Raw genomic sequence first — 57554 nt, 5'->3', positions numbered from 1 at the left:
TGGCCAAGCAGGGCGCGCGCACGCTGTTCCCCAGCGTGGAAGTGGATGGTCAGGACACCGATGCCCTGCAGCGCTGGCAGCAGCAGTTGGCCGCCTTGACCGGCATCGCCCCGGTGGAGGGCAGCCCCGTCCACGCCGCGCCGCTGCAGCCGTGGACGCTGCTGGAGCGCGAACTGCTCAATCCTGGCAGCGCCGGTGCGCCGGTGTGGCGCATCGCCCTGCTGCCGCCGCCGGACGCGCATTGGGAAGCCGGCGACATCCTGGAAATGGCGCCCTGCAACGCCAGCACCGATGTGCTGGCGGCGCTGGCCCGCGACGGGCTGGACCCGCAGGACAGCGTGCAGGTCGAGGGCGTGGCGATGCCGCTGCAGCTGGCCGCCGCCTCGCGCCAGCTGCCAGACGGCCCCGGCCGGCCGGCGTCGGCCCAGGCCTGGCTGGAGGCGCTGCCACCGCTGTCGCACCGTGAGTACTCCATCGCCTCGCTGCCGCAGGACGGCGTGCTGGAGCTGATCGTGCGGCAGACCCTGCGTCACGACGGACGCGCCGGACTGGGCTCGGGCTGGCTGATCCTGCATGCGCAGGCTGGCGCGCCGGTAATGGCGCGGGTGCGGGCGAACCCCGGCTTCCGCCGTGCGGACGCGGACGCGCCGATGATCCTGATCGGCAACGGCACCGGCATCGCCGGCCTGCGCAGCCTGATCAAGGACGCCGCGCGATGCGGCCAGGCCGGGCACTGGCTGCTGTTCGGCGAACGCAGCGCCGCGCATGACCATTTCTGCGCGCGGGAGCTGCAGGCCTGGCAGGCCGACGGGCACCTGCAGCGCGTGGACCTGGCGTTCTCGCGCGACCAGGATCGCAAGGTCTACGTGCAGCATCTGTTGGCCGAGGCCGCCGACGAGCTACACGCCTGGGTCGCCCGCGGCGCGGTGATCCACGTCTGCGGCTCGCTGGCCGGCATGGCGCGCGGCGTGGACCAGACCCTGCGCCAGGTGCTGGGCGAGGACGCGGTGGATGCGCTGGTGGCCCAGGGGCGCTATCGGCGCGACGTGTACTGACGGCGCGCGCGGTGCCGAGCGTGCCGCGGCAAGGTCGCAGGTCTTGGGGAATCACGCGTCCCCTCCCCTGGCCGTGATCGGGCCGCGTGCAGATTGCCCGCACTGAGCGCGCGGGCCTGCATGGTGTCGGCGCTGTTTGTCCTGGCGGCTGGCGCTCTTGTGGGAGCCGATTCATCGGCGAAGAAGCTTTTCCGGGAGAGCCCCTTCGCGGCTGATGGCCCTAGGCCACCTTGAGCCGCTCCCACGCTAAGCGCGGAGGCTGAAATCGCGTTGGCGCTGATTGTCCTGAAGGCTGGCGCTCTTGTGGGAGCCGATTCATCGGCGAAGAAGCTTTCCCGGTATGGCCGTTTCGCAACTGATGGCCCGAGGCCAGCCGCCTCCACAGGATGCTTTCGGAGTGTGGAGTGGTCCGCGTGGCCTTGACGCGCCGTCTCGCGGTGCCGGGCGAGGATATGCATCCACATTCGTCAGGAAACGCCGTGTCCGCCCTCGCCCCTCGCCCGCTCCGCGCTGCCACCTTCGACGACCTTGCCGAGGTCACGCGTCTGGTCGGGGTGCTGGGTTATCCCTGCGATGTCGAGACCATGGCACCGCGCCTGCGGGTGTGGCTGTCGCAGGAGCACTGCGGGCTGTTCGTGGCGACCATGCCCGAGGCGCCAGACACGCTGGCGGGGCTAGTGGCCGCCGAGTATCGGGTGATCCTGGAGCACGAGCCGCGCGTGGAAGTGATGGCCATGGTGGTCGATGCCCCGGCGCGGCGCATGGGCCTGGGGCGCCAGCTGATCGACCACGCCGCCGGCTGGGCCGCCACGCGCGGGGTGAACATGCTGTTCCTGCGCTCGAACATCGTCCGCCCGGAAGCCCATGGCTTCTACGAGAGCCTGGGCTTCACCCGGGCCAAGACCCAGCATGTCTACGAGCGTGCAGTGCCGGGCGTGTAGGGGTAATGCGCGGCCGCTGATGCTGGTACTGGTGCAACGGTCGTGGGAGCAGCTCGATGTGCCCTCGGGCTTCAGCTCCGAATGGGCTTCCTCGGTAGAGCCCCTTCGCGGCTGAAGCCGCTCCCACAACTTCCTGCCACAGCTTCAACTCAGCGGCTTTTCTTAAGTTTCTTCTTGCAACTTCAGCCAGCGCAGCCGGTCTCGCCCTGGACCCGCGGCGTCAGCGTGCGGTAGAGATCCTGCAGGCCGGCCCTTGGCGCGGGGGCGCTGCCGCTGACCAGCATCTCGCTGGGCTTGCTGGGATCGGGCAGCGCGCGACGGGTGCTGCCACCGGCAACGTTCAACGGTGAACGCCAGGTACGCTCCACCTCGTAGCGCCCCTGGACGCAGCGTGCGGTCCACACCTGGCTGCCCTGCGCATCGGCGCGGGTAAGCAGCAGGCCACGCCCGCCTTCCAACCAGGCGCCGTCGATTTCATCGCCTGGCGTGTTGACGCCCGGCACCGGCGTGACCGCGCCGAAGCCCTCGCCCTGCACGGCGGCCTGCCACAGGTCCAGCCCACCGGTACCGCCAGGACGATCGCTGGAGAACATCAGGCGACGACCATCAGCGCTGGGTGTGGGCGCATCTGCGGTGCTGGCCGCGATGCCGAGCTGGTCAGCCAGCGCCTGCGGCCCTTGCGGCTGTCCCTCCTCATCCACCCGTGCCCGCCACAGCGTGCGCGGGCCCGACGGCGTGCGCGGCGCGGAGAAGTACAGCCAGCGCCCATCAGGACTGAAGGCCGGTGCGGCCGCGTCCACCGCCTGCGCCATCGCCAGCGGCGCCGCCTCGCTCCAGCGCTTGTCCTGCAGCCGCGCCTGCCACAGCGAGGACACACCTTGCGCATCCTGGCGCGCCCAGACGATGCGCTGCCCGTCGGGACTGATGCTGGCGCCGGTCTCGCTGGCGGCAGTGGAAACCACGTGCATGCCCTCGATACCGAAGGCCGCCAACTGCGCCTGTACAGGGGCCGCGAGTAGACTGCCAGCCGCCCACGCCGCGGCCCAGCGCCAGCGGCGCAGGCGCTTCCCTTCCCGCTGTCGGTCTTCTGCCATGCCCAATGCCTACTACGCTGTCTTCGGTCATCCAGTGTCGCACTCGCTGTCGCCGCGCATCCATGGCGCGTTCGCCCAGGCCAGCGGCATCGCATTGGATTACCGCAGGATCGACGCGAGCCCGGAGGATTTCCACGCCGCGCTGCAGCGCTTCGCCGCCGACGGCGGGCGTGGGGCCAACGTGACCCTGCCCCTGAAGGAGCTGGCGGTGGCGGCCTGCAGCACCCTGACCGAGCGCGCGCGCCTGGCCGGGGCGGTCAACACCCTGGCCTGGTCCGATGGCCAATGGCATGGCGACAACACCGACGGCGCCGGCCTGGTGCGCGACCTGACCTCGCGCCACGCGCTGGACCTGCGTGGCCGCCGCACGCTGCTGCTGGGGGCCGGCGGCGCGGCCCGTGGCGTGGCCCCGGCGCTGCTGGAGGCCGGGGTGGGCGAGCTGGTCATCGTCAACCGCAATCCGGCCCGCGCCGATGCCCTGAGCGATGCCCTGGGCCAGCCCGGGCGCGCCCACAGCCGCTACTGGGAGGACCTGGCCTCGCTGGGCGACTTCGAGCTGATCGTCAACGCCACCTCCGCCGGGCGCAGCGAGCACGACCCGCTGCTGGAGCTGCCGTTCTCGCTGACCAACGACCTGACCGGCGCGGTGGACCTGAACTACGGGCCGGCGTCCATTCCCTTCCTGGCCTGGGCACGGGCCGGCGGCTGCCGCGTGCAGATCGATGGGCTGGGCATGCTGGTGGAGCAAGCCGCTGAGAGCTTCCAGCTGTGGCACGGCCAGCGCCCGGACACCGATCCGATCTATGCCGAACTGCGCGCCCCGCGCGACGCCAGCGCGGCAATCAGCTGACTCTTTCATTACAAATCAGACAGCCGGCTGACGGCTTACAGGCTTGAAATTATTCGCAAGAAATTGATTTTCAAAGGGTTTCCGCCTGCGCCCGCGGGGGGTGCAGGTGAGGGGCGATAGCTAGAAGGGTGTATGGACCAGGCGCGGCGCCGCTACCAAGCTCGCCCACCTTGGATCCGCCCGGAAGCCACCGTTCATGACTACCCCCCACGCCTCGCTCACGTCATTGCCCCGGTCTCGCGCGCGCCGCACGCTGCTGCTGTCGGCGCTGCTGCTGACGCCCGCCTTCGCAATGGCCCAGCAGGCCTCAAGCGCGCAGCAGACCCAGGCTGCCGACCCCCAGCGCATCACGCCGGCCCAGGCCGACGCTCCGCCCTCGCCGGCCAGCCCGGCGCCGGCCACCACCACCGCGCCTAAGCCGGCCGCCAGCACTGGCTACCCGCTCGAGGCGCAGGGCTGGGGGCCCAAGCAGGGCAAGACCTGGCAGGCGCGCTGGATGGACGATTTCACCTACTTGCGTGATCGCTCCAAGCGCAAGGACTTCTACGACCCGATCAAGTACATCCCGCTCAACGACGATGGCTCGGTCTACCTGACCCTCAGCGGCGAGTTGCGTTTCCGCAACAACACCTTCAGCCATCCGGGCATGGTTCCCACCGCGGACACGCAGATCCAGTGGCTGCGCCGCGTGTTCGGCGGCGCCGACCTGCATGTGGGTGAGCACTTCCGGGTCTACGCCGAACTGGCCCATGGCCAGATCGACGGCGTCAACGAGGGCAACCCGGCCTCGCAACACAACGAGGCTTACCTGCAGCAGGGCTTCTTCGACATCACCGGTGACATCAACGGGGTGGAGGCAGGCTTCCGCGCCGGCCGCCAGCTGTTCATCGATGGCCCCACCCAGCTGCAGGCCGCGCGCGACAACACCAACCTGTTCCGTCCCATGAACGGCTTCCGCGGCTGGCTGATCGGCGATGACAAGCGCCTGGACGTGTACGAGTTCCGTTGGCCGATCGACGGGCCCGGCGGCCTGGGCGATGACAAGATCGACTACGGGCGCCGCTTCCGCGGCGTCACCGCCGGCTTCAAGCTGCCGGTGGGCAAGCTGTACCTGGACCCGTTCTGGTACTCCTCGCGCGTGGATGAGCAGCGCTGGGGCCGCACCACCGCGCGCGACGAGCGCGATTTCTGGGGCGTGCGCTTCTACGGCACCTACGGCAACCTGACCACGGAAACCTACGCGGCCAGCCAGCGCGGCAGCTATGGCGACCGCAAGGTGCGGGCCTGGTCCGGCGGCACCTCCAACCGTTGGTCCTTGAGCAAGGAAGGCTGGAAGCCGTCGCTGGGCTTCCATGCCGACATCGCCTCCGGCGGCGGCGGGGCCTTCAACGGCGGCACCATCAAGGGCGCTTCGTTCCTGCACAGCAACGTGCTGTACTTCGACTGGTCCTCCTTCTTCGGCGCCACCAACCTGATCAACGCCGCGCCGCAGTTCGTCTTCCAGCCGTTGCCGAAGATGAACGTCACCACCGAGTGGGAAGCGCTGTGGCGCTACAGCGAGAACGACGCGGTCTACAACGGCCAGGGCGCCGCCTATGCGCGCACCCAGCTGCCCGACGGCAAGTACATCGGCAACCTGGCGCGCATCAACGTCACCTATGCCTACGACGACCATCTCTCGTTCGTCTGGCGCGCCGAGCAGTTCACCGCCGGCGACATGATGAAGGAGGCCGGCTACGGCGACTCGACCTTCATGGCGGCCTGGGTGAACTACCGCTTCTGATCGCGCCGCGAAGATGACCCCGGCCAGGGCGTGGTTTTCCACGCCCTGCGTCGTTCCATGGCTGCACGCCGATATCATCGCCGGTCCATTTCGGCGAAGCGGACCACCATGAACGACGCATCGGGCTTCTTCGTCCAGGCCCTGACCCAGCTGGCCCAGCGCCTGCCGGAAGCCATCGCCCTGTTGGTCGGCGCGGTGCTGATCCTGAAGACCCGCGCCACCGCGCCCGGCCGCGGCATGGCCTTGGGCGCGGTGATCGCCTTGTTCGTCTGCCTGTGCATCGGCGCCCTGGCCGGCATGCTGCCGGCCTATCTCATGTCCGCCAACACCGGTGCGATGGAGATGAGCCGGACCATGGGCGTGATGGGTCTGGTCTACCTGGGGCTGTCTGTGATCGGCGCCATTGCGCTGGGCGCGCTGTTCTTCGCGCTGAACAAGGCCTGGAACACGCAGCCGCCGCCGGTTCAGCCGCCCCTGGGCTGAGCCAGCGCCATGCCCGGCGCAGCGGCTGGGACCGGGCATGAGAAAATGGCCGCATGAGTGAAGCCGCATCCGCCACACCCGCCACACCCGCACAGCCTGCGCCCGGCAAGGGCACGCCCGCGCAGGACGCGCCGGCCCGCGTGCTGGGCGAGGAACTGAAAGCCGCCATCCGCAGCGCCTACACCACCCTGCAGGCCAATACGCCCGGCTTCACCCCGCGCCGCTCGCAGAGCCAGATGATCGGCGTGGCCTCGCGCGCGCTGGCCACCAGCGGCGGCGTGGGCGTGATCGAAGCGCCGACCGGCGTGGGCAAGTCGCTGGCCTATCTGACCGCCGGGGTACCGATCGCACTGGCGGCCAAGAAGAAGCTGGTCATCAGCACCGGCACAGTGGCGCTGCAGGCGCAGCTGGTGGAACGCGACATTCCCGCCTTCCTCAAGGCCACCGGGCTGTCGGCCACCGTCGCCCTGGCCAAGGGCCGCACGCGCTACCTGTGCACGCGCAATGCCGAGGAACTGCAGGGCTCCGGGCCGGCGCAGGACGCGCTGTTCGCCGAGGCCGAGGTGCTCTACGACCGCCCCTTGAGCAGCACCGACACCGCCCTGGCCGCGCGCCTGGCCAAGCTGTTCACCGAGCGCCAGTGGAACGGCGACCTGGACGCCTCGCCCGAGCAGGTCAGCCCGGCCCTGCGCATGCGCATCACCACCAACGCCGCCGGCTGCGCCGGGCGCCGCTGCGCGCACGCGGCCAACTGCCCGGTCCTGCGCGCGCGCAACGACGTGCGCGAGGCGCAGATCGTGGTCACCAACCACGCGTTGCTGCTGTCCACGCTGGCCCTGGGCGATATCGAGAACGGCCAACCGCTGATCGCCGCGCCCAGCGACATGCTGCTGGTGCTGGACGAAGGCCACCACGTGGCCAACGTGGCCATCGACCAGGGCGCGGCGCGCATCGGCCTGGACGACATGGCCAAGCGCACCAGCCGCCTGCAGACGCTGATCGCCGCCAGCTACCGGGTCATCGACAAGGACACCATCGGCCAGCTGCATGCCAACGACGCCATCGAGCTGGCGGTGGACGTCAGCAAGCAGCTCAAGGCCTTCCATGGCGCGCTGGAGCAGGCCTGGACGCCGGACATGAGCGAGCGCGAGCCGCAATGGCGCGCGCCCAACGGACAACTGCCGGCGGACTGGATGCCATCGGTGGAGGCCCTGGCCGAGTCCTCCCGCGCCCTGCTCAACTGGGTCAATGCCGCCCACGGCCTGGTGGCCAAGTCCAAGCAGGACGATGCCACCCGCGAGCGCGTGCAGCGCAACCTCGGCCTGGCGCTGGAGATGGTGGAGCAACAGTACGCGCTGTGGAACGGCTGGCGCCGCGAGGATGCCGAAGGCGCGCCGCCGATGGCGCGCTGGATCACCCTGGCCCACGACGGCGACCTGGTCTGCCACTGCTCGCCGGTGTCGGCCGCGCAGGTGCTGCGCGGGCTGCTGTGGAAGGAGGTGGATTCGGTGGTGATGACCTCGGCCACCCTCACCGGCGGCAACGATTTCCAGGCCCTGGCCATCGACACCGGCCTGCCCGACCACGCCGAGATGGTCTCGCTGACCTCGCCCTTCGACTTGGCCCGGCAGGCGCAGCTGGTGGTTCCAAAGTTTCCGGTGGCGCCCGATGACCGCGAGCAGCACCCACGCGAAGTGGCGCGCTACCTGGTGGCCGAGCTGGACTGGGGCAAAGGCTCGATGGTGCTGTTCACCTCGCGCTGGAAGATGGAGAAGGTCGCCGACCTGCTGCCCATCGCCCAGCGCAACCGCGTGCTGGTGCAGGGCGAAGGCAACAAGTCGCAGATCATCGGCGAGCACCTGCGGCGCGTGGCCGCCGGCGAAGGTTCGGTGCTGTTCGGCCTGAACTCCTTCGGCGAGGGCCTGGACCTGCCTGGCGAGGCCTGCACCACGGTGGTCATCACCCAGGTGCCCTTCGCCGTGCCCACCGACCCGCAGACCGCGACCCTGAGCGAATGGCTGGAGAGCCGCGGCCACAACGCCTTCAACCTGATCGCCATCCCGCATGCCCTGCGCACGCTGACCCAGTTCGCCGGCCGCCTGATCCGCACCTCCACCGATAGCGGGCGGGTGATCATCCTGGACTCGCGGCTGCTGACCCGGCGCTATGGCAGGCGGATCATCGATGCGTTGCCGCCGTTTGAGCGGGTGATCGGGTGAGGGGGCGTTACTGCCAGGAAACTCTTGCGTTGGCCGGGTGATTTCCTGGCGGTGATTTTTCGTGATGGTGGATGGAGGAGCGTCATCCACCCTACGTGCTGCTGCTTGTTTTGAGGGTTTTTCCTACCCTCATCACTAGCAAAATGCGCTGTGGGCACGGATCTGCGTTCGCGTAGGGTGGACAACGCGAAGCTTGTCCACCAGGGCGTCGGCGGTCGATCAAGCGTGCGTCGCCGTGATCACGCAGTCCGTTACATGGCGATGGTGGATGACGCGAAGCTTGTCCACCAAGGCTTTGACGATGCATCGCCTGCCAGCCAGCGGCCTCAATCGCCGCTGCGCGCCTGCAGCGTGTCGCGCAGCGGCGGCTGGCCGAACAGGCGGCCGTACTCGCGGGTGAACTGCGGCACGCTCTGGTAGCCCACGGCGAAGGCGGCGGTGCTGGCCGAGGCGCCTTCGGCGCGCATCAGGCGACGCGCCTCGATCAGCCGCAGGTGCTTCTGGAACTGCAGCGGCGAGAGCGAGGTCACGCTGCGGAAGTGCTGGTGGAAGGCCGACACGCTCATCCCGGCGGCGCGGGCGAGCTGTTCGACCGGCAAGGGACGGGTGTAATCGGCACGCAGCACCGCCACCGCGCGTGCGATGCGCTGGACGTGGCCTTCGGCCCAGCCCAGGCGCCGGATCGCCTGGCCGTGGCGGCTGGCCAGCAGCCAGTAATGCAGCTCGCGCACGCGCGCGGCATGCAGCACCGGCACGGATTCGGGGCGATCCAGCAGCTGCATCACCCGCAGCGCCGCGTCGGCGACCTGCGCATCGGTCGGCGCGGCACGCACGGCCGGGTCGTCGGCATGCGCGGCGACCGGCATCTGCGCGCTGAGGTCGGCGATCACCGCCGCGTCCAGGTCCAGCACCAGCGAGTAATAGGGCGCGGCTACGCTGGCGCGCAGGATGCGGCTGCGCGTGGGCACATCGGCGGTGATCAGCAGCGAATCGCCGGCCTGGAAAGCCAGGGTGCGCGTGCCCTGGGTGACCTCCTTGACCCCTTGCAGGACCAGGCAGGCGATCGGCCGCGAAACGGCATGGTCCAGCTCGGTCGGCGCGGTGGCGCGGATCGTGGTCAGCCCGGCGATGGGCGTCTGGGCAAGACCGCTGCCATCGGCGTGCAGGTCGGTGTGGCGGCGGACGGCATCGAGCAAGGTGTCGGGCATGGCCACAGGGTGCACCGATTCGACGGCAGACGGGATGCGCATGGAGGATCAGGCAAACAGTGCCGAGTTTCCAGCAACCCGCTTGGCGGCTCCGGCACGACAGTGGTGGCCCGCACCTACACACCACAGGAGTCCACCATGCGTCCGATTTCCCTGATCACCGGCGGCAACCGCGGCCTGGGCCGCAACACGGCCTTGAGCATCGCCCGCGCCGGCGGCGATGTCGTGCTCACCTATCGCAGCGGCGCGGAGCACGCGCGCGCTGCCGTGGCCGATATCCAAGCGCTGGGCGGCAAGGCCGTGGCGCTGCAGCTGGACACCGGCGAGGTCTCCGGCTTTCCCGCCTTCGCCGCATCACTGCACGCCACGCTGCGAGAGACCTGGCAGCGCGAGACCTTCGATCACCTGATCAACAACGCCGGACACGGCGACTACGCGCTGCTGGGCCAGACCACGCAGGCGCAGTTCGACGGGCTGGTCAACGTGCACTTCAAGGGCGTGTACTTCCTGACGCAGACCCTGCTGCCGTTGCTGGCCGACGGTGGGCGCATCGTCAACATCTCCTCGGGCCTGACCCGCGTGTCCTTTCCCGGCTACGGTGTGTATGCGGCGGTGAAGTCCGCGGTGGAAACGCTGACGCTGTATATGGCACGCGAGCTGGGCAGCCGTGGCATCACCGTCAACACGGTGGCACCGGGCGCGATCGAGACCGACTTCGGCGGCGGCGCAGTACGCGACAACCCCGAGGTCAACCAAGTGTTCGCGAACATGACCGCCCTGGGCCGCGCGGGCGTGCCCGACGACATCGGCCCGATGATCGCCAGCCTGCTCTCACCGGCCAACCGCTGGGTCAATGCGCAGCGCATCGAGGTCTCGGGCGGCCAGGGGATCTGAACGCATCCTCGGGTGTCTGACGGCGCGCCGGCCGCGCGGGCCGAGAGCAGCTCCGGGCGGCCTTGCGCCATCAGCCGCGAAGGGGCCTTCCCGGGCAAGCCCCTTTCGCGGCTGAAGCCGCTCCCGCAGAGGCCGGTGCCACAAAAGCCGTTCCCGCAAAGGCCGCTCCCGCAGCACATGCGCAGGCTCGCCCGCGACCGCCGTGCGTGGGATCATCGCGGCATGACACCTCGATCGATCCTGGTCCCCCTGCTCGCGCTGGCGCACTTGCTTGCCGCACCGGCCCCTCACGCGCAGGCCGAGCTGCCGGTGCGTGGCGTGACGGTGGTCAAGACTTATCCTCACGACACCGCCGCCTACACCGAGGGGCTGTTCGTGCTCAAGGGCCAGCTGTACGAGAGCACCGGCGAGATCGGCGCTTCCAGCATCCGCCGGGTGGACTTGGCCAGCGGCAAGGTGCTGCAACAGGCCGACACGCCGCCGCCCTACTACGGCGAAGGCATCATCGCCGCGGGCGATCGCCTGGTGCAGCTGACCTGGCGCAACCGGGGCGGCTTCATCTACGACCTGGCGAGCTTCAAGCCGCTGGGCGTGTTCACCTACGAGGGCGAGGGCTGGGCGCTGACCAGCGATGGCAAGTCGCTGTACATGAGCGATGGCACGCCGACGATCCGCAAGCTGGACCCGCAGACGCTCAAGCAGACCGGCCAGATCCAGGTCACCGCCGAGGGCAAGCCGCTGAAGAACCTCAACGAGCTGGAGTGGGTCAAGGGCGAGCTGTGGGCCAATGTGTGGCTGACCAGCCGCATCGCCCGCATCGACCCGACCAGCGGCAAGGTCCTGGGCTGGGTCGAGCTGGCCCCGCTGGTGCCAAAGCCTGCCGAACTGAAGGACCCCGGCAACGATGTCGCCAACGGCATTGCCTACGACGCCGAGCGCGACAAACTCTATGTCACCGGCAAGCGCTGGCCGCGGCTGTATGAGATCAAGCTGAAGCGTTCAGGCAGGTAGCGCCGATGCTCGCCGCGCGCATCAGGCAGCTAGGGAAGCACGCCACATGATCGGCTGGCTGCTGATGGCGGTGATCGCCGCGTCGATGGGTGCCATGGCGCATCTGTTGTTCCCGCGTCGATGGCAGGCCCTCACCGCTGCCGGCCTGCTGGCCCTGCTGTTGGCCCCGTACGTGGCGTTGCGCGTGCTGTGGGCAACGACAGGACAGCACGATGCGCAGGACGGGCTGGCGATCGTGTTCGGGCCGCTGCTGACCGTTCCGGTGGCGGTGCTCGCAACGCTCATGCTGAACCACTGGCGTCCAGGCAAGCGCTGAGGCCGTGATGGCCGCGCGCCGTGCACCGGATGCATGACCTACTGGAGATTCCATGCCGGACCGCTACACGCTGCGCGCGCAGACGCCCGATGTGCAGACCTATCGCCACCTGCGCAGCGCCTCTGGACTGAGCCCCAAGACCGAAGACGCCGCCCGCACCGGCCTTGCCAATGGCTTGTTCTCGGTCATGGTGTTCCATGGCGATGACGCCGTGGGCATGGGCCGGGTGATCGGCGACGGCGGCTGCTTCTTCCAGGTGGTGGATATCGCGGTGCTGCCCGAGCATCAGGGTCAGGGGCTGGGCAAGCAGATCATGGCCGCCATCGCCGCCTGGCTGCAGCGCCAGGTGCCGCCAAGTGGCTACGTCAGCCTGATAGCCGATGGCCAGGCGCACCAGCTGTATGCGCAGTATGGCTTCGCCCCCACCGCGCCGGCCTCCATCGGCATGGCCTGGATGCCGAAGGACTTCTGCTGAGAAACGAGGGGAGAGGAACGAGGAACGAGTAAGAGCGGCGCGGCGGGTGCTTCGGCTTTGGCTTTCTCTCGTTCCTCGTTCCTCTTCACTCGTTCCTCGGCATCGCACACAGATCTTCCAAGCGTCACCCTCCGCCTTCACAAACGCACGCTCCCCTGTCACCGCCACTTCATCCCGGCGTCATACCTTGCGACGGTCCTGATTCCACGATGCCCACGCCATGACCGATCCCAGCCGCCGCCGCTTTCTTCGTCTGGCTGGCGGGGCCGGGCTGGCGGGCACCACGCTGGCGGCGCTACCCGCGGTGATCCGCACCGCCCTGGCCACCGAACCTGCGCGGGTGACCGGCACCCTGGCCGACGTGCGGCATGTGGTGATCCTGATGCAGGAGAACCGCTCCTTCGACCATTACTTCGGCACCCTGCGCGGCGTGCGCGGCTTTGGCGATGGCAAGGCCTGGCGACAGCCGAACGGGCGTGCGGTGTTCGAGCAGTCCGGCCCGGACCAGGGCCAGACCGTGCTGCCTTTCCATCTGGACACGGTGCGCACCGGCGCGGCGCACATGCACGACCTGGATCACAGCTGGAAGGGCGCGCACGCGGACTGGAAGCACTACGACCGTTGGGTGCACAAGAAATCGCCGCTGACCATGGGGTATTTCACGCGCCAGGACATCCCGTTCTATCACGCGCTGGCCGATGCCTTCACCATCTGCGATGCCTATCACTGCTCGCTGTTCGGGCCAACCAATCCGAACCGGCTGTTCCTGTTCTCGGGCACCAGCGGCCTGCATGTGGGCCAGCCTGGCGTCTACACGGTGAACAATGCCGACGACGGCAACTGGACCGCGGACAGTACGCGCGACAAGGCGGATTTCGACGCGCTGCGCTGGACCACCTATGCCCAGCGCCTGCAGCAGGCCGGCATCGACTGGAAGGTCTACCAGGAGTACGACAACTACGGCGACAACACCATGCAGAGCTTCGCGGCCTTCCGCGGGCTGGCGCCAGAGGATCCGCTGCACCAGCGCTGCCGCGCCTATGCGGAAGGCTCCGACGCCGAGCAGGCCCTGACCACGCGCGGCGAGGCGGTGCTGGCGCAACTGCGGCGCGACGTCCAGGCGGGAACCTTGCCGCAGGTGTCCTGGTTGATGGCGCCGTATGCCATGTGCGAGCACCCCGACGCCCCGCCCGGTTACGGCGAGGCCTTCAGCGCCCAGGTGCTGGAGATCCTGTCCAGCAATCCGGCGGTCTGGTCGGGCACGGTGTTCTTCATCAACTACGACGAGAACGACGGCTTCTTCGACCATGTGCCGCCGCCGCTGCCGGCGCTGAATGCGGGCCAGGGCGGTGGCAACGTCGGCATCGACGGCGAGGACTGGCAGGGCACGCCAGTGGGCCTGGGCGCGCGCGTGCCGATGCTGGTGGTCTCGCCGTGGAGCCGCGGCGGCTGGGTGAACTCGCAGGTGTTCGACCACACCTCGGTGATCCGCTTCCTGGAGCAGCGCTTCGGTGTGCATGAACCCAACATCGGCCCGTGGCGCCGCGCGGTGTGTGGCGACCTGACCAGCACCCTGGATTTCAGCCGTGGCGATCGCGCGCCACTGCCGCCCTTGCCTGGCAGCAGCGACGGCCTGGCGCGCACGGATCGCTCCCGTGGCCTGCCCGCGCCGACGCCGCCCGCGCGGCACGCCATGCCCCGGCAGGAACCGGGCCGTCGCCCGGCGCGTGCCCTGCCTTACGCGCTGGAGGTGGAGACGTCCTGGCGGCAGGACGCGGTGCACGCGCGCTTCCACAACACCGGCCAGGCCGGCGCGGTGTTCATGGTGCGCGCCGATGGCAGCGAGGCGGGGCCGTGGCATTACACGGTGCAGGCCGGCAGCACGCTGGAGGCGCAGTGGCCAGGCGATACCTTCGCCGGTGGCCTGAGCGTGCATGGGCCCAATGGCTTCTTCCGTCACTACAACGCCGGGGTTGAGGCAACCTCGCTGCGGGCACGCCTGCATGCATCCACCGCAGGCGAGCGCGTGGAGCTGGAGTTGTTCAACGATGCCGCGCAGCCTTTAGCGCTGGTGCTGCACGACCGGCTTGGCGCAACGCGAAGCGCCCTGGACATCGCTGCGCATCAGCGCCTGCGGCGACCGCTGGAGCTTGCCGGTCACGCGCACTGGTACGACCTGGAGCTGCGCCATGCCGCCACCGGCACGCCGCTGGCCGTGCTGATGGGCCATGTCGAGACGGGCCAGCCGTCCTGGTCGGACCCGTCGATCGCCGCGGGTTGACTGGTTGGGAGCGCGGGCGCGATACGCCCGCAGCCTTGCATGCGCCCGTTCGAAGACGTGGAGATCACCACGAATGCGACGCGGTCTGAGAGGTCATTGTGGGAGCGGCTTTAGCCGCGAAGAGGCTTTCCCGGTAGCGCCTCTTCGCGGCTGATGGCCCGAGGCCACCTCGAGCCGCTCCCACAAGTGCGCATGCCTACAACACGCTGCGCCGCCGTGCGATGCAGCGTGTGGCGCCTTTAGAAGCGCGCGTCGACGCTGAAGAACACCTGGCGCGGGGCACCGGCCATCAAGGTCTGGTTGTAGCCATCCGGGTCGGAGACCACATAGCCGTTGGTGCCGGTGGTGGCGAAATAACGCTTGTCGGTGAGGTTGCTGACATTCAGCCCCAGGCTCAGGCCTTCCAGCACGCCCAGCTTGCCAAAGTCGTAGTTCACGCCGGCATTGAACAGCCAGTAGGAAGGCACCTGCGAATCGTTGAGGTAGCTCAGCTCGCGCTCGCCCACGTACTTGCCGTCCACGGTGAAGCGCCAGGGGCCGACCTGGTAGTTGGCGGTGGAGGAGAACATCCACTCCGGGATGCCCACCACGGTCTTGCCGCCGGTGGCGATCACGCTGCCACCGGAGACATAGTCGTCCTGGTAGCTGATGTCGTTGTAGGACAACGAATTGAGCCAGCGCAGGCCTTCGACCGGGCGCCAGACCACCGCCAGGTCCGCGCCCTGGCTGTGCACCGAGCCCACATTGCTGATCACCGAGGCGCAGGTCTGGATGGCGCTGCACGGGGAAATGGACAGCAGGCGGTTGTCGAAGTCGGTGCGGTAAAGGTCGAAGGACGCTTCCACGTCCTGCGCCGCCACGCGATAGCCGAACTGGTAGGTGGTGGATTCCTCAGGCTCCAGGGTGCGGCGGGTGGCATCGAAGGAGGCCTGCGACTGGCCGAAGGGCGTGTAGCCGTAGTTGGCCTGGTTCCTGGCGATGGAGCCGTAGAGCTCCTGGCCTTCGGCGAGCTTGTAGCTGGCGCCGGCCTGCGGCAGGAAGCTGTCCTCGGCCTTGATGGTGCCCTGGGCGATGCTGCGGCTGGGCACGCGCGAGGTCGCCGTGGTCTCGGTGCTCAGCGCCTTGAAGCCGACATTGACCGACAGGCGCTCATCGAGAAAGCGCATGGTGTCCTGCAGGTAGGCCATGCGCGTGCTGACTTCATAACGCTGGTTGAAGTCGGTGCGGAACGGCGTGTAGCGCGTGTAGAAGTTGAACAGGTCGGTGAAGCCATCGGCGCTGACCTGGAAGTAGTTGCGCTTCTGGCTGTTGTTGTAGTCCTCGGCCCAGCCGCCCAGCTCCAGCTGGTGCAGGCCCAGGTCGAACACCAGCGAGGCGGTCACGCCGTAGCGGTCCAGGCCGTAGTCGGTGGTGCGCATGGACAGCGGGTTGTCGCTGCTGGAGGGCGTGTAGGGCGTGATCCACTGCCCTTCGCCGCGATTGGCGTGGTAGTAGCCGCCGGCATTGAGCGTGGCCGCCTGGCCAAGCACGAAGCTGCCCGACAGCGCGGCCAGCTTGTCCGTGCGCAGGCCCGCGCCCAGGTAGTAGGACGCATCGGCCTTGCCATAGTCCTCCGGCAGCGCGGACAGGCTGTCCGGATAGGCGCCATTGCCGTTGAGCGCGTTGGCGATCTGCGTGGCGGCCTGCCAGTCGGGAATCAGGTAGTCCCAGTTCCAGCCCAGCGCGCGCTGGCTGGTCAGGGACAGGTCCATGTAGTCGTACTCGCCGCGGTGGGAGGCATCCAGGTACAGGCTGATGCGATTGCCTTCGCCCCAGGTGTACAGGCCCTTGGCGTTGACCTGCTGGTAGGCCTGGTCGCCGAAGCCCTTCCACTTGTCGGTGCTGCCATCCACACCGGCAACGTAGGCGGACAAGCCGTTGTGCTCGCCGGTGTCGGCGCGCACAAAGGTGCGGCGCGTGCGGTCCGAACCGAAGGTCTGGCTCAGGCGCACGCCCGGCGCCATCGACGGGTCGTCGGAGAAGTACTGCACCGTGCCGCCGAGGTTGTTGTTGGATGCCGTGCCCAGCGCACCGCCGCCCTGGGCCAGCTCCACGCCGGCCACGTTCTCGCTGATGATCGCGCGGGTCACGTGCAGGCCGTTGGACACGCCGTAGCCCATGTTGCCCAGCGGCATGCCGTCCAGGGTAAAGCCCAGGCGGCTCTGGTCGAAGCCGTGCAGGGTGATGGAGGTCGACCACTCATAGTTGCCCCAGGGATCGGCCGACTGGAACTGCACACCGGGCAGCGCGCCGAGCACCTTGGTCGGGCTGGTGCCGGGGGTGGAGGCCTGGATCTCCTCCATGCCGATGCGCTGCACCTGGCGGCTCTGGCCGCTGGCGATCACCGAGATCGCATCGATCTGCTTGATCTCGGCATCGGCAGCGCCCTCGGCAGCGGGCGTACCTGCCGCCAAGGCGGGGCCAGACAGGGCGGCAAGCAGGGCCAGGGCCAACGGACGAACGGACACCACGGGGCGATGCATCATCAAACGATCTCTTGGGCAAGGCGTGCCATGGGCGCGCGGGCGGCACCGGCGCGGCCCCTCCTCCGCCCGATCCGGCCAGTCTTGGAGATCGATGTGATGCGGGATTGACGTTGAGATGACGACTGTCTGACACGCCCCTCAGGCCCCCAGCGCGCCATCCGCATGCGCGTGCGTGTCCGGCAGCCTGCGAGCCTCTCCAAGCCGCCGGCACCGTGTCGGTCGAAAGGCGCCTTCCGCGCCAGCGACTCGCTCTCCCGGGTCCCCGGCCCCCGGTCCCGGGTCCCGACCTCAAGCCACCAACCGCAGCCCGCGAACGATTCCCTCTAGTCCACCGAAGCGATCTGCATCCCGTGCGGCTTCAGCATGGCATTCAGGCGCGGCAGGACGCGCGCATCGTCCGGCCCTGCGGCGTCCTCGATCACATCCACGCGCAGCATGAAGGCGTTCCAGAAGTCGCCCGGCGATGGGTGCTCGGCCACCAGCGCGGGCAGGTCTTGCTCCAGCTGGTCCAGCAAGGCGGCGAGTCGGGTTTCAGAAGCGTACTGGGAGCCCATGGGGCGTTTCCTACCTGTCGTGCCCAGTCGCGCCACGTGCACTGGCGCCGGTGCGGCGACATTGTGCACGCAGGCGCGCCGGTGTCCCAGCGGGCGGCCAGACGCTGGCCGCAGCAGGGGCGTCCCATTAAGGTGCTTGTTTGCCTTCCGGAGGCTTGGCATGAAGATCGCGGTGATGGGCGCAGGCGCCGTCGGCAGTTACTACGGCGCGATGCTGGCGCGTGCCGGCCACGCGGTCACCCTGATCGGCAGGCCTGCCCTGGTCCAGGCCGTGCGCGCGGATGGCCTGCTGCTGGAATCGGCGCACTTCACCGGACGCGTCATGCTGGAGGCCGACAGCCGCCCGGAGGCCGTGGCCGGCGCCGGGCTGGTGCTGGTCTGCGTGAAGTCCGGCGACACGGCCACGGCGGCGGCGCAGATCGCCGCGCATGTGGATCCTGCGGCGGTGGTCCTGAGCCTGCAGAACGGCGTGGACAATGCCGACACGCTGGGCCAGGTCCTCGGACGGCCGGTGGTACCGGCCGTGGTCTACGTCGCCACCGATGTGCCCACGCCCGGCCACGTGCGCCACCATGGACGCGGCGAGCTGGTGATCGGTCCGTCCGAGTCCAGCGAACGCATCGCCGCGCTGCTGCGTGAGGCCGCCATTCCCACCACGGTCTCGGCGCAGGTCCGCGATGCGCTGTGGGCCAAGCTGGTCATCAACTGCGTCTACAATGCGCTGTCGGCCATTTCCCAGTTGCCCTATGGCGAACTGGTGCGTGGCCAAGGCGTCCTGGCGGTGATGCGCGATGTGTACGGGGAGTGCATCGCGGTGGCCCGGGCCGATGGGGTGCAGTTGCCCGGGGATCTGTGGAGTGAGGTGATGGCCATTGCCGAGCACATGGCGGGTCAGCGCTCATCCACGGCCCAGGACCTGCGCCGTGGCAAACCCAGCGAAATCGACTACCTCAATGGCACCATCGTCCGTCTCGGCAGACAGGCTGGCATCGCCACGCCGGTCAACCACACCTTGCTCACACTGGTGAGGCTGCTGGAGACCTCCGCGCGCTGAAAACGTATTCAACGATCACGCGGCCCGCGCGCTGACCGCTATCAGGACGATCGGTTCAAGCGTCGCGGCCATCGGCCGATGACAATGAGGGGCTCCGCGCGCAGGCAGCTCACTACCCGCCCGACGGGTCCCCGCCATCCCTACCTCCATGCATGCCTTGAGTTCATCCCGCCTGCCGCTGCGCATGATCGCTGGCCCCTTCCGGGCCGGGCGCGTCATCGCGCGGCTGCGCGGTGGCCTGCTGGCCTTGCTGATGCTGGCCTGCCCGGCCATGGCCGGGGCGCCGGACCGCTGGGCGGCGCTGAGCGAGCCGGTGTTCCGCTCGCTGGAAACCTCCGACACCCGCACCATCGCCGGCGGCATCACCGATATCGTCCAGGACGGGCCTGGCTTCCTGTGGCTGGGCTCCAACGATGGCCTCTCGCGTTGGGACGGCTACCAGTTGCGCGTGTATCGCTACGCACCCGGGGCGCCCAACAGCCTGCCGCAGAGCGAGATCCAGGCGCTGGGCGTGGATGGCGACGGCGAACTGTGGATCGGCGCGGTGGCCGGCACCTTGGCGCGTTACGACCGCCAGCGCGACCGCTTCGTCACCTATCCGCTGGACCTGGGCGATGGCCGCCCCAGCCAGGCCTCGGTCAACCGCCTGCTCGATGATGGCGGCCACGGCCTGTGGCTGGCCACCGATGCCGGACTGGTCCACCTGGACCGCCGCACCGGGCAGGCGCGCCTGGAGCAGGCCACCCAGACCCGCGTGACCGCGCTGCTGCTGACCCGCGATGGCACCCTGTGGCTGGCCACGCGGGACCGGCTGCTGCGCCGCGCACCGGGCACACGCGCCTTCGCGGTCGTGGCGTTACCGCTGGGCCACCATCAGCGCGCGCCGGTGACCCAGCTGATGGAGGACAGCGCTGGCCGCATCTGGGTGGCGACCAACGGCTCGGGCGCCTTCGTCTCCGACCGCGACCAGCGCCGCTTCCGTGCCGTTCGCGGCCCGCGTGAGCGCGCACCGGACATGGTGTTGTCGCTGCTGGAAGTCCAGCCCGGCCGCGTCTGGCTGGGCACGGACACCGACGGCATCCTGCAGATCAGCCATACCGCCCCGCAGCTGCGCTATCTCTCGCACGACCCGCTGCTGGCGACCAGCATCGGCGAGGGCCCGGTGACCGCGATGCTGCGCGACCGCTCTGGCCAGGCCTGGGTCGGCACCGACCGCTCCCTGCGCCGGCTCGATGCCGGGCAGCGCGCGTTCCAGACCATCTTCGGCAACCGCCAGCGTCCGGAAGGCATCGGCGCGGCGGACGTCCCGGCGCTGGAGCTGGACCGCAACGGTCGCGTCTGGGCCGGCACCAGCGACGCCGGCGTGGCCATCATCGACCCGGCCACCGGGCAGATGCGCCACCTGCGTCCGGACCCGCGCCTGGGCGAGCGTGCGCTGCCGAACAAGTACGTGACCGCCTTTGCCCTGGCAGCCGATGGCGGCATGTTCATCGGCACCACCCTGGGCCTGTACCGCACCGACCCGTCCGGCACCTCGGTGCGCCGCGTGCAGGTGCCCGGCCGCCCGGACATCGCGCGGGTAAACCGGCTGCTAGTCGATGCCGAGGGCGACCTGTGGGTCGGCGGCAACGACGGCCTGCGCATGCTGCCCTCACCCGACTGCCGCGGCCCTCACCAGCAGCCGTTCAATCGCGAGCTGACCGACCAGCGCATCTCGATGCTGGCCCAGCGCGATGCCGATTCGCTATGGGTCGGCACGCTCAACGGCCTGTCCATCCTGGACATCCGCAGCGGCCACCTGCGCCAGGTCGCCGGCGAGCGCGGCAGCATGGGCATGGTGACCTCGATGCTGCAGGATGCGCAGGGCCGCCTGTGGGTCGGCTCGCTGGGCCATGGCCTGCACGTGCTGCGCCAGCAGGGCGATGAGCGCTGGGTGGCCGAGCGCGTGTTCGACACCGGCAGCGGCCTGCGCGACAGCAACGTCAACGCCATCGTGCGCGCCGACGACGGGCAACTGTGGATCAGCACCGACGATGGCCTGGCCAGCATCGATCCGCGGGACATGCGCGTGCGCAACTACGGTGCCACCGACGGGGTCCTGATCGGCACCTACTGGACGCGGGCGGTGGTCCGCCCGGAGCGCGACACGCTGCTGTTCGGCGGCCTTGGCGGCATCACCGTGGTGCATCCCTCCGAGCTGTCGCCCTGGCGCTACGTGCCGCAGGTGGTGGTCACCGAGGCGCGCATCGGCGGCAAACCGGTGTGGATCCCGCCGCAGGGCAGCACCGTGCCGTTCAAGGTGCCGGCCGATGCCAACAGCATCGCCATCAGCTTCGCCGCGCTGGACCTGTCGGCGCCGGCGCACAACCGCTACGCCTACCGGCTGCGCGGCCTGGACCAGGCGTGGACACAGGGCGATGCCGACAACCGCCAGGCCAACTACAGCAACCTGCCCCCCGGCCAGTACACCCTGGAGGTGCGCGGCAGCAACCGCACCGGCGCGTGGAGCCCGAGCCAGCTGGCGCTGGTGCTGGAGGTCGAGCCGAAGTGGTACCAAGCCCTGTGGGCGCGGGTGCTGATGACGCTGGCCACGGGCCTGGCGGTGATCGGCATCATGCAGCTGCGCACGCTGCGCCTGCGACAGCAGACCGCGCGCCTGGAGCGCCTGGTGGAGCTGCGCACCCGCGAACTGCGCGAGAGCCGCGAGCGCATGCAGCACCTGGCCTATGTCGACTCGCTGACCGGCCTGCCCAACCGCCGCGACTTCAACGAGCGCATGGCGGCCTTGACCGCACGCCTGGACGGCGAGGGCTTTGCGCTGCTGCTGATCGACCTGGACCACTTCAAGAGCATCAACGATTCGCTGGGCCACGATGCCGGCGACGCCACGCTGATCGAGACTGGCCTGCGCCTGGCGCAGGTGGTGCGCAGCGACGATGGGCTGTTCCGCCTGGGCGGCGACGAGTTCGCGCTGGTGATCACCCAGGCGCCGGACCGGGCGATGCTGGAGGCGCTGTGCGCGCGCGTGGTCAAGCGCTTCTCATCGCCCGTGCTGCACGGCCAGGATCACATCCGTGCCTCCATCAGCATCGGCATCGCCCTGTTCCCGCGCGACGGGCAGACCGCCGATGCGCTGTACAAGGCCGCCGACCGCGCCCTGTACGACGCCAAGGACGCCGGCCGCGACACCTGGGCCTGGGCACGGACGCCCTGAGCCACGGCGCGGTTCTCCCCGCCGGTCCAGACAGGCGGACGCATCGGGCGATGCTCAAGGCAGGCTCGGCCGCGCACTGCGCTGCAAGCGCCTGTCTCGCGCCGCTGGATCAGGCCCCCTGCCGGCTCAGACCTGCGTGCTGAAGGACAGGCGCTTCATGCGCTGCGGCAGGAACTTGAAGCCCGGCATGGTCTTGGGCGGCAGGTTGGCCGGCAGCGCGATGCCATCGCGACGGCGCGGCACGCACATCAGCAGGCACGGGCTCTCGGACAAGGCCGCATCGAAGGAGGTCCGGCCCAGCTTGCGGCGCAGCACCGCATCGTGCTCGACCACCAGCACGTCGGCGCGCGCACGCTTGAGCAGGCGGGCGATCTGCTTGCGCGGATCGCCGGTGCCCACGTGGATGCGGATGCGCAGGTCCTCGTCCTGCAGGCTGGCGGCGATGTCGGTGAGCCAGCGCGTGGCGGCCGGTTCGGCCAGCGGCTCATCGTTGAACAGGCTGTCCATCAGCAGGCCTTCGCTGACTTCGGGCAGCACATGCAGCAGGTGCAGGTCCGCGCCGCGACGGCGCGCCAAACCGGCGGCATCGCGCACAAGCTCCAGCCCGGATTCGCGGCTGGTGATCCAGCAGGCGACGTGGCCGCCGATGCTGCCATCGCGCGGCAGCGCGTCGGCGTAAGGCAGGGTCAGCATCGGCGTGGCCACGCGTTGCAGCACCTGGGCGCGCAGCGACACGTGCATGGGCCGCGGCAGGCCAGTGCGCTCGGACGGCGGCATGATCAGCACCGCGTCGGGATTGGCGCGGCAATAGGCGGCGATGCCGGCGACCGTCGGCCCGCCGTACAGCGCGCGCTCGCAGCCGGGGTAGTTGGAAGCCTCGGCGAAGAACGAATCCAGCGACTGCTGCGCCTGGTGGCGCTGGCCCTTGGCGTGCACGTGCAGCAGGGTCAGCTTGGCGCGCAGGCGGTCCACCAGCTGGGCCACCGTGGGGATGGCGGCATGGCAGGTTTCGGAGAAGTTGGTGGCGAACACCAGGTGCGAAGGCGAGGCATGCATGGGAAGTTCCTCTGTGGAAATCAGTAGATGAAGCCGTCGATGGCCTGCACGTTGCGCAGCGGCACGCGCTGGCCGAGCATTTCGCGCAGCGTCAGCTCGATGCCGCGCGACAGGGCGGTCATCGGGGTGTCGTTGATGGTGTTCTCGAAGGGGTCCTCGATACCGCTGGCGGCCGAGTCGATGGCGATCAAGGTGAAGCTGATCAGCACCGAGGCGATGGGCATCGCCAGGCCCATGCCGGCCACCAAGCCCAGCGGCACGATCCAGCAGTAGAAGTCCACCAGCGCGCGCGGCAGCGAGGAGAACTGGCGCGGCAGCGGGGTGTTCTTGATGCGCTCGCAGGCGCCCTGGATGTTGGCCAGCGTGGTGAGGTTGGCATCCAGCGCGGTCCAGCGCATGGAGTCGATCATCCCCAGCTCGCGTGCCTGCTGCAGCAGCGCGCCCATCCGCATCGTCAGCACGTTGGGGACGTTGGCGTAGCCGCGCAGCGCATCGGCGCGCTCGGCGCCGAGCAGTCCGGTGAGCTCGGGGAATGGGTTCTGCTTGCGCAGGTGGCAGCGCAGCGCATGCACGAAGGCCACCTGGTGGACCACGATGTCATCGCGCAGCGCCGCCTGGCGCGGGTCGGCAGCATCCACGTCAAGCGCGGTCAGCGCCTGCCGGGCGATGGCGCGCGAGGTGTTCACCAGCGAGCCCCACAGCTGGCGCGCTTCCCACCAGCGGCCGTAGGCGGCATTGGCGCGGAAGGCCAGGAAGATCGCCAGCGCCGAGCCCAGCTGCGCCAGCGGCAGGGCTTCGATGGACAACCACTCCCAACCGGCGAAGGTGTACAGGCCGGCCACCGCGCAGTCGAAGGCCAGCAACACCAGCAGGCGCTTGTAGGCGTGCGGCCAGATGCGGCGCAGCGGGAAGCGGTCGGTGAGGATCATCAGCGCATTCCGATTGGCGGTGTTTGCATTACACCCATGGCCCTGGCCGCGGTCTGCCATCCAATCGCCGCCACAAGACGCCTGTTCACCTATCTGTTGCGGCGCAACACCTATCTTTGGATAGGTGGGCGAATGCGTTCACCCGCGCCACGCTTGCCAGGCCCCCCTTCGCACCCAGATGACTCGATGGACAGGTTGAGATTGCCCTTCACCTGGCGCGGCCAGGTGGTCAAGTTGAACCGCGGCCCCACGCTGTGGATCTCCTTGGCGATGCTGGGCCTGCTGGTGTGGGCCGAGTGGTACTGGGCGTTCAACGTCTCCCTGGGCCTGCTGTACATCCTGCCGGTGGTGCTGGCCGCCACCGTGCTCAAGCGCAGCCACATCCTGGTGGCCGCCATGGCCTGCGCCGCGCTGCGCGGCCTGTTCGTGATGCATGAGACGCCGCTGGAACAGGCGCTGCGCTTCTTCATGGCCACGATCGCCTACGCCGGGTGCGGGCTGCTGGTGGCCGAGATCAGCCGCACCCGGCGGGTGATCCTGCAGCACTACGTGCAGCTGCGCACCGAGCAGCGCCTGCGTCGCCGCGCCGAACGCCAGCTGCGCCTGCTGGCCGAGAGCAGCCCGGCGGCGATCCTCACCGTGGCCGGCGATGGCCGCATCGTGGCCGGCAATCGCGCCGCCCACGAGATCCTGGAACTGCCCGAGGAAGCGCGCCTGGAGGGGTGCCAGGTGGGCCAGTTCCTGCCCGTGCTGGACGATGCCCTGCGCATGAGCGCCAGCCTGGACGGCCTGCGCACCTCCACCTCCACCTGGGGGCGCCGCGCCGATGGCAGCGCGTTCCCGGCCACGACCTGGTTTTCCGTCTACGAAGACAGCCAGGAGCGGCACCTGGCGGCGATCCTGGTGGACACCACCGAGGACATGCGCGCGCGCGAATCGGCGCACTTCGAGGACCTGCTGAAGAACAACCGCCTGCTGGCCGGCGCGGTCTCGCACGAGATCCGCAACTTGTGCTCGGCCGCCGGCGTCATCACCTCCAACCTGGCCCGGCACCCGGCCATGCGCGAGGACCCGGATCTTGCCGCGCTGCGCAACCTGGTGCGCGCGCTGATGGAGCTGGCTTCGTTCAACCTGCGCAAGCAGTCCCATCGCGATCGCGGCGAGAGCCGCCTGCAGACGCTGTGCAGCGAGCTGGAACTGATCATCGGCCCGGACTGGGACGATATCGATGGCCAGGTCTACGTGCAGATCCCGGCGGACTTCCCCGCCGTGCAGGGCGACCGCCATGCGCTGCTGCAGGTTCTGCTGAACCTGTCGCAGAACGCCCTGCGCGCGGTGCAGTCTCGGCCCGAGTCGCAACGTCAGCTGGTGCTGTCCGCGCGCATCGAGCAGGGACGCGCGGTGTTGAGCGTGCGCGACAGCGGCCCGGGCATCGCCAACCCCGAGCGGCTGTTCCAGCCTTTCAGAAGCGACAGCGATGGCGCCGGGCTGGGGCTGTATATTTCGCGCGCGCTCATGCACAACCAGGACGGGTTGCTGCGCCACGCGCCGGGCGGCCCGGGTTGCTGCTTCGAACTGCACATGCCCCTGGCGCAGGCCCACGCCGCGGAGAGAATGGATGGATGAGGCACAGCGCCCACCCGTGCGCCTGTACCTGCTGGACGACCACACGCTGTTCCGCGAGGGCCTGCTGCGGCTGCTGGATGCCGATCCGCGCTTCCAGGTGGTGGGGCAATCCGGCGCGCTGGCCGAGGCCATCGTGCAGATCGCCTCGCTGCAGCCGGACGTGGTGATCCTGGATTTCGACCTGGGCGACTACAACGCGCTGGACTACATGCGCCGCCAGGCCGAGCAGCCGCGCCGCACCGCCACCCTGGTGGTCACCGCCGGCGTGTCCGAGCGCGATGCGCTGGAACTGATCCGCCTGGGCGTCTCGGGCATCTGCCGCAAGGACGTGTCCACCGACGCGCTGATCGACAGCATCCACGCCGTGGCCATGGGCCGGGTGCTGATCGAGCAGCGCTACCTGCAGTCGCTGGTGGCCACGGGGGCGCAGCAGGACCGCGTCAGCTTCACGGAGAGAGAGCGTGACGTGCTGCGCGGCCTGCTGCGCGGTTACTCCAACAAGCAGATCGCGCGCCAGCTGGGCAGCTCGGAGAGCGCGATCAAGGCCACCTTCCAGCAGTTGTTCAACAAGCTGGACGTGCGCTCGCGCAGCCAGCTGGTGATGGTGATCCTGCAGGATTACCGCGACCTGGTCTGATACAGCACGGCCTCCTCGCGGCGGTACAGCGCCGCGTTGATGCAGGCGAACACGCTGACCGCCAGCCAGCCGAAAGGCAGCAGCGAAAGCGTGATCACCCAGGTGAAGGCGAAAGCCACGCAGGCCAGCACGAACCACAGCACCGCCGCGCCCAGCCGCCCCTGTACCAGCTGGCCCAGGCCCGGAAGAAAGAAACTGCAAATGGCGGCAATCACGTTGCCGGCCGACCCCTGTCCATCGCGCATGTGCGACTCCTGTGGTGAGTACGCGTCCATGTTCGACGGCACCTCGCTTTGGCTCTAGTGAGGGAGGTCACCGTGACCTGTGGGCTATCGCGTGTCGACTGCAGAGGCGAGGAGTGAGCGGAGAGGAGTGAGGAGTGAGTGGAAGAAGCGCAGATCGAATCGTCGCGCTAGCGCCGCTTTTACTCACTCCTCACTCCTCTTCGCTCACTCCTCGCTTCCTTGCCCACTCCTCGCACCACTCAGCCCTTGGACGGAATCTCTAGCCCACGACGCACCGCCGGCCTCGCCAGCCCGCGCTCCAGCCAGGCCGCGACCTGGGTGTAGCGGTCGAACTCCACCAGCGCGCGTGCCTCGTAGAAGGTGACCAGGTTGCGCACCCAGCCCAGCGTGGCGATATCGGCAATGGTGTAGTCGTTGCCGACGATCCAGTCCTGCCCCTGCAGCTGCGTGTCCAGCACCCCGAGCAGGCGTTTGGATTCGGCCACGTAACGCTGCAGCGGGCGCTTGTCCTCATAGTCCTTGCCGGCGAACTTGTGGAAGAACCCGAGCTGCCCGAACATCGGTCCCAGCCCGCCCATCTGGAACATCACCCATTGCACGGTGGCCCAGCGCGCCTGCGGCTCGGCCGGCAGGAAGCGGCCGGACTTTTCCGCCAGATACATCAGGATCGCGCCGGACTCGAACAGCGCCAACGCCTGTCCGTCAGGCCCCTGCGGATCGATGATGGCCGGGATCTTGCCGTTGGGATTGAGCGCCAGGAACTCCGGCGTATGGCTTTCGTTCTCGGTGATGTCCACCAGGTGCGCCTCGTAGGGCAACCCGGTTTCTTCCAGCATGATCGAGGCCTTCACCCCGTTGGGCGTGTTGAGCGAATACAGCTGGATGCGCTCGGGATGCTGCGCCGGCCAGCGCTTGCTGATCGGGAAGTCGGACAGCGTGGACATCATGGCGACCCTACGTTGGATGAGGCAGGCACGCTACGACGCAAGGCGATAACGGCATGTCAGCAGCAGGCCAGAGCGTGGTGCTCAATCCGCCGGCGTGCCCGCCGTTGCGTGGCCACGATCCGTGTAGGTCGTCTTCCACGGCCCGCTGGCGGTCCCGAAGATCAACGTATCGGACTCAGCGCCATCGAAATGCACCATGCCGGCCGGGACGACGAGGTAACTGCCCGCGGGATAGGCTTTCACCGCGACCTTGTCCATCCGTTCGCCATATCCGAGCCTCAGCTCGCCCCGCGCGACGAAGATCCTTGCCGTGGTCGAGTGCGAATGCGGGGCATCCCATGCCCCAGCTGGCACGAAGAACGCGTAGGAGAAGGCCGCACCGGGGCGTTCCCGTTCGCCTTCCAGGAGCCGGTAGCGTGTGCCGTCGGCTGAAATGTCCTGCCAGTCGACCGAATCCGGCGACCAGTCGCCAGGCGTATCCTGCGCTGCGGACACCACGGGCAGAGAGGACAGGAGCAGAAGCATCAGCGACTTGATCATGGAGCGTTCTCCGAGTGGGGGTGCCTGGATTGCAACACCCGTGGCCGTCGCAAACGTGCCGTTTCAGGACATCGCACTTCGGTGACCCAATCCCCTCATCGCTTCATGCAGCGCGACCAGCGCGCGTTGACGCGATCGGCGAACCAGGCCGTGGTCAGCTGGCGGGTGATCTTCGGGCTTTCCAGCTGGATGCCGGGCAGCACCGCGCGCGGCAGCGGCCGGCCAGCGGCCGCATCGGCCAGCGCGAACACCTGGCGATACAGCGCTGTGTCCTGGAAGTCCGCCTCGCTCCCCTGCGCCAGCGCGCGCCGGATCTGCGCCGCATCCATCGACAGCCGGTCCTGCAGCGTGCGCACCGCGCGCTCGGTGGCGCCAGGCCGGTCCAGCGCGGCGCCCGGCAGCAGCAGATCGCCGTCCAGCGCCAGCCTGGTGCCGGTGGCGCGGCTGACCGCCGCCTGGAAGGCCGCGTTGCGGCTGGCGTACCAACCGGCGTTGAAGTCGGCGAAGCGATACAGCAGCGCGTCGTACGGCGCCTGATACCCCAGCAGATGGGCGATGCCGAAGTACAACCCGCCGCGGCGCGTGAACACCTCGCGCCGGAGCGAGGTGTCCACCGGGTACGGATACCCACGCGCGTGCTCCTGGGCGAAATCGATGCTGACCTGCATCGGCCCGCCCGTCCGGACCGGGTTGAGTCCGCCGAACAGGCGACCACCCATGGGCACGATGCCGATGAATTCCTCGAACATGCCGCTCAGCTCGCCCTCGGTGCGCACCGCTTGCAGGCGCTGGGCGTAGCTGCGGCCATCGGGTGAATCCAGCGCCAGGGCGGCATCGACCAGGAAGCCGGGCACATGCAGCCGCGCGGCGCGCCGGTCGATCTCCCCGCGCGCGATCCCTGGCAGCCCGGCCACGGGCGGGTCGGCCTGGAAGGTCGATTCCTGCTCGGTCACCGCCAGCACCGCGCACAGGTTGGCCGGGGACGCCTCGATGTCCTGCGCCTCCAGTGCGCGCTGGATATCCCGCGCCCAGCCGGCTTTATCGCCGACGCCGGCCGGCATGCGTCGCGCGATCTCGGCCTGGATCTGCGCCGGTGTGCGCTGCGGGGCGGTGGGCACGGTGCTGCAGGCGGCCAGCAGCAGCGACAGCAAGGGCAGCAGCAGGCGCAGATGCGGCGATCGAACCATGCGACAGCTCCGTTCCGGGAGCCTGCACCGTAGCAGGCATCACGTCGTGTCCGTCTCGAAGCCCTCACCCGCCCGAATCTTCATCGCTACGATTGACCTGGGCGCAGCCTATGATTCTTGTGGGCGAACACATGCGGCGCACGCATCGCGGCGCAGGATGGCCGCTCCCGATCAGGAGCGATGACATGCCGATGGAATTGAAGATGCTGGGCTGGTCCATCCTCTTGGGTGTGGCCCATCTCCTGCTGGCGGCCGCGCTGTCCACCGCGCAACGCGGCCTGGCCTGGAACGCCAGCAACCGCGACGGCGACACGCCGCCGCTGACCGGGGCGGCGGCACGCGCCGAGCGCGCATTCCGCAACTTCCTCGAGACGTTCCCTTTCTTTGCCGCGGCCGCGTTGGCGGTGGTGGCGCTGGGCCTGGGCGATGCCCGCACCGCGCTGGCCGCGCAGGCGTATTTCTGGGCGCGGGTGGCCTACCTGCCGGTCTATCTGATCGGCGTGCCCTACCTGCGTTCGGCGATCTGGGTGGTCTCCCTGTGGGGCCTGCTGCGGCTGGCATGGACTTTGGTCTGACGACCGCGCCGAATCACGCGTGCTTTACATATCGCTGTGACAGAGTGCGCCCCGGGGAGCACGGACGCTGCAACATCATCCGATTCGTCCTTGCCTATGACCACCGATCCGCAGACCGCGTCCGGCGACACCATCGAACTGCACAAGGCTTACGTGTTCCGCCACTGGATCCGACAGTTCGACGTCAGCGCCCAGGAGCTGAATGCGGCGGTCCAGGCGGTCGGGCCTTACGAGGACAAGCTGCGCGATTACTTCGGCCGGCAAGGTGCGCAACTGGCCGTGTCGAACCTGCCCGCAGCGCAAGACGAAGCGACGTTCCCACGCGCCTTGCAGGCGTGATCTCGCCTCGATAGACGCTTCTCGCCCCGGCCCACAGCGGGGCTCGCTGGCAATGATGGCCGGCGCTGCCGACGCGAGAGGCCGGCACCGGCGGTGGCTGACGTGGAGCATGCGAAGCGCACATGCCGGCGCCTGCTTGCTTTGCCAACGCTAGCGGCGAAGAGCTCTCGCGAGCAAACGAGGGTGGCGCTCACCACCCCCGTTTCAGGTCACAACTCCCACAGCCCCACCCTGCTGCCTCGGCTTGGGCGAGGCCATGCCGCGCAGCGGCGATGGCCTGGGCCATGCGTGGCGCGGCCCGGGTGGACTCAGGCGAAGGCCTGGCTCTCGCGCATCACCAGCAGCACGTCGTGGCAGGCGCCCATGGTGTGGTAGTCGGTCTTGCCGGCCGGGCTCTTCTCGTCGCTGTAGCTGCGGTTGTCCTGGGTCAGGATGCGGAACCAGGCGCCATGGCGGTGATCGACGAAGTGTTCCCAGGAATAGGCCCACAGCTTGTCGTACCACTGGCGGTAGACCGCATCGCCGGTGGCTTCCAGCAGGCGCGCCGCCGCGGCGATCGCCTCGGCCTGCACCCAGAAGTACTTGTCGCCATCGCAGAAGTGCGCGGCGGGGTCGGCATCGGCACCTGCCTCCAGGGCCGATGGGGCGAAGCCGTAGACGATGCCGCCGTGGGTGTCGTCCCAACCGTGGCGCAGGGCGCTGTCGAACAGGTGGCGCGCGGTCGGCACCAGCCAGTCCGGGGCGTTGCCGCTGGGCTGCAGGTGGATGCGCAGCAGCATCAGCAGCTTGGCCCACTCGACCTGGTGGCCCGGCTGGTAGCCCCAGGGGCGGAACAGGTTCTTCGGGTCGTCCTTGTTGTACTCCCAGTCCACCTGCCAGGCCGTGTCGTAGTGCTCCCACACCAGGCCACCGCCCAGCGCGGCCTGGCGGCGGGTGATGTGGTCGGCCAGGGTCAGCGCGCGCTGCAGGTAGCGCTGATCGCCGCTGGCCTCGTACGCGGCGATCAGTGCCTCGCACAGGTGCATGTTGGCGTTCTGGCCGCGGTAGCTGGAGAACTGCCAGTCCTGCGAGGCCTCATCGCGGTACAGGCCGGCCTCGGCGTCCCAGAAGCGGCGCTCCAGCAGCTCCCAGGTCTCGTCCATCCACGCCGCCGTGTCCAGCCCGGCCTTGCGCGCGGTGGCATAGGCCAGCATCACGAAGCCCACGCCATAGGCGTGATGCATGCGGTCCTCGGGCTGGCCATCGCGCAGGGTCCACACGTAGCCGCCGCTGGCCGGGTCGAAATGCGCCTTGCGCAGGTAGTCCAGGCCATGCTGGGCGGCCTTGCGGTACTCATCCACCAGCGGCGAGTCGGCGAACTCGCGCGTGGCCATGGCGTAATTGAAGACGAAACGCGTGCTGCTCACCAGGTGACGGTGCGAGGCGTCGTAGACGCTGCCGTCGTCGCGGAAGTAATGGAAGAAGCCGCCTGCCGGATCGATGGCGCCGGGATGGTAGAAGGCCATCGTGTCGGCGATATGCGCCCGCAGGGTGGAGGCGTTGGAGAAATCGGGCGGGGGATTGGCAGGCAGGTTCATCATCACTCCGTGGGGCGGCGCCGCATGTGCATCACGCGGCGCCGGAAGGCGCGCACCATGCGCGCCCGGTGAGGTTTCAATGCATCGGTCGTGCGGCGGCCGGCGTGGCCGAAGCGGCCACCGGCAGGTTGCCCTCCAGGCGCGCGCCGTTGAGGCCGTACCAGAGGATGTAGGCGTAGCAGACCAGCGACACCACGAAGGCGTGCTGGATGCCGACCACGTCGGCCAGCGCGCCCTGGATCAGCGGCACGATGGCGCCACCGACGATGCCCATGATCAGCAGGCTGGAGGCCTTGCTGGTCAGCGGGCCCAGGCGCTCGATGGCCACGGTGAAGATGGTCGGGAACATGATCGAGTTGAACAGGCCGATGGCGATCACGCTCCACATGGCGACATGGCCGGTGGTGGTCATGGTCACCACCAGCAGCACGCCGACCATGGTGGCGAAGAAGGCCAGCAGCTTGCGCGCGGCGATTTTCTGCAGCAGCACCGCGCCGACGAAACGGCCGATCATCGCACCGCCCCAGTAGAAGCCCAGGTAGCGGCTGGCGGTCGCCTCGCTCAGGCCGCCGATCTGCGGCAGCGAGATGTAGTTGACCAGGAAGCTGCCGATGGCCACTTCCGCACCCACGTACATGAAGATGCCCAGCACGCCCCAGCGCAGGTGGCGGAAGCGCAGCACCTCGCCGAAGGTGTGGTGCTTCTCATCGCCCGCATCGGTGGCCTCGCGCAGCGAGGGGATGCGCATGATCAGCACGAACACCGCCAGCGCCAGCAGGCCGCCGGCGACCATCAGGTACGGCATCTGCACCGACTGCGCCTGTTCGATGCGGTAGCTGGTGAGCTGCTCGGCCGACAGCGCGGCGATCTGGTCGGCGGTGAGCAAGGCGCCCCCGGCCAGGATCAGCGGCCCGATCACGGTAGGGAACAAGGTGGTGCCCAGCGAGTTCAGGGCCTGGGCGAAGTTCAGGCGACTGGGCGCCTTCTCCGGCGCGCCGAGCAGGGCGATGTAGGGGTTTGCCGAGACCTGCAGCAGGGTGATGCCGCTGGCCAGCACGAACAGCGCGCCCAGGAACAAGGGATAGGAGGGCAAACGCGCGGCCGGATAGAACATCACTGCGCCGATCGCCGCCACCACCAGCCCGATCACAATGCTGGCCTTGTAGCCCACGCGCGCCACCACCGCACCGGCCGGCATGGCCATCAGGAAGTACGCGCCGAAGAAGCAGGACTGGATCAGCATCGACTGCGCGAAGTTCATCGAGAACACGGCTTTCAGATGCGGAATGAGCACGTCGTTGAGACTGGTCAGGCCGCCCCAGGTGAAGAAGATCAGGCTGACCACGCCGATGACGGCGGTGTTGGACATGGGGCGGCGACTCATTCGACGGCTCCGGCGTTGCAGGTAGGGATAAGTGAAACCGCCACAGGCGTCGCGACGGCCGGCCATGATGCCAGCTGCAGTCGCGGTTACATGATGCGGTGCACCACGCCACCTGAGCGGACAATGATAGGGTTTCAATCGTTTTATTTCCGTTGATAGGTGAGAGAACGATGCACGCCATGCGATTGGTCGCCGCTGCGCTGATGACCGCCACGCTCGGAACGGCACACGCCCAGACACCGAGTTCCGTTGCCGATCAGGCATTTGCATCGGTGGATCCCTTCATCGGCACCGGTGGCGAAGGCCACACCTTCCCCGGTGCGACCACGCCCTTCGGCATGATCCAGCTCAGCCCGGACACGCGGATCCAGTCGCGCAAGGACGGCTATGGCTGGGCCGCCGGCTACCGCTACACCGATACGACCATCGTCGGCTTCTCGCATACGCACTTCTCCGGCACCGGGCATTCGGACCTGGGCGACGTGCTGGTGATGCCGATCGCCGGGCAGGTCAAGCTGAAGCGCGGCGACCCGGACCAGCCGGGCAGCGGCTATACCTCGCGTTTCTCGCACGACACCGAGAAAGCCGAACCCGGCTACTACGCGGTGACCCTGGCCGACTACAAGGTGCGCGCCGAACTCACCGCCAGCCCGCGCGTGGGCGTGCACCGCTATACCTTCCCCAAGGGCCAGCCCGCGCACGTGCTGGTGGACCTGCGCACCAGCATGTACGACTACCCGGGCAAGATCTCCTGGTCGCGCCTGCGCATCCAGCCCGATGGCACGGTGACCGGCTTCCGCGAGACCCGCGGCTGGGCGCCCGGTCGCCAGCTGTACTTCGCGATGAAGTTCTCGCGCCCGGTGAAGGGCCATGCCTTCCACAACACCGAGCAGGACATCCCCTACAAGGGGTTCGCCCCGCCGGCGGAGAAGGACCCGACCCAGCGCGCGCAGATCGAGGGCCGCCAGCTGGTAGGCACGCTGGACTTCGGCGATGCCTCGGCCGAGCCGCTGATCGTCAAGGTCGCCATCTCCCCGGTCAGCGAGGCTGGCGCCATCGCCAATCTCGATGCGGAAGTGCCGGCCTTCGATTTCGACGGCGTGCGCAGCGCGGCCAAGCAGACCTGGGGCAAGGCGCTGTCTGCCGTGGATGTGCAGGCGCCTGAGACGGACCGCACCAGCTTCTACACCGCTCTGTACCACACCATGCTGGGGCCGACGCTGTTCATGGACAGCGACGGCCGTTACCGCGGACCGGACAACGCCGTGCACCAGGCGCAGGGCTTCACCAACTACTCCACCTTCTCGCTGTGGGACACCTACCGCGCCCTGCATCCGCTGATGACGCTGACCCAGCCGGCGCAGCGCAACAACGACGTGGTCAATTCGCTGCTGGCCTCGCGCCGCGAAAGTCCCTACGGCATCCTGCCGGTGTGGTCGTTCCACGGTCTGGAGACCTGGTGCATGATCGGCTACCACGCCGTGCCGGTGATCGCCGACGCCTACATGAAGGGCATCCGCGGTTACGACACCGGTGAAGCGCTCGATGCCATGGTCGCCAGCGCCAACTACGGCCCCTACGATGGCATCAAGCAATACCGCGAGCTGGGCTACGTGCCGATCGACGAGGAGGGCGAAGCCGCCTCCAAGACCCTGGAATACGCCTTCGACGACTGGACCATCGCCCAGGTCGCCCAGGACATGGGGCGCAAGGACGTGGCCGCCAGCTTCGCCAAGCGCGCCGGCAACTGGAAGAACGCCTTCGACCCCAAAACCGGCTTCATGCGCGCCAAGCTGCGCAACGGCAAGTTCCGCGAGCCCTTCGATCCGGCGGCCAGCGGCTACGGCACCGATTTCACCGAAGGCAACGCCTGGCAGTACTCCTGGTACGTGCCGCAGGACGTGGCCGGCCTGGCCAAGGCCCATGGCGGCGCGGACAAGCTGCTGGGGCGGCTGGACGAGGTGTTCAATGCCAAAGTCGACCCGAAGATCTTCGAGCACATGGAAGACATCACCGGCCTGATCGGCTGGTACGCGCACGGCAACGAGCCCAGCCACCACGTCGCCTATCTGTATTCCTATGCCGGCCAGCCCTGGCGCTCGCAGGCGCGCCTGAAGCAGATCATGGAAAGCCAGTTCTCCGCGCGCCCGGATGGCCTGGTGGGCAACGACGACCTGGGCCAGATGTCGGCCTGGTACGTGTTCACCGCGCTGGGCTTCTACCCGGTGGCCCCGGCCAGCAACGAGTACATCATCGGCCGCCCGTTCCTGCCGCGCGCCACGCTGAACCTGCCCAACGGCAAGCAGTTCACCGTGACCGCCGAAGGCCTGGATGCCGCCCACGCCTACGTAGGTAGCGCCACCCTGAACGGCAAGCCGCTGGACCGCGCCTTCCTGCGTCATGAGGAGATCATGGCCGGCGGCGAGCTGCGCTTCACCATGCAGGCCGAGCCCAACAAGCAGTGGGGCACGCACCCGCAGCAGCAGCCGTACTCGCAGTCGACCAAGCGCTAGCAGTCAGCGCACGCGTGTGGGCAGCGGGCGAGTACGCCCGCTGACTGCATCGGCGCCTGATATGGAGCGCTGCCAACGCTGTTGGAACTGCCGGGAGCTGTCGAAGCTGTCGGGAGCTGGCAGCTGGGTATTTTTGTGGGAGCGGCTCCGGGTGGCCTCGGGCCATCAGCCGCGAAGAGGCTTTCCCGATAAAGCCCCTTCGCGGCTGATGGCCCGAGGCCAACCGGAGCCGCTCCCACATCATCCCTCCACAACTCTCTGCTGATCCCCGGGAAAGGCAAATCAGCACTCACCCCAGACCCTCTGCAAGCACCGCACCTGTCCTGAACCGGCACGCGCTCTCCTCAGGCTTCCCTCCCCGGCCACATCGGCTTAATGCCACGCTGGCCATGCTGCGCGGCGAAGTCCCCCGCGGAGCCGCACTTGAAGACCTCCATCTCCCTGCTGGCGCTGGCTATCGCCCTGTGCGGCTGCCAGTCGCGTGAGCCCGAGGCCGCGGCCACCGCCACTGTTCCGCCAACCTGTTCCACCGATGCGGACTGCGCCAGCGGCCAGCGCTGCGATCAGGGCTATTGCGGGGTCCCGGCCACCCCGCCGACCCCTGCCACCGGCACCGATGGCCGCGCGTCCGAGCCGGCCTACCAGGGCGCGCAGGACATCGCCAACGATGGTGGCATCCCTGGGGTTCCCGGCTGCAAGCCCGGCGATGGCCGCCGCGGCATCCCGGTGTGGGCGCCGCGCGTGCAGGGCCTGCAAGTCGACGCCGCGCCGCCGGCCGAGGCCGGCCAGATCGTCTACCTGCGACTGGACGTGACCGACGCGTCGCTGGAGTGCCGCGACGCGGAGACCGCGCGCTTCACCCTCGGCGGCCAGGCGGCGACGGGCGCTGGTGCGGACGCGGCTGCCGTTGCCGTCCGCGGCAACACCCAGCAGATCGGCCAGGTCTGCCGCTACTCCGGCCTGTATCGCAACGAGACCACCAACGGCGCGTCCTCCAAGGATGCGGCAGCGGCCGCCGGCGCGCAGGCCAGTTTCGTCGCCGTCGAGCCTGCCGACGTGGTGTCCACCAACCAGTACTGCCTGACGTCGCCACCGCCTGCCGACACGCCCTGAGAGTGCCTCGACTGACGCCTAGTTCGCCGCGTGGCAGCGGCTCTACGTGCCCTAGGGCCATCAGCCGCGAAGGCGCTTTCCCGAAGCGCCTCCTTCGCAACGAGAGCCGCGCCCGCCGGACGATCTGCCACCGACTCAAGCTGGCCAGGACAGGATCTTCTAGGCACCCTTGAACCGCACGCATCGTGGCCCCTGGGACGGTGGCGGAAAGGAGCCGCCACACGCCAGCGGCCGTCCCCAACGCCCGGCGCTACACTGCGCACCCGCAGTCTCCCCCAGTACCGTCATGCGTAATCCCCTGCAGGAACAGCTGCTCAAGGCCGGCCTGGTCAAGAAGGGCAAGGCCGACCAGATCGCCCGCGATCAGGTGAAGGCGCGCCTGGCCAAAGGCCCGGCCAAGCCGCCAGTCGATCAGGACAAGGTCGATGCGGCCAAGCTGCAAGCCGAACGCGCCGAGCGCGACCGTGCCCTGGCCGCCGAGCGCAACGCCCAGGCCAAGCGCCAGGAGCTGCAGGCGCAGATCCGGCAGATCGTCGACACGCACAAGGTCAAGCGCGGCGGCGAGATCGAATACCGTTTCAACGATGGCCAACGCATCCGCACCGTGCTGGTCGATGCCGCGCTTCGCACGCAACTGGCCAGTGGTGCCCTGGTGATCGTGCGTCATGGCGATGGCGTTGAACTGATCCCTCGCGCCGCCGCGCAGAAGGTCTACGAGCGCGACGGGGCCTGTGTGCTGCTCGACCACGGCCGCAAGGTTGGCGAGACATCGGCCGCGGCGGCGGACAACGCCACGCCCGCCAGCGACGACTTCTACGATCAGGACCGCTTCAAGGTGCCCGACGACCTGATCTGGTGACGCGCGCGGCGGCCGCTGACGAACTTCACGCTCTCGAGCTGCTTGGCTTAGACGTCCCCCAGGCGGGTGTCGTCGGCGGAGTGCGCGGGAGCGGCGGGCGGTCAGCAGACAGGGCAGGCGCGGATGTGGGCTCCGTGGGCATGGGCGTAGCGGACATCCTGTCCGAGCCGCGCGCCGCGCGTACCATGCCAGGGCAATGAACCATGCCCTGCCCGCGCGACAGACCCTGCTGGCCGACCTGGCCACGCTGGCCGACTGCGCTCGGGCCGAAGGTTTCGCCTGCATCGCCGCGCGCCGCGAACATGGCGCCCAGTCGGTGGACATCCCCGGGCCGCAGGTGGCGATCCTGCTACAAGGCCGCAAGCAGGTCAGCAGCGCGACGCAGCTGCTTGCGTTTGAGCCGGGCGATCTGTTCCTGACCACCCGGGCCTGCCGCATCGATGTGATCAACACGCCCGATGCCGCCAGCGGCCTGTACCTGACCGCGGTGATTCCCCTGTGCGCCGAGGTGCTGGAGGCCGCGCGTCTGCTCTGGGCCGAACCCCTGCCCCAACCCGGCCAAGCCCTGGCGCGACTGCCTATCGAGGAATTCGCCACGGCATTGCCGCTGTGGCGTCAGGCGCTCGCCGAAGGGCGCTACGCCGAAGCACGGCTGGTGCTGGCGGGCATGGTGGTGACGCTCTGCCGTCGCGGACACGGCAGCCTGCTGCTGCCACCCGAGCCGACCCTGGCCACGCAGGTGCAGGCGCTGGTGGCCGACCAACCGGAGCGCGACTGGCAGTCGCGCGATCTCGAGCAGGCGCTGTCGCTCAGTGGGGCCACCCTGCGCCGCCGCCTGGCCGCCGAACGCACCTCCCTGCGCCAGCTCATCGTCGAGGCGCGTCTGGCACGCGCGATGGAACTGCTCTACACCACGCGCTGGCCGTTGAAGACCGTTGCCGCCCGCGTGGGCTACCGTTCGGCACGCAGCTTTAGCCAGCGCTTCCAGCAGCGCTATGGGCTGGACCCGGCACGCATCGGCAACCAGTTGCCGGACTGAACGCCGCGGCGCTCGCCTGCGTGCCAGTGAGTACGAGGGCTGCGTGAGCCGCCCAGCGCGCGTGCGCTGGCCGCGATGCGCAAGGCTGCGCTGTCGCGCACGGCTGAGCGTTGCGCGCAGGCGGTTGAGCGATTCGCGCGCGCTGCCTCTCCCAGCATGTGCCCAGGGCGCCATCCGGCGCGCATCCCTGGAGACTCCCGCATGACCCTGTTCTCACCACGTTTGCTACTCGCCGCGGCCCTGCTGAGCGCGGGCGGCGCCTGCGGCGGTGCCGCGCACGCCAGCGCAAGCGATAGGCCCACCGCGCAGGTGCCCGGCTATTACCGGCAGCAGATCGGCAGGCTGCGGGTGACCGCGCTGTTCGATGGCACCGTGGCCTTGCCGCGCCAGCAGCTGCTCGGCGTCGACGCCGGCAACATCACCCGCCTGCTGGACGGCCGCTACGTGCCTGAGGACGGCAAGGGCCTGCAGACCGCGGTCAACGCCTACCTGGTGCAGGACGGCACCCATCTCATCCTGGTGGACACCGGTACCGCCAACTGCTTCGGCCCCGGCCTGGGCCAGGTGCTGAGCAACCTGCGCGCGGCCGGCGTGGACCCGGCGCAGGTGGACGACGTGCTGCTCACCCATGCCCACCCGGACCATCTGTGCGGCGTGCTTGGTGCGCAGGGCCAGGTGGCCTATCCCAACGCCAGGCTGTGGCTGACCCGGGCCGATGCGGCCTACTGGCTCGATCCCGCGTCCGAGCCCAACGCGCCGCAGCCTTGCGGGCCTTCCCACTGGCCCGCAAGGCCGTGGCGCCTTATCAAGCCCAGGGCCGCCTGCGCCTGTTCGCGCCAGGCGACGCGCTGCCAGGCGAGGTGCAGGCGCTGGATTCGCATGGCCACACGGTTGGCCATGTGTCCTATCTGTTCGACGGCGGCGCTGGGCAGCGGCTGCTGGTGTGGGGTGACATCGTCCACTACCACGCCGTGCAGTTTGCCAAGCCGCAGGCCTCGTTCGAGGCCGACAGTGACCGCATCGCCGCCATCGCCGCACGTCGGCGACTGATGCAGCAGGCCACCGACGCCGGCTGGTGGGTTGCCGGCGCCCATCTGCCCTTCCCCGGTCTGGGCCATATCCGCAAGGAGGACGAAGCCTTCGCCTGGGTGCCGGCGGAGTTCACCCCGCTGCCGCTGGCGACACCTTGAAGCAGCACTGGCAGCGTGACGGGGCGCTCCTGACCGCAAGACTGGCGGATGCGCCGATCAGGATGAATATCGGCTCATTCAATGAGCCGATTACTCGACTCATTCGGCTCATCCATCAGGACGATTGCGATGACCTCGCCTCTCTGGATCTGGCAACAGCCGGACTGGCCCCAGTTCCACTGGCAGGCCGAGGCGCTGGCGCCGCAGCTGAGAGCCTGCCAGAAGGTATCCAAGGCGACCGCGACCCGACACCTGTCCGATCTTGTGGAGAAAGGCTGCCTGCGCCGGCTGCCCGGCGGCGGCCGCAGCACCCGCTACGCCATCAACACGCCTGTGCGCGGCATTGCCCTGCCGACGCGTGCCTCAAGCGGAACAGACAGCGTTCCATGACCTCGAAACGCAAGGGGCGCGATCTCAGCCGTCCAGCAGCGCCTTGTCGCGCACGGCGCCCTTGTCGGCGCTGGTGGCGAGCAGGGCATAGGCCTTCAATGCGGTGCTGACCTTGCGCGGCCGTGCTTCGGCCGGCTTCCAGCCGCGGGCGTCCTGTTCGACGCGTCGGGTGGCCAGCTCCTGCTCGGACACCAGCAGGTTGATGCCGCGGTTGGGGATGTCGATCAGGATCCTGTCGCCATCGCGCACCAGGCCGATGGCGCCGCCGGCGGCCGCTTCCGGCGAGGCGTGGCCGATGGACAGGCCCGAGGTGCCGCCGGAAAAGCGCCCGTCGGTCAGCAACGCGCACTGCTTGCCCAGGCCCTTGGATTTCAGGTACGAGGTCGGGTACAGCATCTCCTGCATGCCCGGGCCGCCCTTGGGGCCTTCGTAGCGGATCACCACCACGTCGCCGGCCTTGACCTCATCGCCCAGGATGCCCTTGACCGCCGCGTCCTGGCTTTCGAACACCTTGGCCGTGCCTTCGAACACGTGGATCGATTCGTCCACGCCGGCGGTCTTCACCACGCAGCCGTCCAGTGCGATGTTGCCGTAAAGCACGGCCAGGCCGCCTTCGGCCGAATAGGCGTGCGCGACGCTGCGGATGCAGCCTTTCGCGCGGTCCACGTCCAGCGACGGCCAGCGCGTGGCCTGGCTGAAGGCCACCTGCGTCGGGATGCCCGCGGGGCCTGCCTTGTAGAAGGTCTGCACGGCCTGGTCCGCGCTGAGGGCCACATCCCACTTGCCGATGGCATCGGCCAGGGTCCTGGCATGCACGGTGGGCACCTCGGTGTGCAGCAGCCCGCCACGCGCCAGTTCGCCCAGGATCGCCATGATGCCGCCGGCGCGGTGCACGTCCTCGATGTGGTACTTCTGCGTGTTCGGCGCGACCTTGCACAGCTGCGGCACGCGTCGCGAGAGCCGGTCGATGTCGCGCATGTCGAAGGGCACCTCGCCCTCCTGCGCGGCGGCCAGCAGATGCAGGATGGTATTGGTCGAGCCGCCCATGGCGATGTCCAGCGTCATCGCGTTCTCGAAGGCTTCGAAGGTGGCGATGCCGCGCGGCAGTGCAGTCGGATCCTCCGCCCCGTACCAGCGGTGGCACAGCTCCACCGCGGTGACGCCGGCCTTCTTGAACAGCGCCTCGCGATCGGCATGGGTGGCCACCACGGTGCCGTTGCCCGGCAGCGAGAGCCCCAGGGCCTCGGTCAGGCAATTCATCGAGTTGGCGGTGAACATGCCGCTGCACGAGCCGCAGGTCGGGCAGGCGCTGCGCTCGACCGCGGCGACCTGTTCGTCCGTCGCGTTCGGATCGGCGGCCATCACCATGGCATCGATCAGGTCCAGCTTGTGCTCGGCGAAGTTGCCGTCGGCCAGCCGGGTCTTGCCGGCCTCCATCGGCCCGCCGGACACGAACACGGTCGGGATGTTCAGGCGCAGCGCGGCCATCAACATGCCCGGGGTGATCTTGTCGCAGTTGGAGATGCACACCAGCGCATCGGCGCAGTGCGCATTGACCATGTACTCCACCGAGTCGGCGATGATCTCGCGACTGGGCAGCGAATACAGCATGCCGTCGTGGCCCATGGCGATGCCGTCGTCCACCGCGATGGTGTCGAACTCCTTGGCCACCCCGCCCACGCGCTCGATCTCGCGCGCGACCAGCTGGCCAAGATCCTTCAGGTGCACGTGGCCGGGCACGAACTGGGTGAAGGAATTGGCGATGGCGATGATGGGCTTGTGGAAGTCTCCATCCTGCATGCCAGTGGCGCGCCACAGCGCGCGCGCGCCGGCCATGTTGCGGCCGTGGGTGGAGGTCTTGGAACGATAGTCGGGCATGGCGGGGTACGTCTTGGCGGCGAGCGGCGAGGCTGGCGTGGGCACCTATTCTTGCCCGTTTCCTCGGTTGCTGCTGCAACGGATCGACCGCGCGTGCACGCAAGGGCCGCCACAGCAGCGTCGTCGCACCGCGCGCCGTTTCCGAACGCGCACGCCACGATCGACGACCAGCACAGCCGCAAAGCGCCCGCGAGACTGTCAACTGGTTCGCAGAAAGCCACGCGTTGCTCGCGGCAAACTGGGGCGTGTCGCCGCGCTGCAGGGGGAGCGGTCAAGGAATCCACCAACGGCACCGCAGGAGGCGCCCCCATGTCCGATGCAGTACTTCCCCCAGGCCATCAGTCCCGCTCAGGCAGCGGCGGTCTCACCCGACGCAGCTTCGTCCAGGGCGGCGCCGCGCTGGGATTGCTGACAGCCACCGGCCTGATCGGCCGCGCCAGCGCGCAGACCAAAACGCTGCCGCTGGCCGGCCTGAATCTCTCGGGACTGGCCTCGAACAACTACGTCGAGAACGCCAGGATCGGCACGCACTACCGCGACATCACCGAGCAGCACATCGCCGCGGCCGGCGCATGCCCGCTGTTCCGCCTGCCCACCACCGCGCAACGCTTCAGCACCGGGCAGGGCGGCCCGCTGAACCCGGGCTACGTCAAGCAGGTCGAGGACGTCCTCAACCGGGTCGCCGCGGCGGGCAAGCTGGCCATCCTGGAGCTGCACGACTACATGCGCCTGCCGCACCGGGTCGCGACCAAGTCAGGCTATCGGCGCGATGGCGCTGGCAGGCTGGTCGGCCCCGACGGCAGGCTGGTGACCGACCCGGCCGACGATGCGATCTGGCAAGACACCTATCGAAAGGGCGCCTTCCTCTACCAGGGCTACTTCGATGGCGCCGACGATCTGCTGAAGCTGTACGAATACCGGGTGATCGGCACGCCCGGCTGCAAGCTCTACAACGATGCCGGCCTGCCCGACCTGTGGGCGCGCATCGTCAGCCGCTTCCGCAGCCATCCGGCGATCTTCGGCTGGGGCCTGATGAACGAGCCCTACCAGGGCCCGGAAAAGCTGGCCGACGGCCGCGACCTGGACATGGCCGCGCATTGGCTCAAGACCGCGACCAACACCACCGCGCGCATCTTCAGCCGCGACACCCAGCACTATGTGTTCATCTGCGGCAACCAGTTCGCCAGCGCACGGCTGTGGCCGGAGCTGTCCGACGCGCTGGGCGACATCCCCGATCCCTATGGCCGCATCGTCTACGAGGCGCACAACTACCTGGACAACGATGGCACCGGCGGCGGGGCGTGGAAGGACCGCAACGAGGTCGTGAAACCGGAAACGGGCATCTGGATGACCGAGCCCTTCGTCGAGTGGCTCAGGCAGCGGCGCAAGCGCGGCTACCTGGGCGAGCACGGCTACCCGGAAGGCAACCAGAGCGCGCAGGAGGCGACCCGGCGCATGCTGGCCTACCTGCAGGAGAACAACGTGCCCAGCACGCAGTGGTGCTTCGGGCCGGGCTGGCCGGCCGATGACGTCCTCGGCATGAGCCGCGACATCGATGCGAAGTCCATCCAGGTCAAGGGCAACATGGCCGCGGTCGAGCCGTTCTTCAAGGCACGGCTGGCCGATTACATTCCGCCCATCTAAGCGGTTCCTGGGACGGCGTGGGTTTCCTGCCCACGCCGTTTTCGGCATCATCGTGGTCAGCACCGCCAAAGACGACAATGATGAAACGTTCCCGCACGACCTCGTTGCTGTTGATGGGCGCAGCGCCCTTGCTGCTCAGCGCCTGCAGCAAGGAGCCGGAAGTCCAGGAAGGCCTCTACACCTCCGTGGAGGCTTGCTACCAGGCCACCGGCGACCAGGCCGCCTGCAAGAGCGCCTTCGACAAGGCCCAGCAGGCGTCCGCCGACCAGGCGCCGCGCTACGCCTCGCGCGCCGAGTGCGAGCAGGAGTACAGCGCCGATCGCTGCGTGGAACAGCGCACCAGCCAGGGGCACTCCTTCGTCGGACCGCTGATGGCCGGCTTCTTCATGTCGCAGATGCTCAACAACCGCGGCGCCGGCCTGACCAGCGCGCCGGCGTTCCAGGACCGCAGCAATGGCTGGGTCAAGCCGGACACTTCCAAGGCCTTTGGTGGCGCCACCGCCTTCACCGGCAACAAGGCCATGAGCCCGGTCACCAACCAGCCCAACCGTGCCATGACCGTCAGCCGCGGCGGCTTCGGCAGCCGCAGCTCCGGGCGCAGCAGCTTCGGCGGCTAAGCCCCACCGTCTTTTCGGCACCTTCCAACGATGCAGCGTCTTTCCATTGTCGAGCGCGGCGACTGGCGCGCGCAGGCGGCCGCGTGCGGCTTCGATTTCCACACCATCGACGGTGCGCCGTACTGGGACGAGACCGCGTACTACGCCTTCACCCTGCGGCAGATCGAGGACGACATCGAGGACCCCAGCGCCGAGCTGCACGCCATGGCGATGGACCTGGTGGATGAGGTGGTCGGCAGCGAGGAACTGCTGTCCAGGCTGGCCATCCCCGAGTACACCTGGAACTGGATCGCCGAGAGCTGGCGGCAGCGCCAGCCGCACCTGTACGGGCGCCTGGACCTGGCCTACGACGGCAACGGCCCGGCCAAGCTCTACGAACTGAACTACGACACGCCGACCTCGCTGTTCGAGGCCGCCTTCTTCCAGTGGCAATGGCTGGAGGACCAGCGCCAGGCCGGGCGCCTGCCCGAGTACGCTGACCAGTTCAACGCCCTGCACGAGGCGCTGGTGGCGCGCTTTGCGGAGATTGCCCCGCGCCTGCCGCCGCCGCTGATGTTCGCCTCGGTGCATGCCTCGGGCGAGGACCGCGGCACGGTCGAGTACCTGCGCGACTGCGCGGCGCAGGCCGGCCTGCAGGGCGAGGCGATCGACATCGAGGAGATCGGCCTGTCCGATGACGGCCGTTTCACCGACCTGGACGATGTGGTGATCGGCACGCTGTTCAAGCTGTACCCGCTGGAGGACCTGTTCGCCGAGAGTTTCGGCAAGGCCTTGCCGGGCTCGGGCCTGCAGCTGCTGGAGCCGGCATGGAAGGCGGTGCTGAGCAACAAGGGCATCCTGCCGCTGCTGTGGCAACGCCACCAGGGGCATCCCAACCTGCTGGCCGCGCATTTCGACGAGGGCGGCGCGCTGCCGGCCGGCTGGGTGCGCAAGCCGCTGCACTCGCGCGAAGGCGCCAACATCACCCTGCACCTGCCCGACGGCAGCCTGCAGGAAAGCGACGGCCCCTATGCCGGCCCGTGCATCCGCCAGGCCATGCACCTGCTGCCGGCCTTCGCCGGGCGTTACCCGCTGATCGGCAGCTGGGTCATTGGCGATGCTGCATGCGGCATGGGCATCCGCGAAGACGAGGGCCGCATCACCCGCGACAGCGCGCGCTTCGTGCCGCACGCCATCCTCGACGCGCCACCGTCGCAGGGCGTGATCTACGCCTGATGCGCGGGCCCGCAGCCGGGCCCACAGCCAGGCACTCACGCGATAGGTGAGCCCGTCATCCCGGCGCAGGTCGGGATGACGGTTGTCTGAGTGTGCTCGTTGTCGGGCCGATCGCACCTGCCCCGCGAAATCGCCACCAGGCGTCGCATCGCCGGCGCACGCCGCATATCGCATGCCGTTTCGAAATAAAGCGATCACATTCGGTCACTAACCTCGGCGCGCCGGTTTCCGGCCCTCCCACGGGCAGCTGTCTTCTTCCCGCGCTTGCGCGCGGGGCGGCGCGCCCACCGACACCGAATGCAACGGGGAACAACCTGATGATGACCACCTGCCGGGAGGCGGCCTTGTCCGCCCCCCACCGGAAGCTGTTGAGCCTGGCGATCGGCCACGCCCTGATCGGCGGCCTGCTCTGCGCGCCACTCCACACCCTGGCGCAGGAGACGACCGCGGCGACGCCGGACGGCAGCACCACGCTCGAGGCCCGGCAGCTGGACACGGTGACCGTGGCCGGCACCTACAGCAAGGCCCTGGAGAAGGCCACCGACCTCAAGCGCTACGACGTGCGCTTCTCCGATTCCATCGTGGCCACCGACGTGGCCGACTTCCCCGAGCAGAACCTGGCCGAGGCCATGCAGCGCATGCCCGGCGTGACCATCGAGCGCAACAAGGGCCTGGGCACGCGCGTGAACGTGCGCGGCCTGCCCTCGGAGTTCACCATGGTCTCGATCAACAACCTGGCCACCGCCTCCGGCAGCGGCGGGCGCGACGTGCAGTTCGACATCTTCGCCTCGGAGGTGCTGCAGAGCGTGACCGTGCAGAAGTCGCCGACGGCGGCCGACGAGGAGGGCGGCATCGCAGGTTCGGTGCAGATCGCCACCGCGCGCCCCTTTGATTTCGACCAGCGCAAGCTGGCCTTCTCCGCCGAGGCCGCGCACAACTCCATCTCCGAGGAAGTGGACCCCAAGCTGTCCTTCATCGCCAGCGACACCTGGGGCGACTGGGGCGCACTGGTGTCCTACTCGCGCGCCCAGCGCACCAACCGCACCGATGCCAACTCCGGCATCAACTTCCGCCCGATGGGCCGCTTCCTGGAAGCTTCGGGCACGCGCGGCACGCAGGCCGCCGCGGTGCTGGCGCGCGATGCCGGCATCGTCGTCAAGGACCGCCGGGATAGCAACGAGACCAGCCGCATCGTGTTCCAGGACAAGGTCGGCGACCGCGTCTACCTCAACGACCAGGAACAGTGGGGCGCCACGGCCTCGCTGCAGTACAAGCCCAGCAACACCTTTGGCCTTAGCCTGGACGCGATGCTCGGCGGTTTCGACACCACCGAGGACGAATACGACGCCGCCGCCTACACCGCCTCCAGCCGCAGCACACTGGACACCATCCACGCCTACGACGACACCACGCTCTCGCAATACGGCATGGTGGTGCTGCGCGATGTCTCCTACACCGCGACCCAGCACGAGATGCTGAGCAAGGAACGGATCAACGAGACCGACTACCGCCAGCTCAGCGCCAACCTGGATTGGGCGCCGGGCGACTGGAAGGTCAACGCGCTGGTCGGCTATTCCGGGGCGCGACGCGACTCGGACTTTGCCAACCTCAAGCACGTGGCCTATGGTCCCTCGCGCAGCCGCTGGACCGCCCGCGGCGGCGAGACGCTGCCGAGTGCGGGCTTTGACATGTACAACAGCCCAGGCGCGTACCGCTTCGAGGCCTACGAGACCGAGGTCGAGCAGGTCAAGGACGACAAGTACGCCGCGCAGCTGGACCTGACCCGGCAGATGAACCTGGCCTTCCTGCCGGCATTGAGCAGCGTGCAGTTCGGCGCGCGCTACACCGACAAGTCCAAGACCCGCGAATACGGCATGGGCAAGATCCAGGGCCCGGGCGCCGGCAGCACGGCTTGGGTGAATACCCGCACGCTGGCCGACAGCCCCTTGCGCAACGTCACCGACATCACCGGCGGCAAGGCCTACCAGGTCAAGGAGCTGCAATGGGCACAGGTGTCCAACGACGATGCGCGGCGGATCTTCCGCTATCCCGGCTACGTCACGCCGCTGGACGACGGCCAGTTCTACCAGGTCGATGAGCAGGTGCTGAGCCTGTACGCGATGGCCAATTTCGATTTCGACATCGGCCGCGTGCCGGTGCACATCAACGCCGGCGCGCGTGGCGTGGACACCACGGTGGATTCCTCCGGCTTTCACCAGGTGCAGAACAGCGACGGCAGCACCGGCTATACCGCCACGCCGATCTCCAAGCAAGGCAGCTACCGCGACGTCCTGCCGAGCCTGAACATGAACGCCGAGCTGGCCCACAACCTGCTGCTGCGCGCGGCCGCGTCGGAGACGCTGATGCGCCCGGCGCTGACCGATATCGCCTACAAGCGCACGGTCAGCTGGAACGACTTCCGCTTCAGCGACGGCAACCCGGACCTCAAGCCGACCACGGCCAAGCAGTGGGAGGTGGGCCTGGAGCAGTACCTGGACAACGGCGGCCTGCTGGCGGCCTCGTATTTCTGGAAGCAGATCCAGGGCGTGGTGCGGCAGGAACTGACCGGCGTGGTGCCCAATGTGGAGAAGCTCAACGCCAATGGCTCGCTGGATGGCTACTACGACTTCGACGTGTACCAGCCGGTCAATGCCGACGGCGCCTACAAGGTCACCGGCCTGGAGCTGGTCGCCCAGCTGCCGCTGAGCATGCTGCACCCGGCGCTGGAGGGCTTGGGCATCAATGCCAACTACACCATGCTGGACAATTCGCTGACCGGCGCCTCGGACCTGGACATCCCCACCCCGCCGGAAGGCCTGGCCGAGAAGGCCTACAACTTCACCCTGTACTACGAGCGCGATCGCTTCGACGCGCGGGTGTCCTACAACTACAAGGACAAGTACGTGGAGTACATCGAGCGCAACATGTACCCGGTGTACCGCGACGCCTACGGCCAGACCGACCTGTCGATGGGCTATCGCCTCAACGACCACATGAAGCTCAGCCTGGAAGTGATCAACCTCACCGACGAGGCGACCACCGGCTACACCATCGACCCGGCTTTCCCGACCATGTACGAACTGTCGGGCCGTCGCGTCAGCCTGGGCTTCCGCGCCGACTTCTGAGCGGTGTTGGGTCTTTCTCCCGTCTGTGGAGGGACCTGTGCAGGCCGCCTGCGGGAGGAGGAAAGCGACTTTGCCCTTCCCCCGCCTGCGGGGGACGGTGCCCGACATGGCGAATGGGGCTGCGCGATGCTTGATGGCCAAAGCGCCCCCATCGGGCGCTTCGCGCCACCTTCTCCCGCGTGCGGGAGAAGGGATCAGTGCGGGCCCTTACGGGGAAGGGGCAAGGCTCAGTCGTCCTCGGCCGCCGCCTCGCGCCCCTGCTGGCGGATCAGCGCTTCCTGGCGCGCCTCGTTGATTGCCTCGCGCACGCTGTCCAGGTCCACGGTTCGCGCGTCGGGGGTGAACTTGCCGGTCAGCACCGTGCCCGGCAACAGCTCGCCGGCCTCGAACAGCTTCCACATCTCCTCGCCATACCAGGTGTCCAGCAGCTCCGGCGCCCAGCGTCCGAAGTAGGCGGTGAGGTTGTTGACATCGCGCAGCAGCATGCTGCGCGCGGCGTTGTTGCCGGCGGCGCTGACCACCTGCGGGAAGTCGATCACGATCGGCCCGTCGGCGGCGACCAGCACGTTGTACGGCGACAGATCGCCGTGGATCAGCCCGCAGCACAGCATCAACACGACCTGACGGATCAGCACCGCGTGGTAGTCGCGCGCCTGCTGGGGAGTCAGTTCCACCTCGCCCAGGCGTGGGGCGGAGAATCCTTCCGCGTCGGTGACCAGCTCCATCACCAGCACGCCATGGAAGTAGCCGAAGGGCTCGGGCACGCGCATGCCGGCCTCGCGCAGCTGGTACAGCGCTTCGACCTCGGTGTTCTTCCAGGCCACTTCCTGCTGCTTGCGGCCGTACTTGCTGGACTTGCCGATGGCCCGCGCCTCGCGGCTGCCGCGGACCTTGCGCCCTTCCTGGTACTGCGTGCGCTGCTGGAAGCTGCGCTGGGCCATGTCCTTGTAGACCTTGGCGCAGCGCACCTCATCGCCGCTGCGCACGACGTAAACAGCCGCCTCCTTGCCGCTCTTGAGCGGCCGCAACACGGCATCGATGACGCCGTCGTCGATCAGCGCCTGCAAACCTGGTGGAGTCTTCACGAAATCCCTGCGTCTGGCCGAAACAAAGCCGGTCCTGTTGAAACGATTCTCTCACCCTCCCGTCAACGCTGCATCCGCATGTTCGCAACGCACGCCCGCTCTACCGGCGTCGCAAAGATTTTCCGCGGGCGCTACAGCAGGCCGTCGCGCTTGACCGCCAGATAGCGCTCGACCAGCGCGCCGGGCAGTTGCTCGGCGGTGACATCCAGCACCATCACCCGGTGGCTGCGCAGCAGGTCGTGGGCGGCGGCGCGTTGCTCCAGGTAGCGGGCCACGGCGGCGCTGTGGATGGCATCCTTCAGGTCCTCCACCTCGGCCGTCAGCGCCGTATCCAGCACCGATTCGCGCAGGCTGGCCACGCACACCAGGTGGCGCTTGCCGAGCAGGCGCACCGCGGCCAGCAGGTCCTCGATGTCCTCATCGCGCACGTTGGTGGACAGCATCACCAGCGCGCGGCGGCGCTGGCGCAGGACGAACTCGCTGGCCGCGGCCAGGTAGTCGGTGGCCACCGGCTGCGGCTGCAGGTCGTAGCTGGCGCGCAACAGCGGGTCGATGCCACCCGGGCCGCGCTGCGGCGGCACCCAGCGGCTTTGCCCGCCAGTGGCGAACAAGCCCACCGCATCGCCCTGGCGCAGGGCCAGGTAGGACACCACCAGCGAGGCGTTGAGCACATGGTCGAAGTGCCCCAGCATGCCCTCGCGCGCCAGCATGCGCCGGCCGGTGTCCAGCATCATCACCAGCTGCTGGTTCTTCTCGTCCTGGTACTCGCGCGAGATCAGCTTGCGCGCCCGGGCGGTGGCCTTCCAGTCGATCTGGCGCAGGCTGTCGCCCACGCGGTACTCGCGCATCTGGTTGAAGTCGGTGCCCTCGCCGCGGCGGCGCTTGAGATGCGCGCCCATCAGCCGCGAGGCCTGCTCGGCGCTGAGCAGGGCAAAGCGCGCCAGCGGAGCGAAGTCCGGATACACGCGCACCGACTGCGGCGCGCCGATCACCCGCGATTGCCGCCACAGCCGCCAGGGCGAGCGCAGGCGCAGCTGCACGCCGACGAAGCTCGCATCGCCGCGGGCGGTGGGCTTGAGCCGATAGGTCAGGCTCAAGGCTTCATCGGCCACCAGCTGCACCCGCTGCGGCAGGTCGCGCATGTCCCAGCCGCCGGGGTGCAGGTCGTGCACCTGCGCGAACTGTCGCTTCACCTGCGGCTGCAGGGTCAGGGTGACCGGCCGCTCGACATCCAGCGCCAGCGCGTCGGGCACGCGGCGCGTGACCAGCGGCGAGGGCTGCCGGTACAGGCGCAGGCCATCGACCAGCACCAGCAGGCCCAGCGCGCCACCGAACAGCTGCCAGCTCCACAGCGGCACCGGCAGCAGGAACAGCGCCAGTCCCAGCAGCGACCAGGCCACCAGCAACACCAGCAGCAGCGGTGCCGGTCTCATCGCGCCCAGTCCTTCGTGCATGGACACAGCGCGCCCGGCGGCCGCGGGCCATCGGCGGGCAGCGCCCGTGCCTGGTGCGCGCGCGCGCGGCCGAGGCGGCCCGATCGCGATGCCGGCATCGCCCGTGCAATCACTTGCGTGGCGCCTCCACCTTGGCCAGCAGTGCGGTGAGCACATCGTCCGGCGACTGGCCTTCGATCTGCAGCTCCGGGGCCAGCGCGATGCGGTGGCGCAGGGCGGGCCTGGCGATCTCGCGCACATCGTCCGGGGTGACGAAGCCGCGACCGGCCAGCACCGCCTGCGCGCGCGCCGCGCGCACCAGAGCGATGCTGCCGCGCGGGCCGGCGCCCAGCGAGATGCCCGGCCAGTTGCGCGTGGCCGCCACGATGCGCACGGCATAGTCGATCACCTGCGCATCCACCGTCACCGCGGCCGTGGCGCGCTGCAGGGTCTGCACGTCCTCGGCCGTGGCCACCCGCTGCACCGCGCTGAGGTCGAAATCGCTGCTGATGCGGCCGGTGGTGATGGCATCGACCATGCGCTTTTCGTCCTCCAGCTGCGGATAGCCGATCAGCACCTTCAGCAGGAAGCGGTCCAGCTGCGCCTCGGGCAGCGGATAGGTGCCCTCCTGCTCCACCGGGTTCTGCGTGGCCAGGGTCATGAACGGCGGCGGCAGCGAAAAGGGCTTGCCCTCGATGGTGACCTGGCCTTCCTGCATCACCTCCAGCAGCGCCGACTGGGTCTTGGCCGGGGCGCGGTTGATCTCGTCGGCCAGCAGCAGGTGGGTGAACACCGGGCCGCGGCGGATCTTGAAGCCCTCGGTCTTGGGGTCGTAGACCGCATGGCCGCTGATGTCGCTGGGCATCAGGTCCGGGGTGAACTGCACGCGTGCGTAGGTCAGGTCCATGGCCTGGGCCAGCGCGCGCACCAGCAGGGTCTTGCCCAGCCCGGGCACGCCTTCGATCAGCACGTGGCCGCCGGCCAGCAGCGCGATCAGGATCTGGTCCAGCGCCTCGTGCTGGCCGATGAAGGCCTTGGCGACCTCATCGCGCAGCGTGCGCACCCGTGCGGCCACGGCGTCGTCGTGGGCAGGCACCGAGGGGAGCGGCGGAATCTCGGTCATAGTCGGTTCCTCATGTGGATCAGAAGGGAGATGCGGTCGCGGAACTGGGCGTCGGCGTTGCCGGCCGGGACCTGCAGGGCCTGGACGATGCGCGCCGCGTCCAGGCCCAGGCGCTGGGCCAGCAGCTCGGCCTGGGCCTGACCGCCCAGCGAGGCGGCCAGCGGATCGCGCCGGCGCAGCCGCAGCAGGAAAGCCTGGCGCACGGCCGCGTACAGCAGCGGGCCCTTGCCGTAGCGGTAGAGGTGCTCGCCGCTGGCGCGCACGTGCTCCAGCAGCGAGCGGCGATCGCCCGGCGGCGGAGGCAGCAGCGGGCCGAAACGCTGCATGCGCGCCCACAGCCAGGCCAGCACCGCCAGCAGCAGGGGCAGCCACACCGGCCAGCCGTTGACCAGCAGCGTGCGCAGCAGCGAGGGCGCCTTGGCCCCGTAGATCAGATGCACCGTGCCCTGGCCGTAATTGGGCGCCAGGATGCGCAGGGCCATGCGCTGGTGCGGCACGTCGCGCAGGCCGCCGGTCCTGCGGCCCTGGCCCAGGCCGAAGACATTGCCGGCCAGGCCGCCATCGTTGGTGAGGAAATCCATGTCCGCCAGCACATCGACATAGCCTTCGCCGTAGCCCAGGCGCGCGTAGGCATAGCCGGCCTGCAGGTCGCCCCAGGCCAGCTCGGGCTCGACCTCCTCGAAGGTGAAGCGGCGGCCGGAGCAGAACTCGCTGTGCGGGTCCTGGCCCTGGATCGTCAGCGACAGGCAGTCGCTGTCCCGCTCCAGGACCTGCACGTCCAGCGCTTCCAGCAGCGGCACCTGGATCTGGCGCTCCCAGGCTTCGGCCGGCGGCGTGCGCACGATCAGATGGCCGCCTGCCCATACCCAGTCCAGCAGGCGCTCGCGCTCGACCGGGCCGATCGCGCGCGGGTCGCCCAGCACCAGCAAGGTGTCGCGGGGCGCCAGCGGCTGCTTGGCCAGGTCCGCGCGCATGCGCGACTCGGCCGGCACCCCGGCCGCGCGCAGCGTCTGCCGCAGCGCGTACAGCGGGTTGTAGCCGGCCTCGCCCCGCGGCGGCAGGTCGATGGTGTGCTCGACCCGTTCGAAGTTGCCAAGGAACCAGCCGGTCCCCAGCACCACCACGACCAGCGCGAGCAGGAACAGCAGCCCGCCCTTGGCGCCACGCACGCTGCTGGAGCCGCTGCGCACCCGGCTCATGCGCGCCACCCGAAGCGCTGCTGCAAGTCGCCGACCAAGCTGTCGAAGGCGGCATCGTCCGGCAGCGTCTGCGCATAGGCCGCGTACTGCCACACCCGCACGGCCTGCGCGAAGCTGGCGCGGTCGGCCGCCTCGGGCATGCGCCGGGCCGCACGCAGGCACTCGGCCTCGGTCGCGCCCGGGGCCAGCGTCACCCCGGCCCGCAGCACCATGGCCTCCACGCTGGCCCGGTACAGCAGCGCCAGCGCATCGCGCGCGCGTCCCCTGGCCCACAGCGCGCGCGCCTGGGTCGCCACGTCCGGCGGCAGCGGCAGCACCGGCTCGACCGCCTGGCTGCGCTGCGGCGCGGCCTGGACCGGCTCCTGGCGCAGCCCACGCATCCACTTGAGCCAGTACGGCGCGGTCCACAGCAGCAGGATCACCAGCAGCGCGGCCAGCATCCACAGCCCCCATTCGCCCAGGAAAGCGATCACGCTGCCAAAGGCCGCCAGCCAGGGCAGCGAGGGCTTGGCCGAGGCCGCGTCCTCTTTCGGATCGCGCGCCTCCCAGCGCTTGACCGTGCGCTGGCTGCCCAGCAGCGGGTCCTGGTAGGCCTTGGCCGCGGCGCGCTCGAAGGCGGCATCGTCGATGCCGGCCTGGTCCTGGCCGAACACGTCCTGCAGCGAGGCGCCGGTTTCCGCCTCATCCTCTTCCTCGTCCTCGTCCGGACCGACCTGCGCCTGCTGCTGCGGCGCGACGGCCGGTGCCGGATCGCGCGCCTGCGCCTGGGCCGGCGCCTGTGCGCCCAGCGACAGCGCGCCCAGCAGCAGCACCGACAGGCTGCTGGCGGTCAGTCGCTGGCGCATGCGCCGGAACACGATCTCCACGTCCCAGGCTTCGATCTGGGTACGGCGGTTGAGATACAGGCCGAAGCCGGCGCCGACATAGAACGGCTCCACCAGCGTCTCGGCCAGCCACATGAAGGCCGCCACGATCATCCAGGCCCACCACGGCGGATCCTCGGTGGCCATGGTCCAGGCCGCGCGCCCGGCTTCGGGCAGGTCATCGACCGGCACGAACATGAAGATCAGCGCGATGCAGGCCAGGGTCAGCGCCTGCGCGAACATCACGCAGACCCAGGTCAGCAGACCGGCATGCAGGTACACCGGCTGGCCGAGTACGCGCCGGCGCTGGCGCTGCTGCGGGCCGCCGGCGCCGCTGCCCTCCAGCAGGTCCACCGGCATCAGCAGCGAACGCGCCGGGCTCAGCCGCCGCCAGGTCAGATAGCCCAGCATCGGCCGCCACCCCCAGCGCAGCTGCGCGGCCAGGGTCTGCCGCGTGCCCGGCACCTGGCCGAAGGTCGCGCGCGAGATGACGAACAGCGGGATGCGGTCGAACAGCGGCTTGATCCACCACAGCAGCCACATCGCCAGCCACGGCCGCTCCAGCCAGCTGGTCAGCGCGCCGATCAGCGCGAACACCGGCAGGCTGGCCAGCAGCCAGGGTTTCCAGATGGCCGCGGCGTGCCGCCGCACCAGCGCGATTCCCAGCTCCTCGGCCTCCCAGGCGGTGCGCGCGCGCAGGCGCACGGTGAGCTGGTCCAGCCTCATTCCAGCGGCCCCAGCTGGCGGCCGCCGCGCCACAGCCAGGCGAACACCAGCAGCCACAGCACCCCGGCCACGCTGTATTTGATCGGCGCGGGGATGGAGTTGATGGACGACCAGAACGCCTCGATGAAAGCCGCCACCAGCAGCATCAAGGCCACGCCCAGCGCCAGCTTGGCGCCCTTGGTGCCGGCATGGACCAGGCCGTCGCGGCGGCTGCGCTGGCCCGGCGCCAGCCAGCCCAGGCCCAGCTGCAGCCCGGCGCCGCCGGCGATGACGATGGCGGTCAGCTCGAACGCGCCATGCCCGCATACGAAGCGCCACAGCGTGTCGCTGTAGCCGATCTGCTGCAGGTGGCCGAACACCGCACCGATGGTGAGGCCGTTGAACACCAGCACCAGCATTGACCCGACGCCGAACAACAGGCCGCTGGCGAAGGTGCGCAGGCCGATGCTGATGTTGTTCATGATGTAGTAGCCGAACATCTGCCAGTCGCCGCCGCTTTCCCGGCCGATGCGGTTGTGCGCACTGGCCGGGTCGTACATGGCTTCCAGCTGGGCCAGCTGCTGCGGGCCCATCAGGCCGTGGACCAGCTCAGGGCGCACCTGCAGGGCGATGAACACCGCCCCCAGCGGCAGCACGAACAACGCCGTGGCCACCCACATGCACAACGCCTCGCTGCGCACCAGCCGCGGGAAGTCGGCGAGCACGAACTCCAGCGCCGCCCGCCAGCGCGGCGCGCGCGTGCGGTACAGCAGGCCGTGGCCGCGCTGCATCAGGTCCTGCAGGCGGTTGGTCACCACCGGGCTGTAGCCCCGCCGCTGCGCCAGCGCCAGCTGCTGGCACAGGCGCCGATAGGCCTGCGGCACCTGGTCATCGCCCAGCACGCCGGCATTGGCGGTGCCGCGCGCCTTGCGTGCCTGCCCGCGGGTCTGCAGCCAGTGCTCGAAGGCGTTCCATTCCGGCTGGTGGCGGGCGACGAACTGCTCCTGCTTCATGTGCGCCCCAGCAACCAGTTGGCGATGCCGTACAGCCGCAGCACCCCGGCCTGGCCGCGCGCGCGGGTCAGCGGTTCGGCGATGTCGGCCAGTTCCTGCTGGCGCTCGGGCGTCAGCCGCGGCGCGCGCTCGCCGAAGGCGACGATGGCCGCGTGCTCGTCCGGGCGCAGCGGCAGCGGCGGCGCCAGCACCGCGTTGACCGGCGCCGGCGCATGCGCCGGTTCGCGCTGGGCATGCACCACCAGGGTGCCGGCGGCCAGGTCGCCCAGGCGACGGCCGTGGGCATCGGCCAGGCAGCTGAGCAGGCCCAGCGCGTAGCCGAACGGCAGCATGTCCACGGTGCGCAGCAGGTTGCGGGCGATGGCCGCCATCCAGCCCACCGGGCCGCCGTCGGCGGCCACCACCTGCAGGCCCAGCACGCGCTTGCCCACGGTGCGCCCGTCCCACAGCGCCTCCAGCACGATGGGATAGGCCCAGTACACCAGGAACATCACGATCAGCTGAATCCCGCCGCCCATGCCGGGAATGACCGCCAGCACCATGCCCGACACCGACAGCGCGGCCAGGCGCACGGCCAGGTCGATCCCCCAGGCCACCGCACGCGGCACCGGCCCGGCGGCCGGCAGCTGCAGGGCCACGCCTTCGGGCGTGAGCACATCGCGGGTGGTGTCCAGCATCAGCGGGTCCGGCCGTGCGGGTCGGGGCGGTCGATCAATGCGGCCTCCTGGCCGGCGCTGCGTGGGCTGGCATGCGCGTTCGATGTCCTCTGGCTTGCCGCGGGCGCCGGTCGCGTCCGCGTCGTTCAGGCCGGAACTGTAACGTCCCGGTGCCGGCACTGCACAGGCCCGGCGCTAAACTGGCACGCATGTCCGCACCTGCCTGCCGCAGCGGCTGCGCCGCCTGCTGCATCGCCCCCTCCATCACCTCGCCGATCCCCGGCATGCCGCAGGGCAAGCCGGCGGGCGTGCCCTGCGTGCAGCTGGACGCCGACCTGCGCTGCCGGCTGTTCGGGCAGCCGCAGCGCCCGGCGTTCTGCGCCTCGCTGCGGCCGCAGCCGGACATGTGCGGCAGCTCGCGCCAGGATGCGCTGATGCGGCTGACCTGGCTGGAGCGGCAGACGCGGCCCTAGGCCGCCTTGGACTCGCGCTCGCCGCGCGAGAACAGCTTGCGCACCAGCCCGCCCAGGAAGACCACGGCAATCAGCCCCAGCTTCCAGCCCTTGGCCAGCAGCAGGCCGAGCTTGGCCAGCAGGCCGGTCTTGGCCGCCAGGCCACCGCCGATCAGCGCGGCCACGCCGTAAGCGGCGACCTTGTCGGTGGACGGGTTGTGGTCGGCATAGCGCGCGCCGCTGTCGAACTCGGTCATCGGCAGCAGCTGCTGCATGCCGGCCTGCACCTGCTGCAGCTCGCCCATGCCGGCCACCGCGTTGAGGCTGAGGTAGCCATGACGTCCCAGCACGCGGATGTCGTAGTTCAGGGTGTGCTGCGCGGCGCCGTTGAAGTCCAGCTCCTTGGCCCAGTACAGCTTCTTGCTGGCCGCGTCGTAACGCGG

48 protein-coding genes and 1 pseudogene (2 of these 49 cut by a window edge) are annotated in these 57554 nt (G+C 69.1%); 28 read left to right on the top strand and 21 right to left on the bottom strand.

What is annotated here, in order from left to right; translation table 11 throughout:
* Together EPA99_RS07495 and EPA99_RS07490 are read left to right on the top strand one after the other, a co-directional pair.
* Positions 1 to 1055, top strand: the 3' end of a protein-coding gene (locus EPA99_RS07495) for a PepSY domain-containing protein (protein WP_129470589.1). It extends 1465 nt beyond the left edge of the window; the window shows 1055 of its 2520 coding nt (coding positions 1466-2520); the start codon falls outside the window, past its left edge; it ends in the stop codon at positions 1053 to 1055.
* A gap of 479 nt (positions 1056 to 1534) precedes the next feature.
* Positions 1535 to 1996: a GNAT family N-acetyltransferase gene (locus EPA99_RS07490; protein WP_164978597.1), complete on the top strand. Its 462-nt coding sequence runs from the start codon at positions 1535 to 1537 to the stop codon at positions 1994 to 1996.
* A 182-nt stretch (positions 1997 to 2178) separates the two neighbouring features.
* Here the strand turns inward: EPA99_RS07490 and EPA99_RS07485 are convergent, their stop codons facing one another.
* Positions 2179 to 3090: a TolB family protein gene (locus EPA99_RS07485; RefSeq protein WP_129470587.1), complete on the bottom strand. Its 912-nt coding sequence runs from the start codon at positions 3088 to 3090 to the stop codon at positions 2179 to 2181.
* On the opposite strand from EPA99_RS07485, the gene aroE reads away from it, so the two are divergent.
* The 4 genes from aroE (at position 3089) to dinG (ending at position 8425) form a co-directional block, all read left to right on the top strand.
* Positions 3089 to 3940 (top strand): shikimate dehydrogenase, encoded by an 852-nt coding sequence (gene aroE, locus EPA99_RS07480; protein WP_129470586.1) that lies wholly within the window; start codon positions 3089 to 3091, stop codon positions 3938 to 3940. The two genes, EPA99_RS07485 and aroE, sit on opposite strands and share 2 nt — an antisense overlap.
* A 196-nt stretch (positions 3941 to 4136) precedes the next feature.
* Complete coding sequence (locus EPA99_RS07475) at positions 4137 to 5723, top strand: alginate export family protein (protein ID WP_129470585.1); 1587 nt, start codon at positions 4137 to 4139, stop codon at positions 5721 to 5723.
* Between the two features lie 108 nt (positions 5724 to 5831).
* Positions 5832 to 6206, top strand: coding sequence for a hypothetical protein (locus tag EPA99_RS07470; protein WP_129470584.1), 375 nt, complete (start codon positions 5832 to 5834; stop codon positions 6204 to 6206).
* Positions 6207 to 6259: 53 nt separating this feature from the next.
* Positions 6260 to 8425 carry an ATP-dependent DNA helicase DinG gene (gene dinG, locus EPA99_RS07465; protein ID WP_129470583.1) on the top strand — a complete coding sequence of 722 codons (2166 nt, stop codon included), beginning with the start codon at positions 6260 to 6262 and terminating at the stop codon, positions 8423 to 8425.
* A gap of 326 nt (positions 8426 to 8751) precedes the next feature.
* Here the strand turns inward: dinG and EPA99_RS07460 are convergent, their stop codons facing one another.
* On the bottom strand, positions 8752 to 9675 hold the full coding sequence (locus EPA99_RS07460; protein WP_206733716.1) for an AraC family transcriptional regulator: 924 nt from the start codon (positions 9673 to 9675) through the stop codon (positions 8752 to 8754).
* 96 nt (positions 9676 to 9771) lie between these two features.
* Here EPA99_RS07460 and EPA99_RS07455 point away from each other — a divergent pair, with 96 nt between their 5' ends.
* From EPA99_RS07455 to EPA99_RS07435, 5 genes are all read left to right on the top strand, one after another.
* Positions 9772 to 10527 (top strand): SDR family NAD(P)-dependent oxidoreductase, encoded by a 756-nt coding sequence (locus EPA99_RS07455; protein WP_129470582.1) that lies wholly within the window; start codon positions 9772 to 9774, stop codon positions 10525 to 10527.
* 222 nt (positions 10528 to 10749) lie between these two features.
* Positions 10750 to 11538, top strand: coding sequence for a glutaminyl-peptide cyclotransferase (locus EPA99_RS07450; protein ID WP_129470581.1), 789 nt, complete (start codon positions 10750 to 10752; stop codon positions 11536 to 11538).
* A gap of 46 nt (positions 11539 to 11584) precedes the next feature.
* On the top strand, positions 11585 to 11854 hold the full coding sequence (locus EPA99_RS07445) for a hypothetical protein (RefSeq protein WP_129470580.1): 270 nt from the start codon (positions 11585 to 11587) through the stop codon (positions 11852 to 11854).
* A 52-nt stretch (positions 11855 to 11906) separates the two neighbouring features.
* The gene (locus tag EPA99_RS07440) at positions 11907 to 12329 is read left to right on the top strand and encodes a GNAT family N-acetyltransferase (protein ID WP_129470579.1); all 423 of its coding nucleotides are present in this window, start codon (positions 11907 to 11909) and stop codon (positions 12327 to 12329) included.
* Between the two features lie 220 nt (positions 12330 to 12549).
* Entirely contained in the window at positions 12550 to 14610 is a 2061-nt protein-coding gene (locus tag EPA99_RS07435) for a phosphocholine-specific phospholipase C (protein WP_129470578.1), read from the top strand.
* A 239-nt stretch (positions 14611 to 14849) separates the two neighbouring features.
* Here EPA99_RS07435 and EPA99_RS07430 read toward each other — a convergent pair whose 3' ends face one another.
* Together EPA99_RS07430 and EPA99_RS07425 are read right to left on the bottom strand one after the other, a co-directional pair.
* Positions 14850 to 17135: a TonB-dependent receptor family protein gene (locus tag EPA99_RS07430; protein ID WP_129470577.1), complete on the bottom strand. Its 2286-nt coding sequence runs from the start codon at positions 17133 to 17135 to the stop codon at positions 14850 to 14852.
* Positions 17136 to 17458: 323 nt separating this feature from the next.
* Positions 17459 to 17689 (bottom strand): hypothetical protein, encoded by a 231-nt coding sequence (locus tag EPA99_RS07425; protein WP_129470576.1) that lies wholly within the window; start codon positions 17687 to 17689, stop codon positions 17459 to 17461.
* Between the two features lie 160 nt (positions 17690 to 17849).
* Between EPA99_RS07425 and EPA99_RS07420 the strand changes: the two genes are divergently transcribed.
* Positions 17850 to 18743: a ketopantoate reductase family protein gene (locus EPA99_RS07420; RefSeq protein ID WP_129470575.1), complete on the top strand. Its 894-nt coding sequence runs from the start codon at positions 17850 to 17852 to the stop codon at positions 18741 to 18743.
* Between the two features lie 157 nt (positions 18744 to 18900).
* Positions 18901 to 21957, top strand: coding sequence for a ligand-binding sensor domain-containing protein (locus EPA99_RS07415; protein ID WP_129470574.1), 3057 nt, complete (start codon positions 18901 to 18903; stop codon positions 21955 to 21957).
* A 126-nt stretch (positions 21958 to 22083) separates the two neighbouring features.
* Here the strand turns inward: EPA99_RS07415 and EPA99_RS07410 are convergent, their stop codons facing one another.
* Positions 22084 to 23013 (bottom strand): universal stress protein, encoded by a 930-nt coding sequence (locus EPA99_RS07410; RefSeq protein WP_129470573.1) that lies wholly within the window; start codon positions 23011 to 23013, stop codon positions 22084 to 22086.
* Positions 23014 to 23033: 20 nt separating this feature from the next.
* Positions 23034 to 23942 carry a bestrophin family protein gene (locus tag EPA99_RS07405; RefSeq protein ID WP_129470572.1) on the bottom strand — a complete coding sequence of 303 codons (909 nt, stop codon included), beginning with the start codon at positions 23940 to 23942 and terminating at the stop codon, positions 23034 to 23036.
* 186 nt (positions 23943 to 24128) lie between these two features.
* Between EPA99_RS07405 and EPA99_RS07400 the strand changes: the two genes are divergently transcribed.
* Complete coding sequence (locus EPA99_RS07400; RefSeq protein WP_129470571.1) at positions 24129 to 25568, top strand: ATP-binding protein; 1440 nt, start codon at positions 24129 to 24131, stop codon at positions 25566 to 25568.
* Positions 25561 to 26205, top strand: coding sequence for a LuxR C-terminal-related transcriptional regulator (locus EPA99_RS07395; RefSeq protein ID WP_129470570.1), 645 nt, complete (start codon positions 25561 to 25563; stop codon positions 26203 to 26205). Before EPA99_RS07400 ends, EPA99_RS07395 begins: the two co-directional genes overlap by 8 nt.
* Here EPA99_RS07395 and EPA99_RS07390 read toward each other — a convergent pair.
* From EPA99_RS07390 to EPA99_RS07375, 4 genes are all read right to left on the bottom strand, one after another.
* Positions 26187 to 26450: a hypothetical protein gene (locus EPA99_RS07390; RefSeq protein WP_129470569.1), complete on the bottom strand. Its 264-nt coding sequence runs from the start codon at positions 26448 to 26450 to the stop codon at positions 26187 to 26189. The genes EPA99_RS07395 and EPA99_RS07390 overlap by 19 nt on opposite strands.
* A 239-nt stretch (positions 26451 to 26689) precedes the next feature.
* Entirely contained in the window at positions 26690 to 27394 is a 705-nt protein-coding gene (locus tag EPA99_RS07385; RefSeq protein ID WP_129470568.1) for a glutathione S-transferase N-terminal domain-containing protein, read from the bottom strand.
* Positions 27395 to 27478: 84 nt separating this feature from the next.
* On the bottom strand, positions 27479 to 27937 hold the full coding sequence (locus tag EPA99_RS07380) for a cupin domain-containing protein (protein WP_129470567.1): 459 nt from the start codon (positions 27935 to 27937) through the stop codon (positions 27479 to 27481).
* 95 nt (positions 27938 to 28032) lie between these two features.
* The gene (locus EPA99_RS07375) at positions 28033 to 29124 is read right to left on the bottom strand and encodes a DUF1615 domain-containing protein (protein WP_129470566.1); all 1092 of its coding nucleotides are present in this window, start codon (positions 29122 to 29124) and stop codon (positions 28033 to 28035) included.
* A 185-nt stretch (positions 29125 to 29309) separates the two neighbouring features.
* Between EPA99_RS07375 and EPA99_RS07370 the strand changes: the two genes are divergently transcribed.
* Together EPA99_RS07370 and EPA99_RS07365 are read left to right on the top strand one after the other, a co-directional pair.
* Entirely contained in the window at positions 29310 to 29699 is a 390-nt protein-coding gene (locus tag EPA99_RS07370; RefSeq protein ID WP_129470565.1) for an MAPEG family protein, read from the top strand.
* A gap of 96 nt (positions 29700 to 29795) precedes the next feature.
* Entirely contained in the window at positions 29796 to 30038 is a 243-nt protein-coding gene (locus tag EPA99_RS07365; protein WP_129470564.1) for a DUF3606 domain-containing protein, read from the top strand.
* 308 nt (positions 30039 to 30346) lie between these two features.
* Here the strand turns inward: EPA99_RS07365 and EPA99_RS07360 are convergent, their stop codons facing one another.
* Together EPA99_RS07360 and EPA99_RS07355 are read right to left on the bottom strand one after the other, a co-directional pair.
* Positions 30347 to 31615: an AGE family epimerase/isomerase gene (locus EPA99_RS07360; RefSeq protein WP_129470563.1), complete on the bottom strand. Its 1269-nt coding sequence runs from the start codon at positions 31613 to 31615 to the stop codon at positions 30347 to 30349.
* Between the two features lie 76 nt (positions 31616 to 31691).
* Complete coding sequence (locus EPA99_RS07355; RefSeq protein ID WP_129470562.1) at positions 31692 to 32999, bottom strand: sugar MFS transporter; 1308 nt, start codon at positions 32997 to 32999, stop codon at positions 31692 to 31694.
* A 170-nt stretch (positions 33000 to 33169) separates the two neighbouring features.
* On the opposite strand from EPA99_RS07355, the gene EPA99_RS07350 reads away from it, so the two are divergent.
* From EPA99_RS07350 to EPA99_RS07325, 6 genes and pseudogenes are all read left to right on the top strand, one after another.
* A complete protein-coding gene (locus tag EPA99_RS07350; protein ID WP_129470561.1) occupies positions 33170 to 35512 on the top strand; it encodes a GH92 family glycosyl hydrolase in 2343 nt (780 codons plus the stop codon).
* A gap of 423 nt (positions 35513 to 35935) precedes the next feature.
* Entirely contained in the window at positions 35936 to 36625 is a 690-nt protein-coding gene (locus EPA99_RS07345; RefSeq protein ID WP_129470560.1) for a hypothetical protein, read from the top strand.
* Positions 36626 to 36911: 286 nt separating this feature from the next.
* A complete protein-coding gene (locus EPA99_RS07340; protein WP_129470559.1) occupies positions 36912 to 37484 on the top strand; it encodes a DUF2058 domain-containing protein in 573 nt (190 codons plus the stop codon).
* A gap of 196 nt (positions 37485 to 37680) precedes the next feature.
* Positions 37681 to 38523 carry a helix-turn-helix transcriptional regulator gene (locus EPA99_RS07335; protein ID WP_129470558.1) on the top strand — a complete coding sequence of 281 codons (843 nt, stop codon included), beginning with the start codon at positions 37681 to 37683 and terminating at the stop codon, positions 38521 to 38523.
* Positions 38524 to 38724: 201 nt separating this feature from the next.
* A pseudogene (locus tag EPA99_RS07330) lies at positions 38725 to 39713 on the top strand (MBL fold metallo-hydrolase).
* Between the two features lie 129 nt (positions 39714 to 39842).
* Entirely contained in the window at positions 39843 to 40103 is a 261-nt protein-coding gene (locus EPA99_RS07325; protein ID WP_129470557.1) for a DUF4172 domain-containing protein, read from the top strand.
* A gap of 24 nt (positions 40104 to 40127) precedes the next feature.
* Here the strand turns inward: EPA99_RS07325 and ilvD are convergent, their stop codons facing one another.
* Positions 40128 to 41981, bottom strand: a complete 1854-nt coding sequence (gene ilvD / locus EPA99_RS07320; protein WP_129470556.1) for a dihydroxy-acid dehydratase — start codon at positions 41979 to 41981, stop codon at positions 40128 to 40130.
* Positions 41982 to 42290: 309 nt separating this feature from the next.
* Between ilvD and EPA99_RS07315 the strand changes: the two genes are divergently transcribed.
* From EPA99_RS07315 to EPA99_RS07300, 4 genes are all read left to right on the top strand, one after another.
* Positions 42291 to 43625, top strand: coding sequence for a glycoside hydrolase family 5 protein (locus EPA99_RS07315; RefSeq protein WP_241688309.1), 1335 nt, complete (start codon positions 42291 to 42293; stop codon positions 43623 to 43625).
* Between the two features lie 80 nt (positions 43626 to 43705).
* Complete coding sequence (locus EPA99_RS07310; RefSeq protein ID WP_129470555.1) at positions 43706 to 44242, top strand: DUF1190 domain-containing protein; 537 nt, start codon at positions 43706 to 43708, stop codon at positions 44240 to 44242.
* A gap of 30 nt (positions 44243 to 44272) precedes the next feature.
* Entirely contained in the window at positions 44273 to 45457 is a 1185-nt protein-coding gene (locus EPA99_RS07305; protein ID WP_129470554.1) for a glutathionylspermidine synthase family protein, read from the top strand.
* Between the two features lie 344 nt (positions 45458 to 45801).
* Positions 45802 to 48582, top strand: a complete 2781-nt coding sequence (locus tag EPA99_RS07300) for a TonB-dependent receptor (RefSeq protein ID WP_241688308.1) — start codon at positions 45802 to 45804, stop codon at positions 48580 to 48582.
* A 227-nt stretch (positions 48583 to 48809) separates the two neighbouring features.
* On the opposite strand, the gene EPA99_RS07295 is transcribed toward EPA99_RS07300, so the two are convergent.
* The 7 genes from EPA99_RS07295 to EPA99_RS07265 form a co-directional block, all read right to left on the bottom strand.
* Complete coding sequence (locus tag EPA99_RS07295) at positions 48810 to 49667, bottom strand: PA4780 family RIO1-like protein kinase (protein WP_129470552.1); 858 nt, start codon at positions 49665 to 49667, stop codon at positions 48810 to 48812.
* Between the two features lie 131 nt (positions 49668 to 49798).
* A complete protein-coding gene (locus EPA99_RS07290; RefSeq protein WP_129470551.1) occupies positions 49799 to 51100 on the bottom strand; it encodes a DUF58 domain-containing protein in 1302 nt (433 codons plus the stop codon).
* Between the two features lie 130 nt (positions 51101 to 51230).
* Complete coding sequence (locus EPA99_RS07285) at positions 51231 to 52223, bottom strand: AAA family ATPase (protein ID WP_129470550.1); 993 nt, start codon at positions 52221 to 52223, stop codon at positions 51231 to 51233.
* Positions 52220 to 53422: a DUF4350 domain-containing protein gene (locus EPA99_RS19075; RefSeq protein ID WP_129470549.1), complete on the bottom strand. Its 1203-nt coding sequence runs from the start codon at positions 53420 to 53422 to the stop codon at positions 52220 to 52222. The genes EPA99_RS07285 and EPA99_RS19075 overlap by 4 nt, the downstream gene beginning before the upstream one ends.
* Positions 53419 to 55011, bottom strand: a complete 1593-nt coding sequence (locus tag EPA99_RS07275; protein ID WP_129470548.1) for a DUF4129 domain-containing protein — start codon at positions 55009 to 55011, stop codon at positions 53419 to 53421. Before EPA99_RS07275 ends, EPA99_RS19075 begins: the two co-directional genes overlap by 4 nt.
* Positions 55008 to 56003 (bottom strand): stage II sporulation protein M, encoded by a 996-nt coding sequence (locus tag EPA99_RS07270; RefSeq protein WP_129470547.1) that lies wholly within the window; start codon positions 56001 to 56003, stop codon positions 55008 to 55010. The genes EPA99_RS07275 and EPA99_RS07270 overlap by 4 nt, the downstream gene beginning before the upstream one ends.
* Positions 56000 to 56680 (bottom strand): RDD family protein, encoded by a 681-nt coding sequence (locus EPA99_RS07265; RefSeq protein WP_129470546.1) that lies wholly within the window; start codon positions 56678 to 56680, stop codon positions 56000 to 56002. The genes EPA99_RS07270 and EPA99_RS07265 overlap by 4 nt, the downstream gene beginning before the upstream one ends.
* Before the next feature lie 188 nt (positions 56681 to 56868).
* Between EPA99_RS07265 and EPA99_RS07260 the strand changes: the two genes are divergently transcribed.
* On the top strand, positions 56869 to 57132 hold the full coding sequence (locus tag EPA99_RS07260) for a YkgJ family cysteine cluster protein (RefSeq protein ID WP_129470545.1): 264 nt from the start codon (positions 56869 to 56871) through the stop codon (positions 57130 to 57132).
* Here the strand turns inward: EPA99_RS07260 and EPA99_RS07255 are convergent.
* On the bottom strand, positions 57129 to 57554 hold the 3' portion of the coding sequence (locus EPA99_RS07255) for a DUF2167 domain-containing protein (RefSeq protein WP_129470544.1). It continues 477 nt past the right edge of the window; the window shows 426 of its 903 coding nt (coding positions 478-903); the start codon falls outside the window, past its right edge — the gene reads right to left on this strand; the stop codon is at positions 57129 to 57131. The two genes, EPA99_RS07260 and EPA99_RS07255, sit on opposite strands and share 4 nt — an antisense overlap.

Origin of the sequence: Pseudoxanthomonas composti, from assembly GCF_004122095.1 — a bacterium.
GTDB classification, from domain to species: Bacteria; Pseudomonadota; Gammaproteobacteria; order Xanthomonadales; family Xanthomonadaceae; genus Pseudoxanthomonas_A; species Pseudoxanthomonas_A composti.
The sequence above is the reverse complement of the archived record's forward strand: the minus strand, read 5'-3'. Positions and strand labels throughout refer to the sequence as shown.

Coding starts and splice junctions, on each gene's coding strand:
- aroE (WP_129470586.1), top strand. CDS start 3,089: ATGCCCAATGCCTACTACGCTGTCTTCGGTCATCCAGTGTCGCACTCG.
- EPA99_RS07485 (WP_129470587.1), bottom strand. CDS start 3,090: ATGGCAGAAGACCGACAGCGGGAAGGGAAGCGCCTGCGCCGCTGGCGC.
- EPA99_RS07475 (WP_129470585.1), top strand. CDS start 4,137: ATGACTACCCCCCACGCCTCGCTCACGTCATTGCCCCGGTCTCGCGCG.
- EPA99_RS07470 (WP_129470584.1), top strand. CDS start 5,832: ATGAACGACGCATCGGGCTTCTTCGTCCAGGCCCTGACCCAGCTGGCC.
- dinG (WP_129470583.1), top strand. CDS start 6,260: ATGAGTGAAGCCGCATCCGCCACACCCGCCACACCCGCACAGCCTGCG.
- EPA99_RS07460 (WP_206733716.1), bottom strand. CDS start 9,675: ATGCGCATCCCGTCTGCCGTCGAATCGGTGCACCCTGTGGCCATGCCC.
- EPA99_RS07455 (WP_129470582.1), top strand. CDS start 9,772: ATGCGTCCGATTTCCCTGATCACCGGCGGCAACCGCGGCCTGGGCCGC.
- EPA99_RS07450 (WP_129470581.1), top strand. CDS start 10,750: ATGACACCTCGATCGATCCTGGTCCCCCTGCTCGCGCTGGCGCACTTG.
- EPA99_RS07445 (WP_129470580.1), top strand. CDS start 11,585: ATGATCGGCTGGCTGCTGATGGCGGTGATCGCCGCGTCGATGGGTGCC.
- EPA99_RS07440 (WP_129470579.1), top strand. CDS start 11,907: ATGCCGGACCGCTACACGCTGCGCGCGCAGACGCCCGATGTGCAGACC.
- EPA99_RS07435 (WP_129470578.1), top strand. CDS start 12,550: ATGACCGATCCCAGCCGCCGCCGCTTTCTTCGTCTGGCTGGCGGGGCC.
- EPA99_RS07430 (WP_129470577.1), bottom strand. CDS start 17,135: ATGATGCATCGCCCCGTGGTGTCCGTTCGTCCGTTGGCCCTGGCCCTG.
- EPA99_RS07425 (WP_129470576.1), bottom strand. CDS start 17,689: ATGGGCTCCCAGTACGCTTCTGAAACCCGACTCGCCGCCTTGCTGGAC.
- EPA99_RS07420 (WP_129470575.1), top strand. CDS start 17,850: ATGAAGATCGCGGTGATGGGCGCAGGCGCCGTCGGCAGTTACTACGGC.
- EPA99_RS07410 (WP_129470573.1), bottom strand. CDS start 23,013: ATGCATGCCTCGCCTTCGCACCTGGTGTTCGCCACCAACTTCTCCGAA.
- EPA99_RS07405 (WP_129470572.1), bottom strand. CDS start 23,942: ATGATCCTCACCGACCGCTTCCCGCTGCGCCGCATCTGGCCGCACGCC.
- EPA99_RS07400 (WP_129470571.1), top strand. CDS start 24,129: ATGGACAGGTTGAGATTGCCCTTCACCTGGCGCGGCCAGGTGGTCAAG.
- EPA99_RS07395 (WP_129470570.1), top strand. CDS start 25,561: ATGGATGAGGCACAGCGCCCACCCGTGCGCCTGTACCTGCTGGACGAC.
- EPA99_RS07390 (WP_129470569.1), bottom strand. CDS start 26,450: ATGCGCGATGGACAGGGGTCGGCCGGCAACGTGATTGCCGCCATTTGC.
- EPA99_RS07385 (WP_129470568.1), bottom strand. CDS start 27,394: ATGTCCACGCTGTCCGACTTCCCGATCAGCAAGCGCTGGCCGGCGCAG.
- EPA99_RS07380 (WP_129470567.1), bottom strand. CDS start 27,937: ATGATCAAGTCGCTGATGCTTCTGCTCCTGTCCTCTCTGCCCGTGGTG.
- EPA99_RS07375 (WP_129470566.1), bottom strand. CDS start 29,124: ATGGTTCGATCGCCGCATCTGCGCCTGCTGCTGCCCTTGCTGTCGCTG.
- EPA99_RS07370 (WP_129470565.1), top strand. CDS start 29,310: ATGCCGATGGAATTGAAGATGCTGGGCTGGTCCATCCTCTTGGGTGTG.
- EPA99_RS07365 (WP_129470564.1), top strand. CDS start 29,796: ATGACCACCGATCCGCAGACCGCGTCCGGCGACACCATCGAACTGCAC.
- EPA99_RS07360 (WP_129470563.1), bottom strand. CDS start 31,615: ATGAACCTGCCTGCCAATCCCCCGCCCGATTTCTCCAACGCCTCCACC.
- EPA99_RS07355 (WP_129470562.1), bottom strand. CDS start 32,999: ATGAGTCGCCGCCCCATGTCCAACACCGCCGTCATCGGCGTGGTCAGC.
- EPA99_RS07350 (WP_129470561.1), top strand. CDS start 33,170: ATGCACGCCATGCGATTGGTCGCCGCTGCGCTGATGACCGCCACGCTC.
- EPA99_RS07340 (WP_129470559.1), top strand. CDS start 36,912: ATGCGTAATCCCCTGCAGGAACAGCTGCTCAAGGCCGGCCTGGTCAAG.
- EPA99_RS07335 (WP_129470558.1), top strand. CDS start 37,681: ATGAACCATGCCCTGCCCGCGCGACAGACCCTGCTGGCCGACCTGGCC.
- EPA99_RS07325 (WP_129470557.1), top strand. CDS start 39,843: ATGACCTCGCCTCTCTGGATCTGGCAACAGCCGGACTGGCCCCAGTTC.
- ilvD (WP_129470556.1), bottom strand. CDS start 41,981: ATGCCCGACTATCGTTCCAAGACCTCCACCCACGGCCGCAACATGGCC.
- EPA99_RS07315 (WP_241688309.1), top strand. CDS start 42,291: ATGTCCGATGCAGTACTTCCCCCAGGCCATCAGTCCCGCTCAGGCAGC.
- EPA99_RS07310 (WP_129470555.1), top strand. CDS start 43,706: ATGAAACGTTCCCGCACGACCTCGTTGCTGTTGATGGGCGCAGCGCCC.
- EPA99_RS07305 (WP_129470554.1), top strand. CDS start 44,273: ATGCAGCGTCTTTCCATTGTCGAGCGCGGCGACTGGCGCGCGCAGGCG.
- EPA99_RS07290 (WP_129470551.1), bottom strand. CDS start 51,100: ATGAGACCGGCACCGCTGCTGCTGGTGTTGCTGGTGGCCTGGTCGCTG.
- EPA99_RS07285 (WP_129470550.1), bottom strand. CDS start 52,223: ATGACCGAGATTCCGCCGCTCCCCTCGGTGCCTGCCCACGACGACGCC.
- EPA99_RS19075 (WP_129470549.1), bottom strand. CDS start 53,422: ATGAGCCGGGTGCGCAGCGGCTCCAGCAGCGTGCGTGGCGCCAAGGGC.
- EPA99_RS07275 (WP_129470548.1), bottom strand. CDS start 55,011: ATGAGGCTGGACCAGCTCACCGTGCGCCTGCGCGCGCGCACCGCCTGG.
- EPA99_RS07270 (WP_129470547.1), bottom strand. CDS start 56,003: ATGAAGCAGGAGCAGTTCGTCGCCCGCCACCAGCCGGAATGGAACGCC.
- EPA99_RS07265 (WP_129470546.1), bottom strand. CDS start 56,680: ATGCTGGACACCACCCGCGATGTGCTCACGCCCGAAGGCGTGGCCCTG.
- EPA99_RS07260 (WP_129470545.1), top strand. CDS start 56,869: ATGTCCGCACCTGCCTGCCGCAGCGGCTGCGCCGCCTGCTGCATCGCC.